Raw genomic sequence first — 41,265 nt, forward strand, 5'->3', positions numbered from 1 at the left:
CCTTAACCTGTTCAACGGGGTGGTCAGGTGATTCAACCCCGGCACGCGGGGCCGGTGACCCGGCTGCGCGGGTGCCCCACGGCCGGGGGCCGGGGGGGGGGCTCCCCCCCCGCCGGCCACCGGTCTCGTCCGCTCCGGAGCGGACCGGGATCAGCCGGTGTGGGCGCTGTGGTCGGCCCCGATCTCCATGTCGCCGCCGAGCGTGGGGCGCAGCGCCGTGATCACGCTCCGGGTGCCGGTCGAGACCGCCCACTTGCGGCCGACCAGGTAGAAACCGCCGTAGTCCTGGGCCGAGTTGATCCACTCGCGCTGGCCGCGGTCGGTGGCGAAGGTCGCGAGGATGAACTTGCCGTTGGAGCGCTTGCAGACGGCCTGGCGGACCTCGTCGGTGTCCAGCTGTATGTCGGGCCGGCACTTCACCGCCGCGGCGAGGCTCTCCAGCGTGCCGGTGGCGGCGGACGGCACCGCGGCGGTCGGGTCGCTCTCTCCGGCTCCGCAGCCGGCCAGCACCAGCATGGCCGCGGTGCTCGCCGCGGCGAGCATCGGTCGGGTCGTCCTCATCTGTTCCTCCGGTCCTTCCGGCCCCGGCGAGGGGCCCGTCACCATCGATACGGGCGCGGGGTACGGCACGCTCAAAAAGCCGTCGTGCCGGGTGCACACCTGTGCGAAGGTGGGCCCGTGAACCAAGACTGGGAAGATCGCGTGACGGCCGCCTGGGCCTCCTTCGACGACTACGCCGAGCAGGACGCGCCCGATTTCCGGGCCGTGATCGACGCGCTCGTCGCCGAACTGCCGGACGGCAGCCCCCTGGGCCTCTTCGAGCGGGCCTGCGCCTGGGACTCGACGGGCCGTTCGGACCAGGCGGTGCCGCTGTACCAGGAGGCGCTGGCGCGCGGACTGAGCGAGGCCAGCGGGTACAAGGGGCGGCGCGCGAAGATCCAGCTGTCGAGTTCGCTGCGCAACATCGGGCGGGCCGAGGAGGGCGTCAAACTGCTGACACCCGAACTGGACGCCCCCTCGGACGAGTTGGACGACGCGGTACGGGGCTGCCTGGCACTGTGCCTGTCCAGTCTCGGCCGGGACCGCGAGGGCCTCTCCCTCGTACTCGGCGCCCTGGCCCCTCATCTGCCGCGCTACCAGCGGTCGATGGCGAACTACGCGCGGGCCCTGGTGGAACCCGGGGGGTGACTCGCCCGGGCGGCGGTGACCATCGCACGATTCGCTCGTTCTGCTGAACGTGCAGTCACAGGATGTCGCCCCGCGCCCCGCACCTTCCTCCGCCGATCCGGTCGTCGACGTCGAGCAGGCCGAGGCCGCGCTCGTCGAGCACTACCCGCGGCTGGTCCGGCTCGCCTATCTGGTGCTGCCGCCGGGCCTCGGCCGCAACCGGCGCGTGGTGACCGCACACTCCCTCACCCAGCGCGCCCTGCCCCGGGGCCGGACGACGGCCCCCGTGATCCCGGCGCAGTCGGCCGGCCGCGACGGCGATCCCGGGTACGCCTTCGTACGCCGGCAGGTGCTGCGCACGGCGCTGGAGGCGGGCCTGCCGCTGCGGCGCGCGGCCTGGCCCAGGCGCTCCCAGCTGCCGCCGCTGCTCCCCCAGGTGTGGGGCCTGCGCCTGTTCCCGCGCTCGGGCGGCGCCGACGAACTGGCCCTGGACCAGCACCTGTCGACCCTGTCCGGGCCGGCCCGCGCCGCCTACGTCCTGCGCGGTCTGGAGCGGCTCGCCGACGCCGACGTGCGCACGGTGCTGCGCGCCGCGGGCTGCCCCGACCCGGACGCGGCGCTGCGGGAGGCCGACGGCGTCCCCGAGCGGTACGCGCTGCTGGAGTCCTCCGAGTTCGACCCCTGCTCGCTGCAGGCGCGGCCCACCGACCTGATGCGGCGCAGGCAGCACGCCAAGGCCGCGCTGGCCGCCGCCGCGGCGCTCACGGTGTGCGGCGCGCTGCTCGGCCTGCCCGGCGACGGCTGGGCCCCCGACGGCGCCGCCGCCCCCGTGTACGCCAAGAACCCGGCCGCCGAGGCGGCCCTCGACCCGGCGAAGCTGACCAGGGTCGCGCCCACCGCCTGGGAGGCCGCCGCACGCACGGACTTCTCCGTCTGGCCGGCCCGCGGCGACCTCACCGGCGACAAGGCCCTGCTGCGCCGCGCCCTGGCCGTGTGGGCCCGCCCCGGCGAGAACGTGCGGGTCTCCGCGACCCCGGGCACCCCGTCCGGCGGCCCCTCGGGTCCGCCCCAGCTGCTGTACGCGGGCAGCGTCGACAGCGCCCGCGTGGTGGTCCTCTACGACGGCCTGCGCATCGTGCGCTACGCCGAGCCGCAGGACGGCACCAAGGGCGCGGCCCTCGACTTCGCGCGCGCCGACGGCGCCGGCCGGGCGGACGCGAGCGCGCTGGTGCTGGACCGGGCCGACGGCAACATCCGCTATCTGACAGCGCCCTGGGTGACCAAGGCCGCCGAGCGCGACCTGCTCAAGCCGGGCGCCGGCGTGATGGACCTGCCCCTCACCCGCGGTGTCACCGCCCCGCTGGCGAACGCGGCGGCGCCGACCGGCGGCTGCACGTCCTGGAACGTGATGCAGCTGACGGACGCCACCGGCACCCGCCTGTCGACGGACCTCGGCGAGCTCGTCCCCGCCCGGCTGACCACGGGACGCCCCGGCGCCACCCACGACGTCTCCGGCGCGCGGGCGCTGCGCACCTGGGCGCCGTACGCCTGTTCGCTGGGCGCGCTGCGCTCGGCGGGGGTGCGCAGCGTCAACGCCTGGTCGTACGCCGAGCAGCCGCTGCCGGACGCGAGCGGTTCGGCGGACTGGGTGTGCACGCGGGCGGAGACCTGGCGGGGCGGCGGCACCCGGGTGCTGGCGCAGTTCCACACACCGGGCGGCAGGTACGCGGCGATCGCGGCGAAGGCGGAGAACGTCCCGGCGTGCGGCCCGAAGAGCCCGCAGGTGCTCGCCGGGGTGCTGTGGAAGGCGGAGTCGGGCCACTGGTACCTGCTCGCGGCCGGGAGCAGGGGGACGGCGTCGATCAGCACGACGGGCGGGGTCCGGGCGCACGCGAGCGGCGGTCTGCTGGCCGCACGGGCCGAGCAGGGGGTCCGCGCCCAGCTCAAGGGCACCACGGACGACGGACAGTCGGTCACAGGGCTCGGCTAGTGTCGTGGCCGCGGCGCTAGCTGACACTTGTGTCAACAAGTACCGGCCGAAGGGTTTCCTTCGGACTTACCCGTCAGTACATTGACGCCATGTCTCATACGCAGGTCCACCTCAAGGCACGGAAGGTGTCCTTCTCATGGGAGAAGACACCGCTGCACTGGGTGCCGGGGGATCCGTTCACCACGCACACCATCAACGTGCTGCATCTGCTGCTGCCCGCCGGTGAGCGGTGGTTCGTGCACGTCTACAAGCAGGTGCTGCCGCTGATCCGGGACGAGCGGCTGCGCGAGGACGTCATCGGGTTCATCGGGCAGGAGGCGATGCACTCGCAGGCCCACGACGAGGTGCTGCCCCATCTGAAGGAGCAGGGTCTCGATCCGACGCCGTACACCGCGCAGGTCGACTGGCTCTTCGAGAAGCTGCTCGGCGACCGGACTCCCCCACTGCTGAACGCGTGGGTGGTACCCCCATCGCCCGGCCGGGCGCGCAGGTGGTGGCTGCTGGAGCGGGTCGCGCTGATCGCGGCGATCGAGCACTACACCGCGTTCCTCGGCGACTGGGTGCTGAACGCCGAGGAGCTGGACCGGCGGGGCGCCGACCCGACCATGCTGGACCTGCTGCGCTGGCACGGTGCCGAGGAGGTCGAGCACCGGTCCGTGGCCTTCGACCTGTTCGAGCACGTCGACGGCGGCTACCGGCGGCGGGTGCGCACCTGGGCCACCGCCTTCGCGGCGCTGGTCTTCCTGTGGCAGCGCGGGGCGCGCTTCTTCATGGCGAACGACCCGACGCTGACCGACCGGAAGGCGAGCCTCAAGGACTTCTACGTCCGCGGCAGGCGGGGCACCCTGCCGGCCACCGGCGACATGCTCAGGTCGATCCCGCGGTATCTGAGCCACTCCTACCACCCGTCCCAGGAGGGCTCGACCGAGCAGGCCGTCGCCTATCTCGCCTCCTCCCCCGCCGCGACGGCGGCCGAGCGGGGGGCGGCGTGATGCCCAGGCTGCGGACGGTCGCGGCCGCCGCGGGCGCCGCCGTGCTGGTCCGGCGGGCGATGCGGCGCCGTATCCGGCGCTCGCCGCTGTGGCCGATGCCGGCCCTGGAGCAGCCGGTCTCCGGACGGCCCCGGTCACGGGCGCTCAGGCTGCGGGTCGCCGCGCACGAGACCGTCGCCGACGGCGTCGTCCGACTGCGGCTGGAGGGAGCAGGCCTGCCGCGCTGGGAGCCCGGCGCCCATCTCGACCTGGTGCTGCCGTCGGGCCTGGTCCGGCAGTACTCGCTGTGCGGCGACCCGGCGGACACCACCTCGTACACCATTGCCACGCGGCTGATCGGGGACGGGCGCGGCGGCTCGCGCGAGGTGCACGAGCAGGTGCGCGCGGGCATGGAGATCGAGGTGCGCGGGCCGCGGAACCGCTTCCCGCTCGTCGAGGCGTCCTCGTACGTCTTCGTCGTCGGCGGCATCGGGATCACCCCGGTGCTGCCGATGCTGCGGGCGCTCGGGCAGGACACGCCGTGGCGGCTGCTGTACGGCGGGCGGACGCGGGCGTCGATGCCGTTCCTGGAGGAGCTGGCGAAGCTGGGCGGCGACCGGGTGACCGTGGTCGCCGAGGACGAGGACGGTTCGCCCGATCTGGACGGCCTGCTGGACGGTCTCCCCGAGGGCGCCGCCGTGTACTGCTGCGGGCCCGAAGGGCTCCTCGCGGCCGTCGCCGAGCGCGTCCCGTCGGTCCGTGTCGAGCGCTTCGGCCCCCGCGCCCCGGGGGACGGCAACAGCGCCTTCGAGGTCGAACTACGGCGCAGCGGGCGGACGTTGGCCGTCGCGGCCGACTCGACCGTGCTGGCCGCCGTGCGCGCCGAGCTGCCGGGCACCGCCTACTCCTGCGAGCAGGGCTTCTGCGGGACGTGCCAACAGCGGGTGCTGGAGGGTGAGGTGGAGCACCGGGACGAGCTGCTGACGGACGCCGAGCGCGCCGACTCGATGCTGATCTGTGTCTCCCGCGCACGAGGCGGTCGTCTGGTGCTGGACATGTGAGCACCCGGTGGTCGGTCCGGACCGTTCCCGGCCGGATCCGATCGGTAAGGTGTTCGCATGACTACCGGAGTGCGCCGCAGAATGGGAGTCGAGGAGCGGCGGCAGCAGTTGATCGGCGTCGCCCTCGAACTGTTCAGCCAACGCTCTCCCGACGACGTCTCGATCGACGAGATAGCGTCCGCCGCGGGCATCTCGCGTCCCTTGGTCTACCACTACTTCCCCGGCAAACTCAGCCTGTACGAGGCCGCGTTGAGGCGTGCCGCGCTGGATCTGGCGGGCCGGTTCGACGAGCCCCGCGACGGTCCGCTGGGCCGGCGGCTGCGCCGGGTGATGCACCGCTTCTTCGACTTCGTCGACGAGCACGGACCCGGCTTCTCGGCGCTGATGCGCGGCGGCCCGGCCGTCGGCTCCTCGACGACCAACGCCCTCATCGACTCCGTACGGCAGGCCGCGTATGACCAGATCCTTTCGCACCTGGGGGTCGAGGATCCGCCCGCGCGACTGGAACTGGTCGTACGCTCCTGGATCTCGCTGGCCGAGTCGACCGCGCTGATCTGGCTGGACGGCCGGCGCATCCCGCGCGCCGAGCTGGAGACCCAGCTGGTGCACGACTTCGCCGCGCTGGCCGCCGTGAGCGCCGCCCACGACGAGGAGATGGCCGGGCTGCTGCGCCGGATCCTCAAGGACGAGCCGGCCGACGGCCCCTTCACGGACCTGATCGCCCGGCTGATCTCACTGGCGTCCTGAGCGGGGTCCCTGAAACCTCTGCAGAAACGTCTCAGCGGTCGAACTTGCGGTACGACGGGTCCAGGTCACGCACCTCGGCCGAGGCGTGCAGCACGACCCCCTCGTCCGCGACGTGCTTGCGCAGCAGGTCCAGAACGGCCTCGGTCAGCCGCGCCTTGGTCTCCTCGGTGCGCCCGGCCAGCAGCCCCAGGGTGACGTGGACGACCGCGTGGCGCAACTCGGCGGGGTCCTCGTAGCCGTACACGGTGAACTCGCCCGGCCGGAACTGCGTCTTGCACGCCTCCGGCCTGGCCGCGGCGATCTCGACCGTCGCCTCGTGCAGGGCGCGGGCGAAGGCGTCCCGGTCGAAGGCGGGCGCGATCGTACGCGAGTAGTCGACGGTGATCTGCGGCATGGGCACTCCTGTTCTACGACGACAGGGCCACCCTAGTGCCGCGCCGCGCGGTCCTTCAGCTGCACCGCGAGCATCGCGATGTCGTCCTCGCGGTCGTGGCCGAAGCAGCCCAGCAGCGTGTCGCACAGGGCGTCCAGCCCCGGCAGGGAGCCGACGGCCGCCGAGCGGAGCTGCTCCATGGAGACGGACAGGTCGGTGCCGCGGGTCTCGATCAGCCCGTCCGTGACCATGAGCAGCCGGTCGGCCGGTCCCAGGGTCAGCTCGGCGGGCTCCGGGTGGGGCAGACCGAGGCCGAGCAGCGGGCCGTCGGCCTCGGCGTACGCCGCCTCGCCGCTGCGCCGCAGGATCAGCGGCGGCAGGTGGCCGGCGTTGGCGATCCGGGCGCGGCCGCTCGCCGGGTCGATCAGCGCCAGGCACACGGTGGCGGTGACCTCGGGGTGGTAGTGCTGGAGCATCCGGTCCAGGCGCGCGGCGAGCAGCGCCGGTTCGCTCTCCTCGACGCAGTACGCGCGCAGGGCGTGCCGGATCTCGACCATGACGGTGGCGGCGTCCAGCGAGTGCCCCACGACGTCGCCGACCGCGGTGAGCACGCCCTGGCCGGTGCGCTGGGCCGCGTAGAAGTCGCCGCCGATCTCGGTCTCCCGGGAGGCGGGCACATAGCGGACCGCGACCTCCAGGCCGGGCAGCTCGGAGAGCCGGTGCGGCCGGGGCAGGAAGCTGTGCTGGAGGGTGAGCGCGACGTGCCGCTCGACCTGGTACATGAGCAGCGGCTCGGCGGCCAGCGCGGTGGCCTGCGCGAGCTGCGCCACCAGGGCCTCGTCCCCGTGGTTCGGCCGGCGCCTGCCACCGGTGGGCGTGGCCAGGCACACCGGGGCCCTGCCGTCCTGGGTGAGGACCAGCGCCAGCCGCGCGTCGTGCTGGACACGGGGCCGGAAGAACCCGGCCGGCCACAACGGCGCGGGGACCGTGGTGAGCTGCACCCCGGCGTGCCCGCGGCTGAGCCGGCGCAGCAGACCGGCCACGGTCCGGTGGGCGCCCTCGTCCGGCAGGGCCAGTGAGGTGCGGTCGCGGGAGACGCCGCGGTAGAGCTCGTCGTCCGGGCCGAGGACGAAGACGGCGGCGGGGCCGCCGGTCAGCAGCGCGGTGCCGTCGGCGGCGGCGTCGGCCAGTTCCTGCAGGGAGCGCGCCGACTGGATGGTGATGATCACCTGCGACAGCAGTGTCAGCCGCCGTACCAGCGCCTTGTCGTCGGCGCGCAGCCGCGCGGTGCGGAGCGCGGTCCGCACCACCGCCTCGATCTCCTCGGGCTCGGCGGGCACCGTCAGATAGGTCTCGGCGCCCGCGTCCAGCCCCCGGCAGCGGTCGGCCGGTGCCACCGCGGCGGCGGAGAAGTGCACGACGGGGAGGCTCGCCATGCGGGGCCGTTCCTTGACCCGGCGGCAGAGTTCGAAGCCGCTCATGTCCGGCAGGTCGACGTCGACCAGGGCCACGTCGGGCAGGATGCCCTTGCGCAGCCGTACGTCGAGCTCGACGAGCGCCTCCTGGCCGCTGGCGACGGGGACGACCTGGTGTCCGGCGCGGCGCAGTACCGTGCCCATGGCGTACCGGCTGGCCGCCATGTCGTCCACGACCAGCACGGTCGTGTCTGTCAGCTTGCCGTCGACGTCCATCTCTCGAGCCCTTGGACAACACCGGTGGGGCAGACCGGGGTTCGGGGTCTGCCCCACCAACGTAAGGCCCTCGTCAGGGATTCCGGGAGAATACGGCAACAGTGCGCCCCGGAACGGCGAAGGTGCCTGATTTCTGATCATAAGCGGACGTCTTCACGACAGAATCGGCCCCGGCCGCCTGCACCGGGTGCAGCCGGTAGCCGGTTCCGGCCAGCGACGCCACGCGCTGCTCCTGCTCGTCCGGCGTCGCGTTGAACACGACGACCAGGTCGCCGAGCTCCATCGTGATCACGCCGGGTGTCTCGTCCTTCCCGGACAGCGGGAAGGACAGCCCGGACTGGACCTGCCCGGCCGTGCCGAGCGAGAACGCCTTCTCCGTGGAGCGGATCCTCAGCAGGTCCCGGTACGCGGACGAGGCGCCCTCGATCTGCGGGCAGCCGACCCGCACCGAGGTCAACAGCGGCTTGGCGTACGGCCACTTGGACTCGTTGTCGGCCGCCATCGGCAGTCCGCGCCCGAAGCCGTTGCCGTCGGCGCAGTTCCAGTGGATGGCGTTGAACCAGTCGCCGCTGTCGAAGGAGTTGCGGTCCAGGGACTTCGACCGCAGCAGGTCGGAGCCCGCCTGCGAGAGGGACGGGCCCTGCGAGAGGGTCGCCGTCGCCATCGCGAGGACCTGCATCCGGGCCCGGTCGGCCGCGGACGTGCCCTTCGGCAGCTTGTAGGTGAGGGCGTCGAACAGGGACTCGTTGTCGTGCGCGTCCGCGTAGGCGACGGCGTCGCCGGGCGCGTCCGCGTAGCCGGCCGGCTGGCCGTTGTAGTCGACCTCGGCCCCGGTGACCTCCTTGCCGTCGGTGTCGGTGAAGCGGTACCTGGCGAGGTTGCCGGTCAGTCCGACCTTGATCAGGTCCTGGTAGTGCAGCAGTCGGGCCTTCTGCTCGGCCGTCGTGCCGTTGGCGGACGAGGAGTTGGGGTCGGTGTAGAGACCGGAGGCGAAGCCCTGGACGCCGGGGTCGGAGTCGAAGGGGCTGCCGCCGCGCACGGCGTCCCGGGCCCGGTCGGAGAAGGTCGCGACCCCGGTGCCGGCCATGTTCTTCTGGGTGGCCTGCACGAAGCGGGCGTCGTCGGCGACCTCGCCGAAGTTCCAGCCCTCGCCGTACATGATGATCTTCTTGCCGTCGACGCCGTCCTTCGCGGGGGTCAGCGCGTCGAGGGCCTTGCGGACCGCGAGGATGTTGGCCTTCGGCTGGTGTCCCATCAGGTCGAAGCGGAAGCCGTCGACCTTGTACTGCCTGGCCCAGGTGACGACCGAGTCGACGACCAGTTTGCCCATCATGGCGTTCTCGGTGGCGGTGTTGGCGCAGCAGGTGCTGTTCGCCACCGAGCCGTCGGCGAGGAGCCGCTGGTAGTAGCCGGGCACGACCTTGTCCAGGACGCTGGTGTCCGCCTGGCCGGCCGCCGCCGTGTGGTTGTAGACGACGTCCATGACGACCCGCAGACCGTCCTGGTTGAGCGACTGGACCATCTTGCGGAACTGGACCGTGCGGCCCGTGCCGTCCGGGTCGGTCGCGTACGAGCCTTCCGGGACCGTGTAGTGGAACGGGTCGTAGCCCCAGTTGTAGGCGTCCTTCGCCGCGCTCCTGGCGACGCACTCCTGCTGCTTGCCGGAGTCGGCCGGGTAGGAGGCGAGGTCGCAGTCGGGGCTCGTCTGGTCCGCCTTCCTCTCGGGGATGGTGGCGAGGTCGAAGGCGGGCAGCAGATGCACGTACGACGTCCCGGACTTCGCCAGCTCACGCAGGTGCCTGGAGCCGTCGCTGCCCCGGTCGGTGAAGGCGAGGTAGGTGCCCCGGTCGCGGGCGGGCACCGTCTTGTCCTCGACCGAGAAGTCGCGGATGTGCAGTTCCTGGATCTCGGCGTCCTTCAGCGGCACCGCCTTGGGCTTGGCCAGGGACGACCAGCCCTTCGGTGCGAGGGAGCGGTCGTGCAGGTCGACGACGAGGCTGCGCTCGGAATCCGCCGTCAGGGCGAGCGAGTAGGGGTCGGTGACCTTGTTGGTGACGATCTTCCGGACGGAGGGCGCCCACACCTTCACGACGTACCGGTAGGGCTTGTTCTTCCAGGACGCGGGCCCGGTGACCGACCAGACGCCGGTGGTGCCGTCGCGCCGCATCCTCTTCCGTGAGCCGTCGAGTTCCAGTGAGACGCTCTGCGCGGTCGGTGCCCAGACGGAGAGCGTGGGGCGGCCCTTGTGGAACGTGGGCCCCAGCGTCGACTTGGTCGCGCTCGCGTACACGTCGTCGAGCACGCCGGCGATCTGCACGCCCGTCGCCGCCAGCACGGCGCCGTTGGCGGCGCGCTGCGAGGCGACGATCTGGCCGTCGAGCGCCTCGCGCACCCGGTCGCGGTCGCGCGGGTCGACGGAGTAGGCCGGGTAGTCCTTCAGGTAGGGGAACCTGGCCTTCTGGGCGTCGGTGAGCGTGGTCCTCGTCAGCCGCAGCCAGCGCTCGTCGTCGCTGGTCAGCGCGCCGTCCTTGACGGCGATCGAGCCGTCGTGGGAGTACAGCAGCTGGGTGGAGACGGCGGCGTCGGAGCCCTTCCAGGCGACCGTGTCCCGGTCGATCCAGACCGCCTTGGAGGTGGTCAGGTCGAGCGCGGCCGAGGAGCCCGCGGGCTGCGGCAGCAGGTACTTCTCCTGGCCGTTCAGCAGCCACACCTCGTAGCCGTTGGCCTTGAGGTCCAGCGACTGGTCGGCGGGGAGGTCCTTCTCGTCGCCCTTGTGGATGATGTAGCTGAGGCCGGTGGCACCGTCGGTGAGCGGTACCTCGAAGACCGCGCCGTAGGCGTCGGTCCGCACCGGCTTCAGCGGGGTCGACCAGTCCGTCGGGTTCGCGGCGCCGGTCCACACGTGCAGTCCCCAGCCGTCGTAGTTCCCGTCGGCACGGTGGTAGTGGATGACCGCCTTGGTCTTGTCCTGCGCCGGGTAGTCGGGCCGCGTCGTCTGCACGGCCTCCTTGCCCTGCTCGATCCAGACCTCGCCGGTCCTGGTGACGTCGATGGTGCGGTCGGCGGAGACGTCCTTGTTGCCGTCCTTGTCGACGACCAGGAAGCCGACGCCGGAGGCACCGGGCTTCAGCTTGACGTAGGCGAAGGCGCCGTAGGCGTCCCGGCCGACGAAGGGGTGGCCGGCCGGCCAGGTGGTCGACTCGCCGTCGGCGAGGTCGCCCCAGGCGTACAGGCCCCACTGGTCGTAGTCGCCGTCGGTGCGCCGGTAGTGGACGATCGCGTAGTCGCGGGAGGAGGCGGTGGGCGTCTCGGGAGCCGGCGGGGTGCCGGTCGTCGAGGCGGCCGTGGCACTCGCGGTGTGCCCGGCCGAGTCGACCACGACCGCCTTGTAGCGCAGGGCGGTCCCGGCCGGCACGTCCTTGCCGAGGGTCTGCGTGACCTTGTACGGGGCGTGGTCGGCGGAACCCAGCGTCTTCCAGGCACCGTTGCCGACCTGGGCGGCGAGGACGACGCGGTTGAGGCCGCCCCCGTCGACGTCCGCGGACACCTCGACCGTGCCGGTGGCTCCCGCGGCGGGGGCCGTGAGGGTGAGGGTCGGGGCCGTCGACGGCTTCGCGGGCCTGCCGGCCGCCTTGAGCACGACGGCGGACTCCGCCGGGACGGTGACGGTGATCTTCTTGTCGGCGCCGGACGTCACCGTGTCCGAAGTGCCGTGGATTCCGCGGTACTTCATGTCCGCCGAGCCGGCCGCGAAGGTGGCCTGCTTCGCCTCGCCGGCGTTGTTGAAGGCGACGACGTACTCCTGGCCGGTCTGCGCGTCGGTGCGGCTGAACGCGTAGACACCGGGGCCGTCGGCCGCGTACCGCTGTGTCTGCACGCCGTCCGTCAGCGCGGGGTTGTGCGTGCGCAGCCTGCTGAGCGCGGCGATCTGCCGGTACAGCGGCGCACCCGTGTCGTACGCGTCGCTCGCGTGGGTGCGGTCGGTGCCGATCTCGTCGTCGTCGAGGTAGTCGGCGGCCTTGGAGGCGAACATCGTCTGGCGGGCGTCCTTGTCGCCGCCGGAACCGGTGAAGCCCTGCTCGTCGCCGTAGTAGACGACCGGGTTGCCGCGGCTGAGGAACATCAGCTCGTTGGCGAGCTCGTCCTTCTTCAGCAGCTCGGCGTCGGTGGCCTTGGGGTTGTCCTGGTTCAGGAAGTACCCGATGCGGCCCATGTCGTGGTTGCCGAGGAAGGTGACCTGCTCGTAGGCGTTGGCCTTGTCGGTCGTGTACTTGTAGTCGTCGCCGAAGACGGACGCGAGCTTCTGCGCGCTGCCGCCCTGGGAGGCGTAGGTGCGCGCGGCGTCCTGGAAGGGGAAGTCGAGGGTGGCGTCGAGCCGGCCCTGGGTGACGAACGGCGAGGTGACGGAGGTGTCGGCGGAGTAGACCTCGCCGAACATGAAGAAGTTCCTGCGGCCGTGCGCGGCGGCGTACTTGTCCAGCGCCGTCGCCCACTGCGTCCAGAACTCCATGTCCACGTGCTTCACGGTGTCGATCCGGAAGCCGTCGATGCCGAAGTCGCGCACCCAGCGCTCGTAGATCCTCTCCATGCCGCGGACGACCTCGGGACGCTCGGTCCACAGGTCGTCCAGGCCGGAGAAGTCCCCGTACGTGGTCGACTCGCCGGTGTAGGTCGAGTCACCGCGGTTGTGGTACATCGTCGGGTCGTTGAGCCAGGACGGGACCTTGACGGCGCTCGTGACCACCGGGGTGCGCGGGAAGGAGTCCCGGGTGACGGCCGGGAACCTCTTCGTGCCGTCGGCGTAGTCGCTGTCGTCGAACGGCCTGCCGTCCTTCGTCAGATACGGGAACGCGCCCTTGGAGAGGTAGTCGTAGGACTTCTCCTTGTAGTCGACGACGTCCGCCGTGTGGTTGGTGATGACGTCGAAGAAGACCTTCATGCCCTTGGCGTGCGCCTTGGAGATGAGGGTGGCGAGGTCCTTGTTGGTGCCGAAGTGCGGGTCGACCTGGGTGAAGTCGGTGATCCAGTAACCGTGGTAGCCGGCCGAGGCGTTGCTGCCCGTGCCCTGCACCGGACGGTTCTTGAAGATGGGGGCCATCCAGATGGCGGTGGTGCCCAGGCCCTTGATGTAGTCGAGCTTCCCGGTCAGGCCCTTGAGGTCACCGCCCTGGTAGAAGCCCTTGTCGGTGGGGTCGTAGCCGGTGCTGAGCCGCGAACCCGTCAGGCCGCCCCTGTCGTTGGACGTGTCGCCGTTGGCGAACCGGTCCGGCATCACGAAGTAGAACTGCTCGCGGGTGTCGTCGTGCCGGGCGGGCGCGGCGGCGAGCTTCGCGTCGGAGGGTGGCGGGGGCGGAGCGTCCGCGTGCGCCGCGAGCGGCTGGACGAGGGCGGCGGCGAGCGCGGCGACGGTGACGGCCGCGACCCGTCTGGCATGGGCGGTGCGGCGCCGCGTGGGCGCCGGCCATCTCGGTATCACAGGCGGGAACTCCTTGCGATTACGGCTCAGTGGGTCCGACCCCTGCGCCGCGGGACGGCTTCGTCGCCGGGCGCCCGCGTGACCGTATCGCTGACGAAAGGTTTACAGCAAGAGTTTTGAAACTCATAGCAAGAAGTTTCAACCGCAACCTTGACGGTCCCCCTCAACTCCCCCACGCTCACCACTGGTTGAAAACCCCGCACCCTTTCATCGGAGCCGCACATGATCGGACACCGACCCCCGGGTGTCTGCCGGCGCACGGCGCGAGCCGTGGCCGCCGGCGCGCTGGCACTCGCGGGCGCCGTCGCACTGCCCGCCGCCTCCGCACACGCGGACACCACCGCCAAGGGCGACGTCATCGCCAACCTGTGGGAGTGGAACTGGAACTCCATCGCCTCGGAATGCACGAACATCCTGGGCCCGGCCGGCTACGGAGCCGTGCAGGTGGCACCGCCCGCCGAGTCCCTCAAGCAGTCCTCGTACTACTGGTGGGACGTCTACCAGCCCTACTCCTACGACCTCAACAGCCGTTTCGGCACGAAGGCGCAGTTCGCCGCGATGATCACGGCCTGCCACGGTGCCGGCGTCAAGGTGTACACGGACGCGGTGATCAACCACACCGCCGCGCAGACCGGCACCGGCTACAACGGCACGACGATCACCAGCAAGTACGACACCCCGGAGTGGGACCGCGGCGACTACCACGACTCCTCGGACTGCCCCACCTCCGACCTGACCATCCAGGACTACTCCAACCTCACACAGGTCCAGAACTGTGAACTCCTGGGCCTGCCCGACCTCAGGACCGGCTCGGACAGCGTCCGGGCGGGCCTGGCCGACTACCTCAACTCCCAGCTCGCGCTGGGTGTCGACGGCTTCCGCGTGGACGCGGCCAAGCACATCCCGGAGACCGATCTGGCCGCGATCGAGTCGAAGCTGACGAACACGACGGCGGGCACGGCGCCCTACGTCTTCCAGGAGATCTACCCGGGCTCGACCCCGCAGCCCGCCGACTACTACGCCTCCGGCGACGTGCTGGACTTCACCTACGCGAGCAGGATGAAGTCGGCCTTCCAGGGGAACGTCAGCGACCTGTCCTCCCTGGAGAGCAGCGGCATCCTGCCGGCGGCGAACTCGGTGTCCTTCGTGACCAACCACGACACCGAGCGCAACGGCCTGCACCTGAGCTACAAGGACGGCGACACCTACAAGCTCGCCAACCTCTTCCAGCTCGCCTACAGGTGGGCGACCCCCACGGTCTTCGCCGGCTGGGAGTGGACCCAGAGCGACCAGGCCCCGCCGAACACATCGGGCTTCGTGACCGACACCGACTGCTCGGACGGCACCTGGTACTGCCTCGACCGCGACACCGGGGTCGTCGGCATGGTGGCCTGGCACAACGCGGCCGGCTCGGCGGCGGTCTCCGACTGGCAGACCAAGTCCTCGGACGTGATCGGCTTCGGCCGGAGCGGCGCGGGCTTCTTCGCCCTGAACAACGGCTCGTCCGCGGCCACGTACACCTTCGCCACCGGCATGGCCGACGGCACGTACAAGAACGTCGTCGACGGCGGCGCGAGCACGGTCACCGTCTCCGGCGGCAGCGCCTCGCTCACCGTCCCGGCCAAGAGCGCGGTCGCCTTCTACGACGCGTCCTACACCTGCACCGTCGGGTGCGACGACACGGGTGGCGGCGGCTCGTCCGGCTCCACCGTGAGCGCGACGTTCGACGAGTACGCCCCGACGACGTCCGGCACCGACGTGTACGTGGTCGGTTCGATCGCTGCGCTGGGCGGCTGGGACACCTCGAAGGCGGTCAAGCTCTCCTCCTCCGGCTACCCGGTCTGGTCGGGCGAGGTGAGTGTGCCGGTCGACACGTCCTTCACCTTCAAGTACATCAAGAAGGACGCGTCCGGAAACGTCACCTGGGAGTCGAACGCCAACCGGTCGGCCACGAGCACGGCGTCGGCGCTCTCGGTGAAGAACTCCTGGAACCTGGCGGACACGGACGCCACCGACGTCACCTTCAACGAGTCCGCGACGACCGACTGGGGCACCAACGTCTACGTCGTCGGCTCCGTCGCCTCCCTCGGCTCCTGGAACACCGCCGACGCGATCCCGCTGTCGCCGGAGTCCTACCCCACCTGGAGCAGGCTGGTCATCGTCCCCAGGAACACGGCCTTCACGTACAAGTACATCAAGAAGGACGGCTCCGGGAACGTGACCTGGGAGTCCGGGACGAACCGCTCGTACACGACGGGCGGTTCGTCCGGCTACACCACGAGCGACACGTGGAAGTAGGGCCTCAGCAGCTCGACTTCCCGGTGTAGATCGCCAGCGCCGTGCCGGCGCCCAGGGTGGCGGTGAACTGCCCGCTGGAGTTCACCGCCACCGAGGTGTTGTTCTGCACGTTGCAATAGGTCCCCGCCGGCAGCGACGTCTGGTAGGTCCGGGTCAGGGTGCTCGTCTCGTGGTTGATGGCGACGTAGCCCTTGCCGCCGCGGCCGAAGGCGATGGCGTCGTTGCCGTCGTCCCACCAGTTGCTCAGGGCCTGGCCGCGGGTGGCGTTGCGGAAGGCGACCATGCGGATGATCTCCGGCCAGGCGTGCTGGCACTTCCAGCCGTCCTGCCAGCAGGCGTTGACGGTGCCGCCGTTGGGCGGGCCGGCGTCCGCGTCGGACCACTCGTAGCCGGAGTTGATGTCCGGGGCGCCGTACGGGTAGGCGAGCATGAAGACGTTGGCCAGGGTGTAGTTGGCGCCGTCCTTGTAGTTCAGGGTGGAGCCGTTGCGCTCGGTGTCGTGGTTGTCGACGAAGACGCCGGCCACCGAGCTGCTCAGGTAGCCCCAGCCCTCGCCGTAGTTCTTCAGGTAGGCGAGCTTCTCGTCGTTGAAGACGCGCTTGAGGTCGTAGGCGTAGCGGAACTCCTGGACGTCGCCGTTGCCGGTGTACTCGGTGGGCTGGACGGCCTCGCCGGCGCCGTAGATGACCTCCTGCTTCCAGTACGCGTTCGGGTCGGTCAGCCGGGACTTGATGTTCGCGAGGTCGGCGGCGTCGATGTGCTTGGCCGCGTCGATACGGAAGCCGTCGACACCGAGCGAGAGCAGGTCGTTCATGTAGCCGGCGATGGTCTTGCGGACGTACTCCTCGCCCGTGTCCAGGTCGGCGAGGCCGACCAGTTCGCAGTGCTGGACGTTCCAGCGGTCCTGGTAGTCGGTGACCTGCGCGGTGCAGTCGTCGAAGTCGTAGGAGGAGTACAGCCCGGGGTAGTCGTACTTCGTGTACGACGACCCGCCGGTGCCGGTGCCGCTGCCCGCGGACATGTGGTTGACGACGGTGTCGACGACGACCTTCACCCCGGCCGCGTGGCAGGTGTTCACCATGTTCAGGAAGGCCGTGCGGTCACCGAGGCGGCCGGCGATCTTGTAGCTCACCGGCTGGTACGACGTCCACCACTGCGAGCCCTGTATGTGCTCGGCGGGCGGGGAGACCTGGACGTATCCGTAGCCGGCCGGGCCGATCGTGCTGGTGCACTCCTTGGCGACCGAGGCGTACTTCCACTCGAAGAGGACGGCGGTGACGTCCTTGGTCCCGGGGGGCGACGCCTGCGCGGACGTCGGGGTCATGACAAGGGCGGCGGCCGAGAGGGCGACCGCCGCGGAGAGCGTTCTGCGTGCCATGGGGGGGCTCCTTCACCGTTGAAGGCTCTTGCTGCAAATTTTCAACCAACTTGCGGTGACGGAGATGTTAAAGGCCCGCCGCCTGAAAAGGCAGCGGGCCGTGTGAAGTTGATGCAAGAAGTTTCAGCGGCGCGTGGTGAACCACACCGTCGTGTCCGCGGGCACCTTCGTCTCGCCGTCCGCCTCGGTCACCTCACCGCTCGCGAGCAGGACGCGGCCGTGGGCCGGAGTCGTCACCGACTCGCCGCCGGTGTTCGCGACGCACACGAACTCCCCGCGCCGGAAGGCCAGTACGCCCTCGGGGGCGCGCAGCCACTCCACCGCGTCGCCCGCGCCCAGGTCGGGCTGCGCACGGCGGACCGCGAGGGCGGCACGGTACAGCTCCAGGGTCGAGCCCGGTACGCCCTGCTGCGCCTCGACGCTCAGCTCGCCCCAGCCCGCCGGCTGCGGCAGCCAGCTGCCACCGCCGCCGAAGCCGTACGACGATCCCCCGCGCGTCCACGGGATGGGCACCCGGCAGCCGTCGCGGAAGCCGTCCTGGCCGGCGCCGCGGAAGTACGCCGGGTCCTGGCGCACCTCGTCCGGCAGGTCCACGACGTCCGGCAGGCCGAGCTCCTCGCCCTGGTAGACGTAGGCGGACCCGGGCAGGGCCAGCATGAGCAGGCTCGCGGCCCTGGCGCGCCGCAGGCCCAGCTCGCGGTCGCCGGCCAGGCGGATCTGGGTGCCGAGGCCGGGCGGGTTGGCGAAGCGGGTGGCGTGCCGGGTGACGTCGTGGTTGGACAGCACCCAGGTGGCGGGGGCGCCGACCGGGCGCATCGCCTCCAGCGTGCGGTCGATGACCTCGCGCAGCTCCTGGGCGTCCCAGGCGGTCGACAGGTACTGGAAGTTGAAGGCCTGGTGCAGCTCGTCCGCGCGGACGTAGTTCGCGGTGCGCTCGATGGTCGGGGTCCAGGCCTCCGCCACGAAGATGCGCTCGCCGGGGTACTCGTCGAGGATGAGCCGCCACTGCCGGTAGATCTCGTGCACGCCGTCCTGGTCGAAGAACGGCATGACATCGTTGCCCAGCAACTTCACCTGGTCGTGCCCGCCGAGGTCGGGCAGACCCGCCGCCTTCACCAGTCCGTGGGCGACGTCGATGCGGAAACCGTCGACTCCCATGTCGAGCCAGAAGCGCAGGATGGAGCGGAACTCGTCGCCGACCGCCGGGTGGTCCCAGTTGAAGTCGGGCTGCTCGGGGGCGAAGAGGTGGAGGTACCACTCGCCGGGCGTGCCGTCCGGCTCCGTCACCCGGGTCCACGCCGGGCCGCCGAAGATCGACTCCCAGTCGTTGGGCGGGAGTTCGCCGGTCTTTCCCTTGCCGGGACGGAAGTGGTAGCGCTCGCGCAGCGGTGAGCCCGGGCCCTCGCGCAGCGCGCGCTTGAACCACTCGTGCTGGTCGGAGGAGTGGTTGGGCACCAGGTCGACGATGATGCGCAGGCCCAGCTCGCGGGCGTCGCGGATCAGCGCGTCCGCGTCCAGCAGGTTGCCGAACATGGGGTCGACGGCGCGGTAGTCGGCGACGTCGTAGCCGGCGTCGGCCTGCGGAGAGGCGTAGAAGGGGCTGAGCCACACGGCGTCCACGCCGAGGTCGCGCAGATAGGGGAGTCGGGAGCGTACGCCTTCCAGGTCGCCCATGCCGTCGCCGTTGCTGTCGGCGAAACTGCGCGGATAGACCTGGTAGATCACCGCGTCCCGCCACCAGTCGCTGCGCTTGGCTTCGGCGGCGTACGGGGCCGGGGCAATGGCGGAGTGCTGCTGGGTCATGGCGTCCTTGGTGCGGTGGGAGTCCCCCCGCCCGAGCGAGATCGGGAGTGGGGGACGGGTCATGGGGTCAGGTGTACATGCATCGGCGGGTCGGGACGGTCGCGGTGACTGCGGGGTCGGATGGGCACCGCGACCGTCCCGGGTCGCGGGGTCAGCCCTTGGTTCCGCCGGCGGTCAGACCGGTCACCAGGTTCTTCTGCACGAGGTAGAAGAACGCGGAGACGGGTATCGCGATCAGCACGGCGGTGGCCGCCATCAGGTTGCGCTGCGCGTCGTGTTCGCTGACGAAGGTCTGCAGGCCGACGGCCAGCGTGTACTTCCGGTCGTCCAGCATGAAGGTCGTGGCGAAGGCGACCTCGCCGAAGGCGGTGATGAAGCTGTAGAAGGCGGCGACCGCCAGACCGGGCTTGGCGAGCGGCAGGATCAGCCGCGCGAACGTCCCGAAGGGCGACAGCCCGTCGACGCGGCCGGCCTCGTCGATCTCGAACGGAATGGTGTCGAAGTAGCCCTTGAGCAGCCACGCGCAGTACGGCACGGCCGTCGAGCAGTAGACCAGGATCAGACCGAGGTAGCTGTCGATGAGTCCGAGGTCGGACAGGATCTGGTACATCGGCACCATCAGCACCGCCACCGGGAACATCTGGGTGATCAGAAGCACCCACATGAACTTGCGGTAGGCCGGGAAGCGCATGCGGGAGACCGCATATCCGGTGGTGGCGGCGACCAGGACGCCGAGCACCGTGGTGCCGAGCGAGACGATCAGGGAGCTCTTCAGCCAGTCGAAGAAGCTCGTGTGCTGCAACACGAACGAGTAGTTGTCGAGCGTCATCTTCTTCCAGATGCCGCCCGGGTGGAGGTAGTCGTTCTTGTCCGGGCCGAGGGACAGGAAGACGAGCCAGACGATCGGGAAGAGCGCGATCACGCTTCCGCCGATCAGGATGCCGTGGGAGGTGAGGGACGCCGCGAGGCTGCGCTCGCCCCGGCGCCGGATTCTGCGGGGGCTCCGCGCCGGGCCGTCGTCGGACACCGCGGCTGAGGTCGCGACAGTGGTCGTACTCATGGGAACTCCTGCCTCAGATCGCGAGCTGCTGCTCGTTGCGGTTCAGCCAGCGGCGGTAGAACGAGGTGAAGACGATCAGGATGGCCAGCAGCAGGATGCCGTAGGAGGCCGACTGCGCGAAGTCGCGCGGCTGCTGCCCGAAGCCGAGGTAGTAGGCCCAGGTGACCAGGATCTGGGCGTCCGGGGCCGAGTTCGCGCCGAAGAGCAGGAAGATGACGGCGAACTGGTTGAAGGTCCAGATGATGCCGAGCAGGACGACCGTGGAGCTGACGGACCGCAGCCCCGGCAGGGTGACGTACCGGAACCGCTGCCAGGCACTCGCGCCGTCCATCTCGGCGGCCTCGTACAGGGAGGCGTCGATGGACTGCAGGCCGCCGAGCAGGGAGACCATCATGAACGGCACACCGCACCAGGTGTTGACCATGATGGCGGCGAACCGCTGCCAGAAGGTGTCCTCCAGCCAGGACGGCGCCGGCAGGTGCAGCGCGTCGAGGAAGGTGTTGATGATCCCGCCGTCGGAGAGCATGATGCGCCAGCCGAAGACGGTGACGAAGGTGGGGACGGCCCACGGCACGATGAGCATCAGCCGGTAGAAGGTCCGGCCGCGCAGCTTCTGGTTGAGCAGCAGCGCGAGGCCGAGGCCGATCGTGTAGTGCAGGGCGACGCACAGGGCCGTCCATGCGACGGTCCAGATGAAGTGCGACCAGAAGCGATCGTACGACAGCGGGCCGAAGAGGATGTCCTTGTAGTTGTCGAGCCCGATGAACTTGTACGTGGCGTCGATGTGGTTGACGCCGATCGTCCGCGCGGTGTTCAGGCTGTTGGCGTCGGTGAGGGTCAGGTAGAGGCCGTACACCAAGGGGTACAGCACGAGGACGCCGAGGACGATCACCACCGGGGCGATCATCGCGTACGCGTACCAGTACTTCTGGTAGCTGTGCTTGAGGCGCTGGCCCAGCCCGGGCCGTGGCGCGCGGTCACCGTGGCGTTTGCCGGTCGCGCGGTCGATGGCGACTGTCATGTTCGGCACCTTCTGGAAGTTCTACGGCTCTGAGAAGCGGCTGGGCGCAGGCGGGCGGCCGTCGGATCCGTCCCCCACGACGGATCCGACGGCCACTCGGGGCTCACTTGCTGAAGTCGGGCACCAGCTTGGCGATGGCGAGTTCAGCGTTGCTCAGACCCTTGTCCAGGGACTCCTTGCCACCGGCGATCTTCGGCAGCTCCGTGTCCAGCGGGCCCCACAGGGAGCTGTACTCCGGCAGCGCGGGCCGCGGCTGGGCGGCCGGCAGGACCGTCTGGAAGCCGGCGATGCCCGGGTCGGCCTTGACCTCGGCGGTGTAGGCGTCGTCGCGGGTGGGCAGCGTGGAGTTCTTCAGGGCGATCTCCGTCTGCGACTTCGCGGAGGTCATGAAGTTGACGAACTTCAGCGCGGCGGCCTGGTGCGACTTGTCCGAGCCGGCGTAGACCGACAGGTTGTGGCCGCCGGTCGGGGCGCCCGCCTTGCCGGTGGAGCCGGCCGGGACGGTGGCGATGCCGAGGTTGGACTTGTCCTTGAAGGCCGAGCCCTTGTAGAAGTTCGTGATCTCCCAGGGGCCCTGGATGATCGAGGCGACCTTGCCGCTGACGAAGGCGTCCTGGATGTGGGCGTAGGCGTCGGCGGTGGTGTCGGCCTTGTGCAGGCCCTGCCCCTTGAAGGTGCTCAGCCAGGTGCCGTAGGCCTTCTGCGCCTCGGGCGAGTTCACGGTGATCTTCTTGGCGGAGGCGTCGACGGTGTCGGTGCCCTCGCCGTAGAGGAAGGTCTGGGCGTAGTAGGCCTGGGTGGAGCCCCAGTAGCCGTAGACCTTGGCCTTGGAGTCGATCTCGGCGGCGTCGGCCTTCAGCTCGTCCCAGGTCTTCGGGGCCTCGGTGATGCCGGCCTTCTTGAAGAGGGCCTTGTTGTAGACGAGCGCGAGGGTGTCGGTGACCAGCGGGACGCCGTAGGTCTTGCCCTCGTACTGGGCCTGCTTGATCAGGCTGGGCTGGAACTTGCCCTGGTCCTTGAGGGCCTCGGTGCCGTCCAGCGGCAGGAAGTAGCCCTTCTTGGCGAAGGCGGGGGTCCAGCCCACCTCGGAACGCAGCACGTCCGGGGCGCCCTTGGAGCCGGCGGCGGTGTCGAACTTGTTCTGCGCCTGGTCGAAGGGGACGTTGACGTAGTTGACCTTGATGCCCTTGTTGGCGGCCTCGAACTCCTTGACCAGGGCCTGGTAGGTCGGCGCCTCGTTGGTGGCGTTGGAGGTGTCCCACCAGGTGATGGTGACCGGGCCGCTGCTCTTGTCGCTGCCGCTGTCACTTCCGCCGCAGGCCGTCGCCGCGAGGGCGAGGGACGCCACCAGCGCGGTGGCCGCTATGCCACGCCGCATGAGTTCTCCTTGAGGGTGAAAGCCCGTGTGGTGCGGGGAGCGGCCCCGTCCGCCGCTCCCGTCTTGCCGACTGCGCCGTTGCTGCCGCCGGGCGAGTGGGAACGTAACAGCGATGCAAGCGTTGCGAAAGACCTTGCAGAAAAAAAGTGCAAGGGATGCCGGAAGTTACGTCACCGTGACCCCCGGTCGACCCCCGTGAGACCCTTGTTCTACGGGGTTGAGCGGGGACGGTCCGGGTTGTGCAAGACTCTGCAAGCTCTTGCCATCCTGCTCCGGCACGGGAATCATCCCCTTGCGGGACAAGGGGCACCGACCAGAACAGAGGGACCGCGATGACGATACGGCCGGTACAGTCCGGTGCCGTGACCACACGGCTTGCCGACATCGCTGCTCAGGCGGGGGTGAGCGAAGCGACCGTCAGCCGCGTCCTCAACGGGAAGCCGGGCGTCGCCGCCACCACCCGCCAGTCCGTGCTCGCCGCCCTCGACGTCCTGGGCTACGAGCGCCCGGTCCGTCTGCGGCAGCGCAGCGAGGGCCTGGTGGGCCTGATCACCCCGGAGCTGGAGAACCCGATATTCCCGGCGCTGGCCCAGGTGATCGGCCAGGCGCTGACCCGGCAGGGCTACACCCCGGTCCTCGCCACCCAGACCCCCGGCGGCTCGACCGAGGACGAGCTGACGGAGATGCTCGTCGACCGCGGCGTCGCCGGCATCATCTACGTCTCCGGACTGCACGCGGACACCACCGCCGACATGGAGCGCTACGACCGCCTGCGCGCCCAGGGCGTGCCCTACGTGCTGGTGGACGGCTTCTCGCCGAAGGTGCAGGCGCCCTTCATCTCCCCCGACGACCGCGCGGCGATGACGCTGGCGGTGACGCACCTGGCCTCGCTGGGCCACACGCGGATCGGGCTCGCGCTCGGCCCGAAGCGGTTCGTGCCGGTGCAGCGCAAGATCGAGGGTTTCGTACGCGCCGTCCAGGACCAGCTCGGTCTGGGCGCGGAGGCGATCGAGACGGAGCTCGTCCAGCACTCGCTCTACACGCTGGAGGGCGGCCAGGCCGCCGCCACCGCCCTGATCGGCCGCGACTGCACGGCGGTGGTGTGCGCGAGCGACATGATGGCGCTGGGCGCGATACGGGCGGCCCGGCAGCACGGCCTCGAAGTCCCGCGGGACATCTCGGTGGTGGGCTTCGACGATTCCCCGCTGATCGCCTTCACCGACCCGCCGCTGACCACGATCCGCAAGCCGGTCCCGGCGATGGGGCAGGCGGCGGTGCGGACGCTGCTGGAGGAGATCGGCGGGACGCCTGCGCCGCACAGTGAGTTCGTGTTCATGCCGGAGCTGGTGGTGCGCGGTTCGACCGCGTCGGCGCCTGGGGACCGGAATCGTCCCTAGGGCGGAGGATCCAGGGTTTTGCGCCCTGCGCGGGGAGTAGGCGCGCGCGTCTCGGCGTTGTAGAACATGCGGGCCGAACCCGACCGGAGGATGATCGGTCGGGCAAGACGTTTCTGGCAGACTTTGTGCCCATGGGTGATCCGACCGTGACCAGTCTGGAAGACCGTGATCAGACGGCCGTTCCTGACTCCCTCGCTGCCGGAAGGAGCCCGGGAGTGCTGCGCCGGTTGCGCACCCCGCGCCGGCCCCGGCTGTGGTTCGAGGTCCTGCTGATCGCGGTGAGTTACTGGACGTACTCGGTCATCCGCAACGCGGTCCCGGAGCAGCGCGGCAAGGCGCTGCGCAACGCCGACTGGATCTGGCGGGCCGAGCACCAACTGGGCATCGCCGTCGAGGAGTCGGTCAACCACACGGTGAACTCCGTGTCTTGGCTGATCGTCGGCATGAACTACTACTACGCCACGCTGCACTTCGTGATCACGCTGAGCGTGCTGGTGTGGCTCTTCCGCAGTCATCCCGGGCGCTATGCGGCGACCCGGCTGGTGCTGTTCGTGACCACCGGTGCGGCGCTGATCGGCTACTACCTGTATCCGCTCGCGCCCCCGCGGCTCATGAACGGCAGCAACTTCATCGACACGGTGGTGGTCCACAGGACCTGGGGTTCGATGGCCTCGGGCGATCTGAAGCACATGTCGAACCAGTACGCCGCGATGCCGTCCATGCACATCGGGTGGTCCGTGTGGTGCGGGCTGACGATCTTCTTCCTCGCCCGGGTGCCGTGGGTGCGGGTGCTGGGGCTCCTCTACCCGGTGGCCACGCTGGTCGTCATCGTGGCCACGGCGAACCACTTCTGGCTGGACGCGGTGGGCGGGCTGCTGTGTCTCGCCCTCGGGTTCGCGGTGTCCTGGGCCTGGTACGGAGCACTGCCGTACGCCTTGCCGAAGACGCCACCGCCTGCGGTGCCACGCTTGGGCGTGTTTCGAAAGTCCCGCCTGCCCGGCGGCGTCCGGCACGCACGCTCGCCGCGGTGAGCGATGTGCCCCTCCCCCGGCGTCCGCGCGGCGCGGGGCGTGCACCCGCGGGCCCCGTGCGGTCGGTCGCCCATCACCTTCGTCCTGGAGCCCGGCACGGGGTGCGCCCCGGAGGGACGTGATCTCGGTGCCGGGTCCGGGCTGGTCGCGTCCGCCGGCGAGGCCCGCGCGGCAGGGCGACGTCCGCGGCGGCCGCGGGCACCTGGCGGGACCCCCCGGGCCCCCGCGGGGCCGGGGCGGCGCCCGGAGCCGGCGGGGGCGGCGACTCCGGGCTCCCGGGTGCGCCGACGGCGGCCTACGCGCCGTAGAACAGCTCCTCCACCACGGACCTGGCCCGCCGTGCGGAGCGCCGGTAGGCATCCAGCATGTCGCCCACGTGTCCGTCGCCGTACCCCAGGTACCGGCCCACCGCGGCCAGTTCGCGCCCGTCCGACGGGAACGTGTCCCCGGCGCGTCCCCGCACCAGCATCACCGCGTTGCGCACGCGGGTCGCCAGTACCCAGGCCTCGTCCAGGATCGCGGCGTCCTCGGCGGAGATCAGCCCGGCCGCGCACGCCGCCGCGAGCGCCTCACGGGTACGGGTCGTCCGCAGGCCCGGTTCGGCCCAGCCGTGCTGCAGTTGGATCAGCTGGACGGTCCATTCGACGTCGGACAGCCCGCCGGGCCCGAGCTTGGTGTGCAGCTTGGGGTCGGCGCCGCGCGGCAGCCGCTCGGACTCCATGCGGGCCTTCAGCCGCCGGATCTCCCGTACGGCGTCCTCGCCGAGCCCCTCCGCCGGGTACCGCAGCGGGTCGATCAGCGCGATGAAGCGGCGGCCCAGCTCCTCGTCCCCGGCGAAGGGCGCGGCCCGCAGCAGCGCCTGCGACTCCCACACCAGGGACCACCGGCGGTAGTAGGCCTCGTAGGACTTGAGCGTGCGCACCAGCGGCCCGGTCCTGCCCTCCGGGCGCAGGTCGGCGTCGATCAGCAGCGGCGGGTCCGCGCTCGGGATCTGCAGCAGTCGGCGCATCTCGGAGACGACCTTGCCCGCCGCCTCGGCGGCCGCCCGCTCGTCGGCGCCCTCGGGCGGCTCGTGCACGAAGAGCACGTCGGCGTCGGAGCCGTAGCCCAGTTCGTGCCCGCCGAAGCGGCCCATGCCGATGATCGCGAAGCGGGTCGGCAGGGTGTCGCCCCATCCCTCGCGCACGACGGCGCGCAGCGTGCCCGCCAGCGTCGCCGCCGTCAGGTCGGAGACCGCGGCGCCCACCCGGTCCACCAGGGCGCCCTCGTCGGCCTCGGCCGGCTGGGTCTCGGTGCCGTAGGAGCCGACGATGTCGGCGGCGGCCGTGCGGAACAGCTCCCGGCGCCGTACGCCACGGGCCGCGGTGACCGCCTGCTGCGCGTTCTCCGCGCGGCGCACCGCGGCGAGGATCTCCTGCTCCAGGTGCTCGCGCGTACGCGGGGTGAGCCCGCCGCCGTCCCCGTCGCCGAGCAGGGCCACCGCCTCAGGGGCGCGCATCAGCAGGTCGGGCGCGAGGCGGCCGGCGGACAGCACGCGCGCGAGGTTCTCGGCGGCGGCGCCCTCGTCCCGGAGCAGCCGCAGGTACCACGGGGTCTTGCCCAGCGCGTCCGAGACCTTGCGGAAGTTGAGCAGGCCCGCGTCGGGGTCGGCGGAGTCCGCGAACCAGCCCAGCAGGACGGGCAGCAGGGTGCGCTGGATGGCCGACTTGCGGGTGACGCCGGAGGCCAGTGCCTCCAGGTGGCGCAGGGCGGCGGCCGGGTCGTTGTACCCGAGCGCCACCAGCCGCTCCCGGGCCGCCTCCGGGCTCAACCGGGCTTCGCCGGGGGCGAGTTGGGCGACCGCGTCGAGCAGCGGGCGGTAGAAGAGCTTCTCGTGCAGCCGGCGTACCACGGCGGCGTGCCGCCGCCACTCGCGGTTCAGCTCGGCGACCGGCTCGACGCGCAGGCCGAGCGAGCGGCCGATGCGGCGCTGGTCGGCCTCGTCCTCGGGGACGAGGTGGGTGCGGCGCAGCCGGTAGAGCTGGATGCGGTGCTCCATGGAGCGCAGGAAGCGGTACGCCTCGTCGAGCTGCACGGCGTCGGCGCGTCCGACGTAGCCGCCGGCGGCCAGCGCCCGCAGCGCGTCCAGGGTGGTGCCGCTGCGCAGGCCGGCGTCCGTCCGGCCGTGCACCAGCTGGAGCAGCTGTACGGCGAACTCGACATCCCGGAGGCCGCCGGGACCGAGCTTCAGCTCGCGGTCGATCTCGGCGGCGGGAATGTTCTCGACGACGCGGCGGCGCATCTTCTGCACGTCCGCGACGAAGTTCTCACGCTCGGCGGCCTTCCAGACGAGGGGTTCGAGGGCGACGACGTACTCCTCGCCGAGCTCGATGTCGCCGGCCACCGGGCGGGCCTTGAGCAGGGCCTGGAACTCCCAGGTCTTGGCCCAGCGCTGGTAGTAGGCGAGGTGGCTGGAGAGCGTGCGCACCAGCGGGCCGTTCCTGCCCTCGGGCCGCAGGTTGGCGTCGACGGGCCAGATGGAGCCCTCGACGGTCGTCTCGGAGCAGACCCGCATCATGTGCGAGGCGAGTCTGGTGGCGGACCGCAGCGCCTTGTCCTCGTCGGCGCCCTCCACGGCCTCACCGACGAAGATCACGTCGACGTCGGAGACGTAGTTGAGCTCGTGGCCGCCGCACTTGCCCATCGCGACGACCGCGAGGCGGCACAGCGCGGCGTCCTCGGGCGCGGCGGTGCGGGCGAGGGCCAGGGCCGCGCGCAGGGTGGCGGTCGCGAGGTCGGCGAGCTCGGCCGCGGTCTCGGCGACGTCCGTGGTGCCGCACACGTCACGGGCGGCGATGGACAGCAGGCAGCGGCGGTAGGCGATGCGGAGCGAGACGGGGTCGTCGGCCTCGGACAGACCGCGCTCGAACTCCTCCACGCCCGGGTGCAGGTCCCGCGGCTCGTAGGTGACCAGCGCCTCCCAGTCGCGCGGGTGCCGGGCCAGGTGGTCGCCGAGCGCGGCGGAGGCGCCGAGCACACCGAGCAGGCGGTCGCGCAGCGGTTTGGCCGCTATCAGCGTGTCCAGCAGCTCACGGCGCGCGGTGGCGCCGGGCTGGGCCTCCAGCAGCCGTACGAGGCCGAGCAGCGCCAGATCGGGATCGGCGGTCGCGCCCAGCGCCTCCAGCAGCACCGGGTCGCTGCGCACGGGCAGCAGCTGGTCGCTGTCCAGCAGCCGCTCGGCGGCCGAGGGATCGGTGAAGCCGTGCCGCAGCAGCCGCGTGAAGGTACTGCTCCTGCGCCCCGGCACCGTCATCCCCGGTCCTCCCGTCGGATCAAGGTCGTACTGGCCCGAGCCTATCCGGAGACCAGGGCGGAAGCGCCGGGGCGGGGGTGCGGTTTCGGTGGGTGGAACGCCCTGGCCGGTGGCGCCCGGCCCGGTTTTCGGCTTCGGTGGGAAGGAGCCGTTCGGCAGCGCACGGCGGCGATGCGCGTGAGGGACGGGTCGGTGCTCCAGGCGGTGACCGACGCACGACACGGAGTCGTCGCCCGGACACATGTACGAGCGGGCCGCCGCACCGGGCGCTCGCCGAACAGGCGGCCCAGCAGCAGTAGTTGACAGTGGAACGAGTCATCGGGGAGTAGTTCACCCGCTCTTCACCGGGCGGGTTGGGTGACGTGGGGAGGGGAAATCTTGGCGTGTGCATGCTCTGTCCGCACCGCCGCCCCCGCCCTTCCCCCCTCCGGAGGTTGATGTGTCCGGCAGCACCGCACGCTCCACCCCCTCCAGGTACCGCCGCGGCCGTACGGCGGTCGCCTCCGCACTCGCCTTCACGGCCGCGGCCGCCGGCCTGTGGAGCGGCCTCGGCGGCTCCTCGTCGGCCTCGTCCGGCGTGCAGGCCCCCGACCACGTGGTCGTCGTGGTCATGGAGAACCACGCGTACGGCCAGGTGATCGGCTCCTCCAGCGCCCCCTACATCAACTCGCTCAGGACCGGCGGCGCCAACCTCAGCCGGTCGTACGCCGAGACCCACCCGAGCCAGCCCAACTACTACGCCCTGTTCTCCGGCTCCACCCAGGGCGTCACCGACGACGGCTGCGTCACCCCGGGCTTCTCCTCGGCCGCCAACCTCGCCTCCGAACTGATCGCCGCCGGCCGGACCTGGGCCAGCTACAACGAGTCGCTGCCCGGCCAGGGCTCGACGACCTGCAGCAGCGGCTCCTACGCGCAGAAGCACAACCCCTGGTTCGGCTTCCGCAACGTGCCGACGTCGTCCGCCAGGACCTTCGCCCAGTTCCCGGCCGACTACTCCACCCTCCCCGACGTCTCCTTCGTCATCCCCAACCTGTGCAGCGACATGCACGACTGCTCGGTGTCGACCGGCGACACCTGGCTGAAGAACAACCTGGGCGCCTACGCCACCTGGGCCAGGACCCACAACAGCCTTCTCGTCGTCACCTTCGACGAGGACAACCGGCTCTCCGGCAACCGCATCCCGACGGTCCTGTACGGCCAGCCGGTGACCGCCGGGTCGAGCAGCGCCGGCACCTACGACCACTACGACCTGCTCCGGACGCTGGAGGACTCGCAGGGCCTGACGGCCCACGCGGGCAACGCCGCCTCCGCGTCCGACATCACGGGGATCTGGGCTCCCTGACATGGACCTGACGGACGGCCGCGCAAGCTCCCCCGCTGCGCCGGCGTCCGCGGACGGCCCCGTCCGGCCCCTCGCCGGGCGGCGCCGCGCCGCGGCCGCCCCCACAACCCTCACGCTCGCCCCTTTCGCCCCTTTCCGCCGGATCGGCCCTTCCGGTCTCGCCGGCCTGAGCACGGGCGTGCCGTCGCGGACGGCGACGGCCGTCCTCCCCCGGTGCCCGGCGGCGGGCCTCGGGCCGGCGCCGCCGGACCGCGGGCTCCTCGACGGGATCCGCAACGGCTGCCCGGCACGCGCCCGCCCGGCCTGCGACCGCCCGCTCGTGGCGGCCGACGCCGGCTCCGACTCCGGCTCCGGCTCCGGCTCCGGCTCCGGTCGAACGGCCCTCGTCCGGCCGCCGCTCGTACCCGCGCACCCGCCGACGCCCCTGCGCCCGGCCGCCCTCGTCCCACCCGCCGCCCTCGTCCCACCCGCCGCACCCGCCGCGCCCGCCGCTTCCGGCACCGCTCGCGACGCCGCTTCCGATCCCCGGGAGGCAGCCGCATGACCGTACGCAACCGCGTCCTGATCCTGCTGTCCGCCGTCCTGGCCCTCACCGCCGTCGCCGTGGCGTCGGTCCTGCACGCGTCGGCGCGCGCGGACCGCAGGAACCAGGCCCGGCCCGGCGGGCCCCGCGTGACCTCGGGGACGGTCACCCTCACCGCCCCCGGCCGCATGGTCTTCCGCAACCTGGCCTGGGGCCCGCACCGCGACGAGCTGGCGGCCGTCCCGGCGTCGGACCCGTCCGGCCCGCGCACCGCCTCCGGCGTCAAGTGCCTGCGTTTCCACGCCGCTTCGGGCACCGGCGTCTGCCTCCAGGCGGTGCACGGCGCGATGTCCGACACCTACCGCGCCCTGATCCTCGACGCGCACCTGAGGGAGAAGGGCCGCTACGCCGTCCCCGGCATCCCCTCCCGCGCCCGTGTCTCCCCCACGGGGCACTTCGCCGCGTGGACGGCGTTCGTCGGCGGCGACTCGTACGCGGGCACCGACTTCTCGACCCGCGCGGCCATCGTGGATGTGCGCACGGGCCGGCTGACGCCGTCCCTGGAGGCGTACCGCATCGTCAAGGACGGCCGCACCTACCGCGCGGCGGACGCGAACTTCTGGGGTGTGACGTTCGCGCGGGACGACCGCACCTTCTACGCCACGCTGGCGACGAAGGGCCGGACCTACCTGGTCCGCGGCGACCTGCGCAGACGCACGGTCACCACGCTGCACACGAACGTCGAGTGCCCGTCCCTGTCCCCCGACGGCACCCGCATCGCCTTCAAGAAGCGCGTACCGGGCCTCCCCGCGGACGCCCCCTGGCGGCTGTACGTCCTGGACCTGCGCACACTGCGCGAGACCGCGCTCGCCGAGTCCCGCAGCGTCGACGACCAGGCCGTCTGGCGCGACTCCCGGACCCTGGTGTACGCCCTGGCCGGCGACTACGGGGCCGACCTGTACGAGGTCCCGGCCGACGGCACGGGGGCGGCGCGGCGCATCGGCACGGCGGCGGTGTCGCCCGCGTATACCGGCTGACGGCGCGCCCGCGGGCGCCGGGCACGGCACAGTGGAGGGATGAGCGCAGACGACCGGAAGGCGATGGCCGGGGCGCGTGTGATGCCCCGGCTGCCCGCGAGCGACCTGGAGCGGGCACGGCGGTTCTACTCCGAGAAGCTCGGCCTCGACCCCGTCGACGAGCGGCCCGGCGGGCTGCTCTACCGGACCGGGGGCACGGAGTTCGTGGTGTTCCGGTCGACGGGCGCCTCACCGGGCACCTTCACGCAGATGGCCTGGGAGGTCGACGACCTCGACACCGTCGTGGCCGAACTCGGGCGCCGCGGCGTGCGGTTCGAGGACGTGGACGCCCCCGGCCTGCGGACCGTGAACGGCATCACCGAGGTCCAGGGCCACTACGCCGGCAAGGGCGCCCGCGCCGAGCGCGCCGCCTGGTTCCGCGACAGCGAGGGCAACCTGATGGGCATCGGCCAGCCCCTCCACTGACCCCCGGCCGGCGCACGGTCGGCCCCTGCCGCAGCCCGGCCCACCCACGCCCTCCGGCGTCCCCGCCTCCCACCGGGCGCCCCACACGAGCCCCGCTACAGCACCGGCAGATTCTTCCGCAGCTCGAACGCCGTCACCTCGGAGCGGTACTCGTGCCACTCCGCCTGCTTGTTGCGCAGGAAGAAGTCGAAGACGTGTTCGCCGAGGGTTTCGGCGACCAGGTCGCTGCGCTCCATCAGGGCCAGGGCCTCGCCGAGGTTCTGCGGGAGGGGCTCGATGCCCATGGCGCGGCGCTCGGCGTCCGAGAGGGCCCAGACGTCGTCCTCGGCGCCCGGCGGGAGTTCGTAGCCCTCCTCGATGCCCTTGAGGCCGGCCGCCAGCAGGACGGCGTAGGCGAGGTAGGGGTTGGTGCCGGAGTCGATGGAGCGGACCTCCACGCGCGCGGAACCGGTCTTTCCGGGCTTGTACATCGGGACGCGGACCAGGGCGCTGCGGTTGTTGTGGCCCCAGCAGATGTACGACGGGGCCTCGCCGCCGGCGCCGGCCGTGCGCTCCGAGCCGCCCCAGATGCGCTTGTAGGAGTTCACCCACTGGTTGGTGACCGCGGAGATCTCCGCCGCGTGCCGGAGCAGACCGGCGATGAAGGAGCGGCCGACCTTGGAGAGCTGGTACTCCGAGCCCGACTCGTAGAACGCGTTGCGGTCGCCCTCGAAGAGGGAGAGGTGGGTGTGCATACCGCTGCCCGGGTACTCCGAGAACGGCTTCGGCATGAACGTCGCCTGCACGCCCTGCTCCAGCGCCACCTGCTTCATGACCAGGCGGAAGGTCATGATGTTGTCGGCCGTGGAGAGCGCGTCGGCGTAGCGCAGGTCGATCTCCTGCTGGCCCGGGGCGCCCTCGTGGTGGGAGAACTCGACCGAGATGCCCATCGACTCCAGCATGGTGATGGCCTGGCGCCGGAAGTCCATGCCGATGTTCTGCGGGGTGTGGTCGAAGTAGCCGGAGTTGTCGGCCGGGGTCGGGCGGGTGCCGTCGAGCGGGCGGTCCTTGAGCAGGTAGAACTCGATCTCCGGGTGGGTGTAGAAGGTGAAGCCCAGGTCGGAGCCGCGGGTCAGGGCGCGCTTGAGGACGTAGCGCGGGTCGGCGAAGGACGGGGAGCCGTCCGGCATGAGGATGTCGCAGAACATGCGGGCGGTGCCGGGGGCCTCCGCGCGCCAGGGCAGGATCTGGAAGGTCGAGGGGTCCGGCTTGGCGATCATGTCGGACTCGTAGACCCGGGCGAAGCCCTCGATCGCGGAGCCGTCGAATCCGATGCCCTCGTCGAAGGCCTGCTCGAGCTCGGCCGGGGCCACGGCCACGGACTTGAGGAAGCCCAGCACGTCCGTGAACCACAGGCGTACGAACCGGATGTCGCGCTCCTCCAAGGTCCGGAGCACGAACTCCTGCTGCTTGTCCATCTTCCGCTTCCCCATCCTTGCTGGTCAGGCCGCCTGTCTCCCGGTCCCGCAGGAGGCGGTCGGGCACCTGAGCATGACACCACAACAGCATTTCATGCGCGTTGCCGACCTTGATCGATGCGGACGACGCGGGTCTGCATGCCTCGCATACGGCGGGTGCACGGCTCTGCTGCCCATCTTGCCTGCTCGGACCGGCATCCGTAATGCCCCGCCCCACCCCGCACGTGAGGAGCGCCACGGCACTTTAATTTGCATCTCAGATGCAAGTTTAACTAGCGTGCGGTGGTACCGAGTTCACGAGGAGCCCCGATGCTTTCCGAACCTGCCGCAGCCACCGTCCGCGCCACCCTGCCCGCCGTCGGCGCGTCGCTCGCCGAGATCACGGAGCGGTTCTACGCCGGGCTGTTCGCCGCCCGCCCCGAGCTGCTGCGCGACCTCTTCAACCGCGGGAACCAGGCCGCCGGCACCCAGCGCCAGGCGCTGGCCGGCTCGATCGCCGCGTTCGCGACGCACCTGCTGGAGCACCCGGACCGGCGGCCGGACGCGATGCTGTCCCGCATCGCCCACAAGCACGCCTCGCTGGGCGTCACGCCGGAGCAGTACGGGCTCGTCCACGAGCACCTCTTCGCCGCCGTCGCCGAGGTCCTCGGCGAGGCCGTCACCCCCGAGGTCGCGGCCGCCTGGGACGAGGTCTACTGGCTGATGGCCCACGCCCTCACCGCCCTCGAGAAGCGGCTGTACGAGGAGTCCGCCGAGACCGGCTGGCGGCGCTGGGAGATCGTGGAGCGGTTCACGGAGACCGCGGACGTGGCCACCTTCCGGCTGCGCCCGGTGGACGGCGGAGCGGTCGCGGGCTTCCGCGCGGGCCAGTACGTGTCGGTGCGCGTGGAGCTCGCGGACGGGGCCCGCCAGACACGCCAGTACAGCCTCTCCGGGGCGCCCGGCTCGGCGATCCGGCAGATCAGCGTGAAGCGGGTGCCCGGCGACGGCGCGGCGCCCGACGGCGAGGTCTCGAACCACCTGCACGCGCGCGTGCGGGAAGGCGACGTCCTGGAGCTGTCGGCTCCCTACGGCGACCTCGTCCTCGACGACAGCGACGGCACGCCCCTGCTGCTCGCGTCGGCGGGCATCGGCGTGACCCCGATGGTGGCCATGCTCGCGCGGCTCGCCGAGACCGGCCACCGCGGTCCGGTGACCGTCGTCCACGGCGACCGCTCCCCCGCGGACCACGCCCTGCGCGCCGACCACGCGGCCTACGCCGAGAAGCTGCCGGACGCCTCCACGCACTTCTGGTACGAGGCGGACGCGTCCCCGGGCACTCGCACCGGCCTCGTGGACCTCACCGGCGTCGCCGTCCCCGAGGGCACGCGCGCGTACCTCTGCGGCCCCCTGCCCTTCATGCGCGCGGTCCGCACCCAGCTCATCGAGAAGGGCGTCGCCCCGGCCGACATCCACTACGAGGTCTTCGGCCCCGACCTCTGGCTGACCCGGACCTGACCCGGACCCGAGCCGGAACCGACCCTGACCCGAGCCGGACCCGCCTCGGACCCGATCCGGACCCGGGCCGAGGCCCACGCCGGCATGGCGACACACCGGCATGGCGACACGACGACACGACGACACGGCGGGCCGCCGAACGGGACCCGGCACAGGAAGCCGGGACGGACCCGGTCGCCGTCCCGCAGGGGCTGCGGGCCCGGCGCCTTCGGAGAGGGTGCGGCCCGCCTCAGGGCACCCGCGGCATCCCCAGCAGCAACGCCCCCGTGGACCCGGCCACGATGTCCTCCACCGTCACCGGGTCCAGCGAGGCGAAGAACGCCTCCTGGGCGCGGCGGAGTTCACCGCGCAGGCGGCAGGCGGGGGCCAGGGGGCAGGGGGTGGCGCCCTCGCAGTCGACGACGTCGCCGTCGCCCTCGAAGGCGCGGACGACGGCGCCCACGGAGGCCGTACGGCCCTTCGTGGTGAGCGTGAGGCCGCCGCCCCGGCCGCGGCGGGCGCCGAGCAGCGCCATGTGCTGGAGTTCGGCCACCACCTTCGCCGCGTGGGTGTAGGGCACGTCCATGTCGGCCGCGACCTCACGGGTCGTGGGAGTGGCCTCACCGGCGACCGTGAGCCGCATGAGCACGCGCAGTGCGAGGTCGGTGGATCGGAGCAGCCGCATGAGCCCCAGGCTAAGTAATGCGCATCTCTGGTTCAACTTATCCGCCGGCCCGGCCGGCGGCCCGCCCGCCGGCCGGAACCTGACGGCTTCCTGTCGGTTTCTCGTCGGATTCCCGTCGATCCGGCCATTCCGGAGACCTGGCCGCGGGACGCCCCACCCGCCCCATTACCATCAGCGAACCCGACCGCCCCTCTCCCCGAAGGACACCCCATGGGCTCCGCCGACAAGAAGACCGGTGCGGCACGCAAGGCGCGCCTGGAGGAGATGCGGCGCGCCGAGCAGTCCCGGCAGCGGCGGAACCGGATCCTGACGGTCGCCGCGAGCGTGGTGGTCGTCGCCGGTCTCGTGGTGGGCGGCGTCTACGTCGTGAAGTCGCGGGACGACGGCAAGAAGGACACCGCGGGCGACGCCAAGGCCCAGAGCCCGGGACACTTCGTCACCGGCGCGGACGGCGTGCGCACCTGGACGGGCAAGCTGACCCGCAACCACGTGCGGACGACGGTGAACTACCCGATGCACCCGCCCGTCGGCGGCGACCACAACCCGGTCTGGCTCGACTGCAACGGCGACGTCTACACCAAGGCCGTGAAGGACGAGAACGCCGTGCACTCGCTGGAGCACGGCGCGGTCTGGGTGACGTACACCGACAAGGCGGCCAAGAAGGACGTGGCCACGCTCGCGGCGAAGGTCAAGCAGACGCCGTACTCGCTGATGAGCCCGTACCCGAACCAGTCCGCCCCGATCGAACTGTCGGCCTGGGGGCACCAGTTGAGCGTCGAGAGCGCCGACGACCCGAAGGTCGCCAAGTTCTTCGAGACGTATGTGCAGGGCAAGCAGACGCCGGAGCCGGGCGCCTCCTGCACGGGCGGGGCGATGTGACGTGAAGGCGTCCATCGGCTGGATCACCGGCGCCGCCGCGGCCGCGCTCGTCGCGGCCGGCGCGATCACCTACGCGGTCGCCGAGGACGGCGGCGGCTCCGCACCGGGCACACCCGCCGCCGGCTCCGCCGACGCGGGCTTCGCCCGCGACATGGCGGTGCACCACCAGCAGGCCGTCGAGATGTCGTACATCGTCCGAGATCGCACGAAGGACCCCGAAGTGCGGCGGCTCGCCTACGACATCGCGCAGACGCAGGCCAACCAGCGCGGCATGCTGCTGGGCTGGCTGGATCTGTGGGGGCTGCCGAAGGTGTCGGCGGGACCGCCGATGTCCTGGATGGGCATGGGCGGCATGCCCGAGCGCGGGGACGGCTCGCTGATGCCCGGGATGGCGACCGACACCGAGATGAGGAAGCTCGGCACCCTCGACGGCAGGCAGGCGGAGATCTTCTACCTCCAGTTGATGACGGACCATCACAAGGGCGGCATCCACATGGCCGAGGGCTGCGTCGCGAAGTGCGCCGTCGGCACGGAGAAGCGGCTCGCCCGGGGCATGGTGAACGCCCAGCAGTCGGAGATCGCACTGATGGCCGACCTGCTCAAGGAACGTGGCGCGCAGGCCCGTTCGTAACCGCATCGAACGAACGAAAGCCCCAAATCGCCCAACCTGACGGTTCCTTGGGCTTCTCTTGGCTTACGCATTCCCCTGGCATGAACGGTTCATCGTAAGAGTTGCCCCTATCGCTTGATCCACTGCCCGCGCCTCCGCCGCGGTGCGGGGCCACAGGGACCGGCGACGACCGACCACACATGCGAAGAACCGCATCGCAGGGGGTTCTATGAGATCCAACCGCGCCACGATGCGTGCCGCGAGCATGGCAGCGACACTGCCCATGATCGCCGGCGCGCTGGCGCTCGGCATACCCGCGGCGCACGCCGCGGACAACCCGGGCCGTCACGCCCTCGCGGGCACCAAGCCCACGTGGGCGACGGCCAAGGCGGACAAGGGCGCGACGTCCGACGGCGCCCAGGTCTCCGCCCGGGTCTACCTGGCCGGCAAGGACGCGGCGGGCCTCGCCGCGTACGCGAAGGCCGTCTCCGATCCGAGCTCGGCCTCGTACGGCAGGTACCTCAGCGCCAAGCAGGCGCAGTCCCGCTACGGCGCGACCAAGGCCCAGGTGGCCGCGGTCACGTCATGGCTGAAGTCCGCGGGCCTGAAGGTCACGGGCGTCACGCAGCACTACGTCTCCGTCAGCGGTGACGTGGCCGCCGCCGAGAAGGCGTTCGGCACCCAGCTGCACAACTACACCAAGGGCTCCAAGACGTATCGCGCGCCGTCGAAGACGGCCTCGGCGCCCGACAGCCTCAAGGGCGCCGTGCTGACCGTCACGGGTCTGGACAACGCGCCGCACAAGTCCAGCCACCACGACCAACTGCCGCCGCCGGAAACCGTGTTCCGCAACGCCGGGCCGTTCTCCTCGTACTACGGCTCGAAGATCGCGAAGACGCTCCCGGACGCCTACGGCCAGAAGGTCCCGTACACGGTCAAGGGCTACACGGGCAAGCAGCTGCGCGCCGCCTACGGTGCGGGCAAGTACACCGGCAAGCACGTCCGTGTCGCCATCACGGACGCGTACGCCTCGCCGTCCATCGCCTTCGACGCGCAGACCTACGCGATGAAGCACGGCGACGCCACCTGGAAGACCAGTCAGCTCCACCAGGTGCTGCCGAAGAAGTACACCAAGGTCAACGAGTGCGGCGGTGCCGGCTGGTACGGCGAGGAGACCCTCGACGTCGAGGCCGTGCACGCGGTCGCGCCGGCCGCGGACGTCACCTACGTGGGCGCCGCGTCCTGCTACGACGACGACCTGCTCGACTCGCTCAGCAAGATCGTCGACAAGCACCTGGCCGACATCGTCTCCAACTCGTGGGGCGACATCGAGGCCAACCAGACGCCCGACCTCGCGGCCGCCTACGACCAGGTCTTCCAGTTCGGCGCGGTCGAGGGCATCGGCTTCTACTTCTCCTCCGGCGACAACGGCGACGAGGTCGCCAACACCGGTACGAAGCAGGTCGACACCCCGGCCAACTCCGCCTGGGTGACGGCGGTCGGCGGTACCTCGCTGGCCGTCGGCAAGCACAACAAGTACCAGTGGGAGACCGGCTGGGGCACCGAGAAGGCTTCGCTGTCGGCCGACGGCAAGAGCTGGGTGAACTTCCCCGGTGGGTTCGTCTACGGCGCGGGCGGCGGCACCAGCCGGACCGTCTCCGAGCCCTACTACCAGAAGGGCGTCGTCCCGGACTCGCTGGCCACGGCCAACAACGCGGCCGGCAACCGCGTCGTCCCGGACATCGCGGCGATCGGCGACCCCAACACCGGCTTCCTGGTCGGCCAGACCCAGACCATGCCGGACGGCAAGACGCTGGCGTACAGCGAGTACCGCATCGGCGGCACCTCGCTCGCCGCGCCGGTGATCGCGGGCATCCAGGCCCTGGCCCAGCAGGCGGGCGGCGGCAAGGCGATCGGTTTCGCCAACCCGTCGATCTACTCCAAGTACGGGTCGAAGGTGTACCACGACGTCACGGACAACCCGACCGGCTCCGGCCTGGCGGTCGTCCGCGTCGACTACGTCAACGGCTACGACGCCACCGACGGTCTGGCCACCTCGGTCCGCTCCCTCGGCAAGGACAGCTCGCTGTCCGCCGTCAAGGGCTACGACGACGTCACCGGCGTGGGCACGCCCGCGAACGGCTACGTCACCTCGTACAAGCGGCACTGAGGCACCGCCGGCAACGGCAGCCTGAGGGGGCGCGGGGTGGTCTCACCCCGCGCCCCTTCGCCGTGCCCGGACCGCCCCCTCCCCCCGCGCCCCGGATTGTGTCGCTCTGACGATTACACTGGGCGTGTGCCTGAATTGAACTTCTGGTCGATCTATCAGCATGGCTTCGCGCGCGTCGCCGCGTGCACGGGCCACACCGTCATCGCGGACCCGCCCGCCAACGCCGCGGCGGTCCTGCGCCACGCGCGCCGCTGCTCCGAGGAAGGCGTCGCCGTCGCGGTCTTCCCCGAACTGGTGCTGTGCGGCTATTCGATCGAGGACCTGCTGCTCCAGGACCCGCTGCTCGACCAGGTCGAGGCGGCGCTGCGGGACGTGGTGGCCGGGTCGGCCGGACTCCTGCCGGTGCTGGTCGTCGGGGCCCCGCTGCGCCACCGCAACCGGATCTACAACTGCGCGGTGGTCGTGCACCGCGGCCGCGTCCTCGGCGTCGTGCCCAAGTCGTACCCGCCGTACTACCGCGAGTTCTACGAGCGCCGGCAGATCGGCGACGGCGCCGACGAGCGCGGCGGCTCGATCCGGATCGGCGGCGAGAGCGTGCCGTTCGGCGTCGACCTGCTCTTCGCGGCCGCGGACGTCCCGGGCCTGGTGCTGCACGCGGAGATCTGCGAGGACATGTGGGTGCCGGTGCCGCCCAGCGCCGAGGCCGCCCTCGCCGGTGCGACCGTCCTGGTCAACCTCTCCGGCAGCCCGATCACGGTCGGACGGGCCGAGGACCGCAGGCTGCTGTGCCGCTCGGCGTCCTCCCGCTGCCTCGCCGCGTACGTCTACGCGGCGGCCGGCCTCGGCGAGTCGACCACCGACCTGTCCTGGGACGGCCAGGCCATGGTGTACGAGAACGGCGCGCTGCTGGCGGAGACCGAGCGCTTCCCGCTCGGCGACGAGTACGCGGTGGCGGACGTGGACCTCGACCTGCTGCGGCAGGAGCGGATGCGGATGGGCACGTTCGACGACAACCGCCGTACGCACAAGGCACGGACGGACGACTTCCGCACCGTCTCCTTCGTGCTCGACCCGCCCCTCACCGACCTGGGGCTGCGCCGTCGCCTGGAGCGCTTCCCGTTCGTGCCGGCCGACGCCGACCGGCTCGCCCTGGACTGCTACGAGGCGTACAACATCCAGGTCGAGGGGCTCCAGCAGCGCCTCGCGTCCATCGGCGCCCCGAAGGTCGTCATCGGGGTCTCCGGCGGTCTGGACTCCACGCACGCGCTGATCGTCGCCGCGCGCGCGATGGACCGCGCGGGGCGCCCGCGCAGCGACATCCTGGCCTGGACCCTGCCCGGCTTCGCCACCAGCGACCACACCAAGGACAACGCGCACAAGCTGATGAACTCGCTCGGCGTCACCGCCGCCGAGCTGGACATCACGCCCACGGCGCGGCTGATGCTCCAGGAGATGGGCCACCCGTTCGCCTCCGGCGAGCCGGTGTACGACGTCACCTTCGAGAACGTCCAGGCCGGGCTGCGCACCGACTACCTGTTCCGGCTCGCCAACCAGCGCGGCGGCATCGTGCTCGGCACCGGCGACCTCTCGGAGCTGGCGCTCGGCTGGTCCACGTACGGCGTGGGCGACCAGATGAGCCACTACAACGTCAACGGCGGCGTGCCGAAGACACTGATCCAGCATCTGATCCGCTGGGTGATCAGCAGCGGTCAGTTCGACGACGAGACCGGCAAGACGCTCGCGGCGATCCTCGACACCGAGATCAGCCCGGAGCTGGTGCCGGGCGACGAGATGCAGTCGACGGAGTCGAAGATCGGGCCGTACGCGCTGCACGACTTCACGCTCTTCCACGTGCTGCGCCACGGGTTCCGGCCGTCGAAGATCGCGTTCCTGGCGTGGCACGCGTGGCACGACGCGGAGGGCGGCGCCTGGCCGCCGGGCTTCCCCGACGCGAAGCGGGTCGCCTACGACCTCGCCGAGATCCGTCGGTGGCTGGAGGTGTTCTGCCGGCGGTTCTTCGCGTTCGCGCAGTTCAAGCGGTCGGCCATGCCGAACGGGCCGAAGGTTTCGGCCGGGGGGTCGTTGTCGCCCCGGGGCGACTGGCGGGCGCCTTCGGACGGTTCGGCGACGGCCTGGCTGGCGGACCTGGCGCGGTTCGACTAGGGCGTGTTTCGAAAGTGGCGTCGTCCGCCCGCAGGGCGGGCCCGGCGGCGTCTGGTGCGTGCGATCGCAAGGCGGAGGGTCGCTCCGATACTGGATGTATCGGGGTGATCCCGACAACGCGGCTGGGGGCGCCCCCTCTGGGGGAGTGCGTGCCAGGCGTCGCCGGGCAGGCGGGACTTTCGCAACACGCCCTAATGCTGGCCGACGGGGGTGGGGGGGGGCGGCCCCCCCCCCCCCCCCGCCCCCCCGGCCCCCCCCCCCCACACCCCCCCCCCCCCCCCCCGCGCCCCCCCCCCCCCCCGCCCCCGCGCCCCCCCCCCGCAC

28 protein-coding genes are annotated in these 41,265 nt (G+C 71.3%); 16 read left to right on the top strand and 12 right to left on the bottom strand.

Going from position 1 to position 41,265, the window contains the following annotated elements; genetic code table 11:
• Positions 1-150: 150 nt before the first annotated feature.
• On the bottom strand, positions 151-561 hold the full coding sequence (locus ACIRPX_RS13160) for a hypothetical protein (protein ID WP_404192564.1): 411 nt from the start codon (positions 559-561) through the stop codon (positions 151-153).
• Positions 562-660: 99 nt separating this feature from the next.
• Between ACIRPX_RS13160 and ACIRPX_RS13165 the strand changes: the two genes are divergently transcribed.
• The 5 genes from ACIRPX_RS13165 (at position 661) to ACIRPX_RS13185 (ending at position 5,936) form a co-directional block, all read left to right on the top strand.
• Positions 661-1,188, top strand: coding sequence for a tetratricopeptide repeat protein (locus ACIRPX_RS13165; protein ID WP_404192889.1), 528 nt, complete (start codon positions 661-663; stop codon positions 1,186-1,188).
• 49 nt (positions 1,189-1,237) lie between these two features.
• Positions 1,238-3,157, top strand: coding sequence for a hypothetical protein (locus tag ACIRPX_RS13170; RefSeq protein ID WP_404192567.1), 1,920 nt, complete (start codon positions 1,238-1,240; stop codon positions 3,155-3,157).
• An 89-nt stretch (positions 3,158-3,246) separates the two neighbouring features.
• Positions 3,247-4,149, top strand: coding sequence for a metal-dependent hydrolase (locus ACIRPX_RS13175; RefSeq protein ID WP_404192570.1), 903 nt, complete (start codon positions 3,247-3,249; stop codon positions 4,147-4,149).
• Positions 4,149-5,189 (top strand): PDR/VanB family oxidoreductase, encoded by a 1,041-nt coding sequence (locus ACIRPX_RS13180; protein ID WP_404192573.1) that lies wholly within the window; start codon positions 4,149-4,151, stop codon positions 5,187-5,189. Before ACIRPX_RS13175 ends, ACIRPX_RS13180 begins: the two co-directional genes overlap by 1 nt.
• Before the next feature lie 57 nt (positions 5,190-5,246).
• Positions 5,247-5,936, top strand: a complete 690-nt coding sequence (locus ACIRPX_RS13185) for a TetR/AcrR family transcriptional regulator (RefSeq protein WP_404192576.1) — start codon at positions 5,247-5,249, stop codon at positions 5,934-5,936.
• A 31-nt stretch (positions 5,937-5,967) separates the two neighbouring features.
• Here ACIRPX_RS13185 and ACIRPX_RS13190 read toward each other — a convergent pair whose 3' ends face one another.
• The 3 genes from ACIRPX_RS13190 to pulA form a co-directional block, all read right to left on the bottom strand.
• Entirely contained in the window at positions 5,968-6,330 is a 363-nt protein-coding gene (locus tag ACIRPX_RS13190; protein ID WP_404192580.1) for a 5-carboxymethyl-2-hydroxymuconate Delta-isomerase, read from the bottom strand.
• Positions 6,331-6,362: 32 nt separating this feature from the next.
• Entirely contained in the window at positions 6,363-8,000 is a 1,638-nt protein-coding gene (locus ACIRPX_RS13195) for a SpoIIE family protein phosphatase (protein WP_404192583.1), read from the bottom strand.
• 73 nt (positions 8,001-8,073) lie between these two features.
• Complete coding sequence (pulA, locus tag ACIRPX_RS13200) at positions 8,074-13,476, bottom strand: pullulanase-type alpha-1,6-glucosidase (RefSeq protein WP_404192586.1); 5,403 nt, start codon at positions 13,474-13,476, stop codon at positions 8,074-8,076.
• A gap of 222 nt (positions 13,477-13,698) precedes the next feature.
• Here pulA and ACIRPX_RS13205 point away from each other — a divergent pair, with 222 nt between their 5' ends.
• A complete protein-coding gene (locus ACIRPX_RS13205) occupies positions 13,699-15,774 on the top strand; it encodes a carbohydrate-binding module family 20 domain-containing protein (protein ID WP_404192589.1) in 2,076 nt (691 codons plus the stop codon).
• Between the two features lie 4 nt (positions 15,775-15,778).
• Here the strand turns inward: ACIRPX_RS13205 and ACIRPX_RS13210 are convergent, their stop codons facing one another.
• The 5 genes from ACIRPX_RS13210 to ACIRPX_RS13230 form a co-directional block, all read right to left on the bottom strand.
• Positions 15,779-17,152 carry an alpha-amylase family protein gene (locus ACIRPX_RS13210; protein WP_404192592.1) on the bottom strand — a complete coding sequence of 458 codons (1,374 nt, stop codon included), beginning with the start codon at positions 17,150-17,152 and terminating at the stop codon, positions 15,779-15,781.
• Positions 17,153-17,275: 123 nt separating this feature from the next.
• Positions 17,276-18,955, bottom strand: coding sequence for a glycoside hydrolase family 13 protein (locus ACIRPX_RS13215; RefSeq protein WP_404192892.1), 1,680 nt, complete (start codon positions 18,953-18,955; stop codon positions 17,276-17,278).
• A 151-nt stretch (positions 18,956-19,106) separates the two neighbouring features.
• Positions 19,107-20,015 carry a sugar ABC transporter permease gene (locus tag ACIRPX_RS13220; RefSeq protein WP_404192595.1) on the bottom strand — a complete coding sequence of 303 codons (909 nt, stop codon included), beginning with the start codon at positions 20,013-20,015 and terminating at the stop codon, positions 19,107-19,109.
• A gap of 13 nt (positions 20,016-20,028) precedes the next feature.
• On the bottom strand, positions 20,029-21,036 hold the full coding sequence (locus tag ACIRPX_RS13225; RefSeq protein ID WP_404192598.1) for a carbohydrate ABC transporter permease: 1,008 nt from the start codon (positions 21,034-21,036) through the stop codon (positions 20,029-20,031).
• A 103-nt stretch (positions 21,037-21,139) separates the two neighbouring features.
• A complete protein-coding gene (locus ACIRPX_RS13230; RefSeq protein WP_404192601.1) occupies positions 21,140-22,414 on the bottom strand; it encodes an extracellular solute-binding protein in 1,275 nt (424 codons plus the stop codon).
• Positions 22,415-22,776: 362 nt separating this feature from the next.
• Between ACIRPX_RS13230 and ACIRPX_RS13235 the strand changes: the two genes are divergently transcribed.
• Together ACIRPX_RS13235 and ACIRPX_RS13240 are read left to right on the top strand one after the other, a co-directional pair.
• The gene (locus tag ACIRPX_RS13235; protein ID WP_404192604.1) at positions 22,777-23,811 is read left to right on the top strand and encodes a LacI family DNA-binding transcriptional regulator; all 1,035 of its coding nucleotides are present in this window, start codon (positions 22,777-22,779) and stop codon (positions 23,809-23,811) included.
• Between the two features lie 131 nt (positions 23,812-23,942).
• Positions 23,943-24,842 carry a phosphatase PAP2 family protein gene (locus ACIRPX_RS13240; protein WP_404192607.1) on the top strand — a complete coding sequence of 300 codons (900 nt, stop codon included), beginning with the start codon at positions 23,943-23,945 and terminating at the stop codon, positions 24,840-24,842.
• A gap of 295 nt (positions 24,843-25,137) precedes the next feature.
• Here the strand turns inward: ACIRPX_RS13240 and ACIRPX_RS13245 are convergent, their stop codons facing one another.
• Positions 25,138-28,134: a bifunctional [glutamine synthetase] adenylyltransferase/[glutamine synthetase]-adenylyl-L-tyrosine phosphorylase gene (locus tag ACIRPX_RS13245; RefSeq protein ID WP_404192610.1), complete on the bottom strand. Its 2,997-nt coding sequence runs from the start codon at positions 28,132-28,134 to the stop codon at positions 25,138-25,140.
• Between the two features lie 439 nt (positions 28,135-28,573).
• Between ACIRPX_RS13245 and ACIRPX_RS13250 the strand changes: the two genes are divergently transcribed.
• From ACIRPX_RS13250 to ACIRPX_RS13260, 3 genes are all read left to right on the top strand, one after another.
• Positions 28,574-29,476 (top strand): alkaline phosphatase family protein, encoded by a 903-nt coding sequence (locus tag ACIRPX_RS13250; RefSeq protein ID WP_404192613.1) that lies wholly within the window; start codon positions 28,574-28,576, stop codon positions 29,474-29,476.
• A 540-nt stretch (positions 29,477-30,016) separates the two neighbouring features.
• Positions 30,017-31,036 (top strand): TolB family protein, encoded by a 1,020-nt coding sequence (locus tag ACIRPX_RS13255; protein ID WP_404192616.1) that lies wholly within the window; start codon positions 30,017-30,019, stop codon positions 31,034-31,036.
• A 39-nt stretch (positions 31,037-31,075) separates the two neighbouring features.
• The gene (locus tag ACIRPX_RS13260; RefSeq protein ID WP_404192619.1) at positions 31,076-31,501 is read left to right on the top strand and encodes a VOC family protein; all 426 of its coding nucleotides are present in this window, start codon (positions 31,076-31,078) and stop codon (positions 31,499-31,501) included.
• A 95-nt stretch (positions 31,502-31,596) separates the two neighbouring features.
• On the opposite strand, the gene ACIRPX_RS13265 is transcribed toward ACIRPX_RS13260, so the two are convergent.
• The gene (locus ACIRPX_RS13265) at positions 31,597-32,958 is read right to left on the bottom strand and encodes a glutamine synthetase family protein (RefSeq protein ID WP_393870222.1); all 1,362 of its coding nucleotides are present in this window, start codon (positions 32,956-32,958) and stop codon (positions 31,597-31,599) included.
• Between the two features lie 309 nt (positions 32,959-33,267).
• On the opposite strand from ACIRPX_RS13265, the gene ACIRPX_RS13270 reads away from it, so the two are divergent.
• On the top strand, positions 33,268-34,455 hold the full coding sequence (locus ACIRPX_RS13270) for a globin domain-containing protein (protein ID WP_404192622.1): 1,188 nt from the start codon (positions 33,268-33,270) through the stop codon (positions 34,453-34,455).
• Positions 34,456-34,684: 229 nt separating this feature from the next.
• On the opposite strand, the gene ACIRPX_RS13275 is transcribed toward ACIRPX_RS13270, so the two are convergent.
• A complete protein-coding gene (locus ACIRPX_RS13275; RefSeq protein ID WP_404192625.1) occupies positions 34,685-35,119 on the bottom strand; it encodes an Rrf2 family transcriptional regulator in 435 nt (144 codons plus the stop codon).
• A gap of 210 nt (positions 35,120-35,329) precedes the next feature.
• On the opposite strand from ACIRPX_RS13275, the gene ACIRPX_RS13280 reads away from it, so the two are divergent.
• The 4 genes from ACIRPX_RS13280 to ACIRPX_RS13295 all read left to right on the top strand — a co-directional run bounded on the left by ACIRPX_RS13280 (position 35,330) and on the right by ACIRPX_RS13295 (position 40,941).
• Complete coding sequence (locus ACIRPX_RS13280; RefSeq protein WP_404192627.1) at positions 35,330-35,998, top strand: DUF3105 domain-containing protein; 669 nt, start codon at positions 35,330-35,332, stop codon at positions 35,996-35,998.
• A 1-nt stretch (position 35,999) separates the two neighbouring features.
• Positions 36,000-36,629: a DUF305 domain-containing protein gene (locus ACIRPX_RS13285; protein ID WP_404192629.1), complete on the top strand. Its 630-nt coding sequence runs from the start codon at positions 36,000-36,002 to the stop codon at positions 36,627-36,629.
• Between the two features lie 208 nt (positions 36,630-36,837).
• Complete coding sequence (locus ACIRPX_RS13290; RefSeq protein ID WP_404192632.1) at positions 36,838-38,778, top strand: protease pro-enzyme activation domain-containing protein; 1,941 nt, start codon at positions 36,838-36,840, stop codon at positions 38,776-38,778.
• Positions 38,779-38,904: 126 nt separating this feature from the next.
• A complete protein-coding gene (locus ACIRPX_RS13295; protein WP_404192635.1) occupies positions 38,905-40,941 on the top strand; it encodes an NAD(+) synthase in 2,037 nt (678 codons plus the stop codon).
• Positions 40,942-41,265 lie beyond the last annotated feature (324 nt).

It is taken from the genome of Streptomyces sp. NPDC101225 (assembly GCF_044767585.1).
Classification (GTDB): Bacteria; Actinomycetota; Actinomycetes; order Streptomycetales; family Streptomycetaceae; genus Streptomyces.

Bases quoted from the DNA above. Each gene is read 5' to 3' on its own strand.
- ACIRPX_RS13275 (WP_404192625.1), bottom strand. From the start codon at position 35,119: ATGCGGCTGCTCCGATCCACCGACCTCGCACTGCGCGTGCTCATGCGG.
- ACIRPX_RS13290 (WP_404192632.1), top strand. From the start codon at position 36,838: ATGAGATCCAACCGCGCCACGATGCGTGCCGCGAGCATGGCAGCGACA.
- ACIRPX_RS13255 (WP_404192616.1), top strand. From the start codon at position 30,017: ATGACCGTACGCAACCGCGTCCTGATCCTGCTGTCCGCCGTCCTGGCC.
- ACIRPX_RS13230 (WP_404192601.1), bottom strand. From the start codon at position 22,414: ATGCGGCGTGGCATAGCGGCCACCGCGCTGGTGGCGTCCCTCGCCCTC.
- ACIRPX_RS13260 (WP_404192619.1), top strand. From the start codon at position 31,076: ATGAGCGCAGACGACCGGAAGGCGATGGCCGGGGCGCGTGTGATGCCC.
- ACIRPX_RS13160 (WP_404192564.1), bottom strand. From the start codon at position 561: ATGAGGACGACCCGACCGATGCTCGCCGCGGCGAGCACCGCGGCCATG.
- ACIRPX_RS13220 (WP_404192595.1), bottom strand. From the start codon at position 20,015: ATGAGTACGACCACTGTCGCGACCTCAGCCGCGGTGTCCGACGACGGC.
- ACIRPX_RS13185 (WP_404192576.1), top strand. From the start codon at position 5,247: ATGACTACCGGAGTGCGCCGCAGAATGGGAGTCGAGGAGCGGCGGCAG.
- ACIRPX_RS13280 (WP_404192627.1), top strand. From the start codon at position 35,330: ATGGGCTCCGCCGACAAGAAGACCGGTGCGGCACGCAAGGCGCGCCTG.
- ACIRPX_RS13265 (WP_393870222.1), bottom strand. From the start codon at position 32,958: ATGGACAAGCAGCAGGAGTTCGTGCTCCGGACCTTGGAGGAGCGCGAC.
- ACIRPX_RS13210 (WP_404192592.1), bottom strand. From the start codon at position 17,152: ATGGCACGCAGAACGCTCTCCGCGGCGGTCGCCCTCTCGGCCGCCGCC.
- ACIRPX_RS13195 (WP_404192583.1), bottom strand. From the start codon at position 8,000: ATGGACGTCGACGGCAAGCTGACAGACACGACCGTGCTGGTCGTGGAC.
- ACIRPX_RS13175 (WP_404192570.1), top strand. From the start codon at position 3,247: ATGTCTCATACGCAGGTCCACCTCAAGGCACGGAAGGTGTCCTTCTCA.
- ACIRPX_RS13205 (WP_404192589.1), top strand. From the start codon at position 13,699: ATGATCGGACACCGACCCCCGGGTGTCTGCCGGCGCACGGCGCGAGCC.
- ACIRPX_RS13270 (WP_404192622.1), top strand. From the start codon at position 33,268: ATGCTTTCCGAACCTGCCGCAGCCACCGTCCGCGCCACCCTGCCCGCC.
- ACIRPX_RS13215 (WP_404192892.1), bottom strand. From the start codon at position 18,955: ATGACCCAGCAGCACTCCGCCATTGCCCCGGCCCCGTACGCCGCCGAA.
- ACIRPX_RS13240 (WP_404192607.1), top strand. From the start codon at position 23,943: ATGGGTGATCCGACCGTGACCAGTCTGGAAGACCGTGATCAGACGGCC.
- ACIRPX_RS13190 (WP_404192580.1), bottom strand. From the start codon at position 6,330: ATGCCGCAGATCACCGTCGACTACTCGCGTACGATCGCGCCCGCCTTC.
- ACIRPX_RS13245 (WP_404192610.1), bottom strand. From the start codon at position 28,134: ATGACGGTGCCGGGGCGCAGGAGCAGTACCTTCACGCGGCTGCTGCGG.
- ACIRPX_RS13180 (WP_404192573.1), top strand. From the start codon at position 4,149: ATGCCCAGGCTGCGGACGGTCGCGGCCGCCGCGGGCGCCGCCGTGCTG.
- ACIRPX_RS13225 (WP_404192598.1), bottom strand. From the start codon at position 21,036: ATGACAGTCGCCATCGACCGCGCGACCGGCAAACGCCACGGTGACCGC.